Below are 57,671 nucleotides of genomic sequence, written 5' to 3'. Positions count from 1 at the left end.
GGCGGCGGCAACCGACATCACCACTTTGTCAAAGGCGATGAGGCTAACCGGGTCAATCTCTTTACTGCCCAATACATTGACGTGCGGAATATTGCGCGCTGCCAAGTATAGGTTTTCGTCCACTTCGTCAGTGACGATTAGGGCTTTTGGTGCGTTGAGGTCTTTTAGCTTGCCAATCAATTCTTTGGTTTTTGGCTCAGATACGCGGATTTCATCGACCAATACCAAACGGTCTTGACGAATCAACTCTGCCAAAATGCACTGCATTGCGCCGCGATACATTTTACGATTGACTTTTTGCGACCAGTCTTGTGGTTTGGCTGCAAATGCACGACCACCACCGACCCAAATTGGACTACGGATAGAGCCTGCACGCGCACGGCCTGTACCTTTTTGACGCCATGGCTTTTTGCCACCGCCAGAGACTTCAGCGCGAGTTTTTTGCGCGCGGCTGCCTTGACGTGCGCCTGCTAAGTAGGCGGTAACCACTTGGTGAACCAATGCTTCGTTGAATTCACGACCAAATGCTACGTCTGATAGCTCAACCGCCGAACCTGTTACTGTGTTTAGATTCACGTTTATCCCCTTGATTAAGCTTTAACCGACGGACGTACAATCACATCGCCACCGTTGGCACCAGGAATTGCGCCTTTGATGACCAAGATACCTTTTTCGGCATCCACCGAAATGACTTCCAAACCTTGCACAGTGACGCGTTTGTTACCCATTTGACCAGGCATTTTTTTGCCTTTAAATACGCGACCTGGGGTTTGGTTTTGACCCGTTGAACCCAATACGCGATGCGAAACTGAGTTACCGTGGGTGGCATCTTGGGTGCGGAAGTTGTGACGCTTCACGCCGCCTTGAAAGCCTTTACCTTTGCTTTGGCCTGTTACGTCAACGATTTGACCGACGCTAAACAAGTCTGCTAGCAATTCGCCACCAACTTGGTGGTTGTCAAGTTCGCCAGCTTCAGCACGAAATTCCCACACGCCACGGCCAGCAGCGACGCCTGCTTTGGCAAAGTGGCCTTTTTGGGCGGCGTTCACGCGGCTGTCACGGCGAGTACCTGTGGTGACTTGTAGCGCTTCATAGCCGTCTGTATCTGTGGTTTTGATTTGTGCAATGCGGTTGGCGGTGACTTCAACCACGGTCACAGGCACTGATACACCTGCTTCGGTGAAGACGCGAGTCATGCCGCATTTTTTTCCGACTAAACCAATCGCCATGTTGTTACCTCTGTTTATCTGTTGTTCAATCTGCTCAACAATCTATTCAACGATGTCCACGCTTAGGCTTAGCCTAGGGCGATTTGGACATCCACGCCTGCAGCTAGGTCAAGTTTCATCAATGCATCAACTGTTTTGTCAGTTGGCTGGACGATATCAACCATGCGTTTGAACGTGCGGATTTCATATTGGTCACGCGCGTCTTTGTTTACGTGAGGCGATGTCAAGATGTTAAAACGCTCAATACGGGTAGGTAGTGGCACAGGACCACGAACCTGCGCACCAGTACGTTTGGCGGTATCGACAATCTCTTGTGCCGATTGGTCAATCAGACGATGGTCAAATGATTTAAGTCTGATACGGATTTTCTGGTTAGCCATGCCAGTATGCTCCCTATACGTTGGGGTAAAAAGCCATAAAGAATCAAGCGGTTACTGCAAAAAACTGCCTGTCACCGTATGCCAAAATTTTGTTTGTTATATACGCCAATATTTCACGCAATTTTTAAAAACAAAAAAAATTCCAGTCTCACATTCCTTTGCAAAATTGCTTAAGCAAATTGGGTGAAACTGTTCGACATTTATGGGTGCTGCAAACGATGGAGCAGCTGTCGCTTGGGGCATTATGCGTCTAATACATGTAGACTAATGCATGTATAAGTGCGTTATAGCACTTTGCGATTAGCCGCGCCCTATATTCGTAAGTGGGCAGTATTATACGCAGGTTGTGCGCTAAATGCAAGTTAAAACGTGATTTTTATTTATCTTGCGCGATGCGTTGGCGGCTCAGTCAGTCAAGCAAAATCGCGTATTGGGCAGGGCTATAGCGGTTGTCAGGCTGTAGGTTGATGGCGCGTCCAAGTAGGTATTCAAGCTCTGCTAAGGTATCGGCTTCCGCGCTTTGCAGCAGCTCGATGACACTTGGGTGCGCTAATACACTAAATTTTTTGGGCGCGTGGTAGGCACGGGCGCAGCGCATGATTTCGCGGAAAATTTCAAGACAGACGGTTTCACGGCTTTTAATCACACCCTTGCCGTGGCAGGTTGGGCAGGGTTCACACAGTTGTTGCTGCAGGCTCTCACGGGTGCGTTTGCGCGTCATCTCGATAAGCCCGAGTGCTGAGACGTTGCTGATGTTAGTTTTGGCATGGTCACGCGCCAGTTGGGTCTGCAGGCTTGCCAGCACCTCGTCACGGTGCGCCTGCTCTGCCATGTCGATAAAATCCAAGATGATGATACCACCCAAGTTACGCAGGCGTAGCTGACGGGCAATGGCATGGGCGGCTTCTAAGTTGGTTTTATAAACCGTGTCCTCAAGGCTATGCCCGCCAACAAATGAGCCTGTATTGACGTCAATCGTTGTCATCGCCTCGGTTTGGTCGATAATCAGATAACCACCTGATGGCAGATTGACGCGGCGGTCAAGTGCATCTTTGAGGTCATCCTCAACGCGGTACATATCAAACAATGGCTGTTTGCCGTCATAGTGTTGAATGGCGGGGTAAATGGCGGGCACAAATTCCTTGGCAAACTGGCGCATCTCGGCAAAAACTTGCGCGTGATCTACCGTCAAGCGTTTGGTGTCATCGCTGATTAAGTCACGCAAGGCGCGCAGTGGCAACGATAAATCTTGGTAGATCAATACATTGCGTTTATTAACTTGCGCGGCGGTTTGTTGATAGCGTGCTTGTACGGTGCGCCACAGTTGTAACAGGTAGTAAATATCTTGTTCAAGTTTGGCAGGCGGTATGTTTTCTGCCGCTGTGCGCGCAATCAAACCGCCGCCTAAGCCGACTTGGTGCAGCAATTCGCCCAAAATGGTTTTTAGACGCGCACGTTCGTCGCCATCAATGCGTTGTGAGATACCGACGCTGGCACCAAACGGCAAATACACCAAGTAACGCGACGGCAATGAAATATCCGTCGTCAAGCGCGCGCCTTTGGTACCCAGTGGGTCTTTGATGACTTGCACCATTAGGCGTTGGCCTTCGTACAGGCGTTGCTCAATCGATAGTGGTTGCGCTGTCGTGACCAATTGGGTGGTATCGGTTTGGGCATGGCTATCAGATGGTGGTTTGGCAGCTTTGTACGGCTGCATGTCATTGATATGCAAAAATGCCGTACGCGCCTGCCCGATATCGACAAACGCCGCCTGCATACCTGGAAGCACGCGCACCACGGTGCCCAGATAAATATTGCCAACAATGCCAAGTTTGTGCTGGCGTTCGATAAAAATTTCGGTCAAAACGCCGTCTTCGAGCACGGCAACGCGGCTTTCGGCGGTATTGACATTAATCAGCAGTTCTTCAGTCATGGCAAATTATTTAGACATATCAGGCAAATCAAAGCAGTGTTTGAGTCAAGGCGCACAAATTGGCAAGGGGGTATTTTAAACCAAACGCGCGTTGCCTACCAACCGTGCGCCCTTTTGAGCACCATTAGACCAACAGCGCTGCCAAAGCTGCCACGCTGTCGACCATCGCGCTGGGTTGTTCATCTGCCAATACATCAGCAGTCGCGCAGCCATAGGTTACCGCAATACTGTCCATGCCGATGGCGTGCGCCATACGCAAATCGTGCACGCTATCGCCAACCATGACCGCATCGCTCACCGCTTTGCCAGTGACTTGCAAAATTTGGCGCAGCATCAGTGGATCGGGCTTGCCTGCTGCTTCATCAGCACAGCGCGTCACACTAAACAACGCCTCAACGCCTGTTTGCGGCAGTACACGCGCTAAGCCTTGGCGCTTTTTGCCCGTGGCAACCGCCAACGTTTTGCCTTGTGCGTGCAAGCTGTGTAGCAGCTCGGCGACCCCTACAAACAGAGTGTCATCGTGGCAATGTTGGACATAATACGCGCCATAATCTTGCACCAAGTCGGCGTGGCGTTCAGGCACATCGGCAAACAGCGTTGCGACGGCAGTTTGCATGGATAAGCCGATAATACCGCGCGTTGCCTCGTCGCTTACTGCCAAACCGTGTTGGGTGGCAGCATGGCGCATACTTTCGACGATCAAACCAATTGAATCCATCAGTGTGCCGTCCCAGTCAAAGATAATCAGCGATTTTTGTTTAAAATTTGGTGTATGGTTGGCTGGCATGGTGTGTGGCCTTGTCGGTTTTTTTGCATTTTTGATTGGCGTTTTGGTTAGCTGTTTTGGGCGTGTGCCAGCAGCGTTTGCATATCTTCGGGCAAATCGGCTTGTATGGTTGGATAGCCGTCGATGTCAAGCTGATACGCATGTAAGCACAATCGGCGCACGCCAAGCGCGGCATTGTCCGCTGCATGGCGATTATATTTGTCATCGCCCAATAGCGGCAAGCCTAAACTGGCTAAATGCACGCGAATTTGGTGCGTGCGCCCCGTCAAAGGCTGGGCTTCAATCAGGCTGATTTTGTGCCCGTGCAGCGTCATGCGTTGTCGGCAACGCACACGCGTTTGGGCAGGCTTGCTGTCATCGGATTTGGTATCCACTCTGACGCGGCGTTCGCCATTTGGCAGGGTAAATTTGAGCAACGGCTGATCAATCAACGTGCAGTCTGTGTCAAGCCAGCCTTGTGTCAGGCACAGGTAGGTTTTTTGGATGGTTTTTTCGCGCAAAGCTTGTTGTAAATGTTTGAGTGTGCTGCGTTTTTTGGCAATCATCAAAAGTCCAGATGTGTCCTTGTCGATACGATGCACCAATTCCAAATACTTTTTACCTGTCGCCACACGCATCGCCTCAATCACACCAAACGATTCGCCACTACCGCCATGCACCGCCATGCCTGCAGGTTTGTTGAGCACCAGTAGGCCATCATCTTCATAAACTACACGCGTGAGCAGACTGTCGACAAACGCCTGTCCAATCACAGGCGCGGCACGCGTTGCCAAACGCACAGGGGCGATACGCACCACATCACCGCGTTGTAGGCGGTCGTGCGGCTTACAACGTTTGCCGTTGATACGCACTTCATCGGCGCGAATCATTTGGTAAATATGCGCGCGCGGCAAGCCTTTGAGCCGTGCCAACAAAAAATTGTCAATGCGCTGGTCATGCTGCTGACGCGTGATGGTCAGATAATTGACTTGGGCAAAATTGCTGATTGCATCATCCGCCGATTGTGGCGTTTTGTGTGCTGTCTGGGGGTTGGTTTGGGCATTGGGCAGTGTTTGCGCTGTGCCACGTTCAGGACGGTTTTGCGTACCTGTGGTCATATTTTGATAGCCGTTGGTTGAAAAATTTGCTATAGTTTAGCAGTTTAGTGAGATGGCGGCTATGCGCTTGTTGTACGCTGCACTGCGTCCAATGCTGCGTGAATTTGCTCAAGTAGCTAAATCATTTAAGCGGCCTAACAAACCGCTTGGTTGGCTCAACCGTTGTAACGGTGATTTTTGTCCAACCGTGCCGCGCCCACTAAATCAACCGATTTTTTAAACCCTATGTTTGACAAAATTTACTAGGGTCAGCACACAGACCACGAGAAGATAATACACCGTTTTACGCTGATTGCCTACAACGTCCGTTGTAGCCGATGACTAAATTTAAGTTTGATTCAACCAAGGAAGCCGCTCAGCAACATTTACCGAATATACAGCCTTTAGCATGACACAGCCGCATGGCTTGATAGCAATTACCCAGTTATATCAAGTGCTACTAAAATGCGCGATATTTTATGCATCAGTTTGACCAGCACGCCAATGTGCCACGTCAGACGACTTAAAATTGCCCGATCGTGCCAAGCCAATCAGCTTAGCAAGCCTTAGCGTTATTGAACAAATTTAGCGGGTGTGCTAAGGGTTTATGTAAGTTTTTAAACGCGTTGCTAGTCGATGCGTTGCTTTAATAATTGTTTGCCAAAATTGGCTGCTGATATCGGTGTATATCACATCGATGCCAATGATGGGCAATAGGTATTGATGGGCAATAGGTATTGCTTGATAGCAGTAGGCGGCTAAAACAGTGGGTGAAACCAAGCGTTTGGTAGGCAATTTGTTGCGCGTAACGCCCCCGTTGTAGCTTTGTATCACGGTTTTATCTTTGATTGTTTGGCAAACCGCCAAATGGTCTATGCTGCCCGATCCCAAGGAGCACGCATGAAACGCATTTTAATCAACGCCACCCACGCCGAAGAAATTCGCGTCGCCTTATGCAACGGCAACCATCTGTACGATTTTGACCTAGAAAACCGTACCCGCGAGCAAAAAAAAGCCAATATCTATAAAGGCCACGTCACCCGTGTTGAGCCATCGCTTGAGGCGGTTTTTGTCGAGTATGGCGCAGAGCGTCAGGGCTTTTTGCCGATTCGTGAAATCGCTGGCGAGTACCTATCGGGTGACCCACGCGGCGCGCAAAACATCAAGCAGCTAATCAAAGAAGGTGATGAGCTGATTGTGCAAGTTGAAAAAGAGGAGCGCGGCAACAAAGGCGCGGCGTTATCGACGTTTATTTCACTGGCAGGGCGTTATTTGGTATTAATGCCCAATAACACACGCGGGGGCGGTATTTCTCGTCAGATTTCGGGCAAGTACCGCGAAGAGCTCAAGCAAATTTTAAACGAGCTTAAAATGCCCAAAGGCATGAGCGTGATTATCCGCACGGCAGGCGTGGGACGCAGCGTTGAGGAGCTGCAACACGATCTTGACCACCTTTTGACCATTTGGCAAAGCATTCAGCAGCAATACCAAAATTACCCATCACCGCGGCTGTTGCACCAAGAGGCAGGCGTAGTGACGCGTGCGGTGCGTGATTATCTGCGTGATGATATCAGCGAAATCTGGATCGATAACGAATACGCTTATAACGAAGCGGCGAATTTTATCGAAGCCGTTATGCCACAGCAGCTATCCAAACTGCGCAAATACACTGACTATGAGCCGATGTTTGCGCGCTTTGGCATTGAAAAGCAAATCGAAACCGCCTACCAACGCGAGGTGCGTTTGCCATCAGGCGGCTCAATCGTCATCGATCAAACCGAGGCACTGGTATCCATTGACATCAACTCCTCAAAAGCCACCAAAGGCGCGGATGTCAGTGAAACCGCGTTTAACACCAACCTTGAGGCGGCGGACGAAATCGCGCGTCAGTTGCGCCTGCGTGACATGGGCGGTCTGATCGTCATTGATTTTATTGACATGAGCAGCGATGAACACCAAAAACAAGTCGAAAATCGCCTAAAAGATGCCACCAAAAACGACCGCGCGCGCTTGCAATTTGCCGAGATATCACGGTTTGGCTTGCTTGAGATGAGCCGCCAGCGGTTGCGCCCATCGCTTGAAGAGGCCACAGGCTACCGCTGCCCTCGTTGTCATGGCACAGGCATGATTCGCGACTTACGCTCATTGGCGTTGTCCATCATGCGCCAAGTTGAGCAAAAAGCGTTGCAAGAACGCCAAGGTGAAATCCAAGTCGACGTACCGACCGAAATTGCGGCGTTTTTGCTTAACGAAAAACGTGAAAGCTTGGTGTATCTAGAACAAGAAAGCGGCACGCGTATCACGATTTTGCCACACGCGCACATGGATTCACCCGAGTTTCGCCTCAGCTACAACCGCGACGGACTAGCCCCATCAAGCTATGAGCGCGTCAATGAAACCGAGCAGCAAGCCTACCAAAGCCGCGGCTATGACACCAGCGACTGGCACACCGAAGAACAAGACACGCCGCGCCGTCACCCTGCTGGCAGCCAAACCACTGCTGATGACAGCGATACACCTGCCAAACCTGCACCAGAGACGCACAAAGACGAGGCGGCTAAACAAAAACCTGAGCATAAACCCGATAAAACCGATAGCAAAAAAGCCAAACCACAAGCGGCACAACAATCGACTGGCAAAACCGCCGCACCTGCTAGCCAGCCTGTCGCAGCGCAGCCTGCTGCCAATCAAGCCGTGGCATGGCTATCTAACCTATTTGCGCCACCCGTGCAAGCCAGCCTGACACCCAGTATCACCAGCCAAGATGCCGCCGCCGCAATCGAAAGCATCATCAATAGCGGTGCACGCAGCCTAGGGGCGCAAGGACAGCTCAACCCTGTGGCAATGCCAACCGCTGAACCGATCAGCACACAAGCGTCTGAGCCAACCCAAACCGACGATGACACCAGCCACACTGACAAAAACCAAGACGATAAACCTGAGCGCGGACGCAACCGCAAACATCGCAACCGCAAAAACAAACGCAGCGACCAAAGCAACGATAACGACAGCCAAAGCAGCGTAGACAAAACCAACGACCTGCAGACAAATGCCAAAACTGACAAGGCAGACAAAGCCGACAAAGGCAAAGACAACAAAGAAAAAGACAAATCTGCCAAAGCCGCCGATTTGCCCAAGCGTGAGCCCAACAGCCACCGTGAACCGCGCGGTGAAAAACAGCGTGGCGAACCACTGACACCACCTGCTGCCAACGCAGACAGCCAAGCTACTGCCTCTGTGGCAATCACCGAAGCGGACAAACAGCCTGTCAGCAAAGCTGCAACCCATGAGCGCAGCAACAACAAAGCGCACACGCCAGACGACGTAACCTTGCATGTGTATCACAAAGAGCGTGAGCGCAATAGCACAGACCACACCGTGCACTTACAGTTGGATGACTTAAAACATCAGCAACAAGCTAGTGATCACTCCGCGCAGCCAACTGCCGCACCTGCGGCTAAACCAAGCGACGCAACAACCAGTGACGCGCCAACAGCCACAGCAAAGCCAGCAAACACAAACGCACAAACTACCAGTGCAACTACCGCCGTCACACCAACGAGCACCGAGGCAGACGCCAAACCAACCGCAGACACAAACATCAGCCTTGCGCCCAATGCCCGTGCCAAGAACGATCCACGCGAAGCCTACCGTGCGTACCAAGCCCAGCTTGCCATCGCCACATCAACAGCGCAGCCACCTGTGACACAGCCAAGCCGCACGCGACAACCCATCAGCGGTACAGTCGGGCAGTTCATCGCCGCGCAACTTGCCAACGCCGCGCAAGTCATTGCCCAAGTAGGCATTGTGGATGGTTTTATTCAAGCTATGGATGTGTACCACGCCGCAGCGACTGACGCTTGCGAACCGCAAACCGCCGACACACCACGCGCGATCGAAGATGCGGCATTTGGCACCTTTTTTAACCAGCATTATGGTTACAGCGAGCTTAGCGACGAAAGCTTAGCACAGTATCACGCCATGATCGCACCCGAGGGGCAATATCAAACCGATGCAGGCAAAACCCACGCCGCCCCTGCCCCTGTGACCCAACGCGCTAGCAATGACCCACGCGGTGCAATCATCGAGGAACGTGCGGCAGCGCAAATAACCGAACCAGCAGCCAGCCAGTCTATACAGGCTGATAACACCAAGCCTACTGAAAACGTTGAGCCTACTGAACACACAGAAACGCAAAACGAGCCAGCGCAAAAAGCAGAGGACGCTGCCGAAATGGTACAAGCCGCGCAGCCTGCCCAAGCGGAACCTTCAGACCCTGCCAACGAAGCAAACCGTGTGGCAGAAAATGATGACGATGCCGACCGACCCAAAACCACGGTTGCCAGCTACAAAAACATGATTGAAAGCGTGGCTGAGCAAATGAAACCGCAAACTGTCGGGATTTTGACCCTTGCCACGCCAAAAGCACCCAAAGTGCGTACACGTAAGACAAAAGCAAGCGATAAAGCACCTGCCAAAACCAAAACACGCACCAGCAAAAAGGCAGAAAACGCTGTCGTCGTAACGCGCAAGCCCACTGTCGCTCATGACGATCACAACAGTGCAGACAACAAGGCAGCAGATATGGCCGACCCTGCACCGACAAGTGCCGATCAAGGTACTGACCAGCAAAATGACACCCAATAAGTATTGAGCAATATCAAAACAGGGCAAACCAACGTTTGCCCTGTTTTAACTTAAAGCCAATATGACACTTAGGCGCGGTGACGCATTTTTTCCACAACATGCACCACAGCAAGCACGATCAAGCCTGCCACCAAACCTGTGATACCGTTAAGCAAATTGGTTGTTACGCCACTAAACGCACCTATCAGATTGCCCAAATGCTCAATGCCATGATGCAGCACACCAATACCATGCGCCAAAATACCACCGCCAACCAAGAACATCGCCAATGTACCGATGACTGACAGCAACTTCATGAGCACTGGTGCCAGTGCAATGATGCCGCGTCCAAGCTTTTGTGCCGCGCTTGATGACTGGCGTTGCAGATACGCGCCCACATCATCAAACTTGACAATCATAGCAACCACTCCATATACACCCACCGTCATAATCACAGCAATCAGTGTCAGCGTCAAAGCTTTGTCAATCAGTGGCACACTTGGGTCAATCGTACCCAGCGAGATGACGATGATTTCTGCTGATAAAATAAAATCCGTACGTACCGCGCCTTTGACCTTTTGTTTTTCAAGTGCTGCCAAGTCCACATGATCGCTAGCATTGGCTTGCAATACTTCGGCTTGTTCATCGACTTTGGCTTGATGGCTGCCAAAGAATTTTTCAACGACTTTTTCTGCCCCTTCAAAACACAGATACAAGCCGCCAAGCATCAACAAACCTGTGACCAGTTTTGGCGATATCGCGCTAATCACCAGTGCCAATGGTACCAAAATCGCTTTATTGACCAATGAGCCTTTGGCAACCTGCCATACTACGGGCAGCTCACGGTTGGCGCGCACGCCTGAGACTTGATTGGCATTGAGCGCTAGGTCATCGCCCAGTACGCCTGCGGTTTGCTTTGCCGCGACTTTGGTCATCGCCGCCACATCGTCTAAAATCGTGCTGATATCGTCCAGCAGTGCCAAAATACCAACTGCCATGTTATGTTGTCCTTTTTTTTATAAGCGCGTCATAGCGCGGTGCGTGTCAGTTTAACGATTTTGTCAGCAAAAGTCCTGTAAGCAACGGTAGCATCGAGTAACAGTTTGCTTGACATTATTTGATACCACGTTTTCATACCACGTCGGCATCAGCCACGCATGTGACACAACAAGCTCGGTGATCAGTAGGTATTACCTTGCTTTTGTGCTAAAATCTGATGAATTGACATTTTTTATCGATTGGCTTTGATTGATAACAACTTTGCTAGCCATTGCGAGAATTCATGATGACATCCTTTGCCCATCGCCCCACCCTGCGTGCTGCCGTGACTGGCCTAAGCGTAAGTATAACCGCACTGTGGTTGTGCGCTTGCCAACCAAAATCTGCCAACCAAGCTGTGCTCAGCCCAGAACCTGCCGCCAGTGCACCCGTCACCGCCAGCGCGATCGCCCAATCAACGCCTGCTAGTACAGCAACGACTACTAGCACCAACGCCGATATCCAGCAAAAACTTGCTGCCAATTTGGCAAAATCGGGCATTGATGCCAAGGTCACCTCGGTCACGCCCACCGCGATGCCAAACTTATACTGGGTCAAAGCTGAAGGCTTGCCTGCGTTTTTCACCGACAACACGGGGCAATATATCGTGCAGGGTGATATTGTCAAGGTTGGCGGCGACGCACCTGAGCCGATTTCTGCCAATCTTGCCGCCGCTGATACCAAAGTCGCCCTTGCGGCACTTGACCCCAACGACATGGTAATTTTTAAGCCAAAAGGTGAGACACGCGCGGTGATTTATGTGTTTACCGATGCTGATTGTGGTTATTGCCGTAAATTACACAGCGAAATCGACCGTATCAACGCACTTGGCATTGAGGTACGTTATTTGCCATGGCCACGCAGCGAGCAGACCATGCCGATTATGGAGGCAATTTGGTGCAGCCCTGACCGCAATCAAGCACTGACTGCCGCCAAACAAGGCTTACCCGTCAATGCTCCAGCATGTGACAACCCCGTGCGCCGTATACAGCAGCTTGGGCTAGATTTAGGCGTGTCAGGTACGCCTGCCATTTTTGATGCCAATGGTCATCAGTTGGGTGGTTATATGCCGCCTGAGCAGTTGGCGCGCGCACTAGGTCTTTCTTAGCAGCCACCGTTTAATAACGTCTTATTGTAAGAATTTTTAGCATTTTATATCAGTCATTTTGAGGAAATTATGCAGCAAGCAGCACCATCAGCGGTACGCCTAGCGATTTTGGGTGTGGGAACGGTTGGCACAGGTGTGGTCAATCTACTGGCAAACAATGGCGATGAAATCAAACGCCGTATTGGACGTGACATTGTCATCACCCATGTTGGCACACGCCGCCCACGCCACGATCTGCCTGCGAGCATCGCGCAATCAGCGGATTTATTAGATATCGTGGCACAAGATGATGTTGATATTGTGCTTGAGCTGATGGGCGGCACCACGGTTGCCAAAGACGTGATGATTGCCGCCATCAAACACGGCAAACACGTGGTCACCGCCAACAAAGCATTGCTTGCCGAACATGGCAACGAGATTTTTGCGTTAGCTGAGCAACACGGCGTGCACGTGGCGTTTGAAGCAGCGGTAGCTGGCGGTATTCCGATTATCAAAACCTTGCGTGAGGCGTTGGCAGGCAACCGCATCAACTGGCTGGCTGGTATCATCAACGGCACAGGCAACTTTATCATGTCTGAAATGCGCGACAAAGGGCGCAATTTTGATGACGTGTTGGCAGAGGCGCAAGCCTTGGGCTACGCTGAGGCTGACCCGACATTTGACATCGAAGGCATTGATGCGGCGCACAAATTGACACTGCTTGCGTCGATTGCATTTGGGATTCGCTTACAGTTTAGCCAAGTGTATTGTGAGGGCATCACTCGTATCACCGCACAAGACGTGCAATATGCCAAAGAACTTGGCTACCGTATCAAGCATCTAGGCTTTGCCGTGCGCCGTACGTTGACAGACGGACAAGAAGGCATTGAGATGCGCGTTCACCCAACGCTGATCCCCAAAGATAGCCTACTTGCGCATGTTAATGGCGTGAAAAATGCTGTTTTGGTAGATGCCGAGCCTGTTGGGCAAACTTTGTACTACGGTGCTGGGGCTGGGGCTGGGGCAACTGCATCGGCAGTGGTTGCCGATGTCGCTGATGTGGCACGTACGTTGGCGTGTTCGGTGCCGTCATCTGCGCCCACTGCACATGGTGTGGCGCATTTAGGCTTTTTGCCCGACGCGCTGCAGCCCACCTACGTGCTAAACAGTGATGAGTTTATCAGCGGCTATTATTTACGCCTTAAAGTCAAAGACGATTTGGGCGTATTAGCCAGCATTACCCAAATTTTAAGCAACAACCACATCAGCATTGCGGCGATCTTGCAACGCCCTGCCCACACCGCAGGCGAAGTGCCCGTGATTATTTTGGTCGAACCTGTACTTGAGCGTCATATGAACACCGCCATTGCCCAAATCGAGGCCTTAGACAGCGTTACCGACAGCGTCATGCGGATTCGGATTGAGGCATTGGCAGCCAATCAATAATCGACCATTAATCTAGATTGCCCAGTCAAAGCCTTAATTTGACAAACGCGCGCGCCTCAAGCATGATAACCAAGAGTATTAAGCAGATTAGTCGCTTAATCGGTGTTGAATGTAGCAGCCATTTTTGGTTATTTGACTTCCTCCCCTCCCTAAAGTGAGGGGATTCCTTCTGCAAGACGGTGAAGCCCCACCGCAAACCTAAGACAATGGCAACCGCCCGTACGACACACCGTACATCTTAGGTTCTTATTTTAAGCTAATCCTACCGTTAGGATTGTCATAGACACGAATTAGCTTAAGTGTGTGTTTGGAAACGTCTTACCAGTTAAGTTACTGCGTACTCGCAATTTAGTCTTAACTTAACTGTGGAATGTAAGACATTGAATATAGTGAGATGAGTATAGCAAAACTCATCGCATTTAACAATTGCCTTATATCCACCGCCTGAAGTCGCAGGTTTACGGCAACGAATGATAAAAGGGAAAAAATATGGCAAACTTGGAACAAAACTCTGTTGTGATTGTCAGTGGCGCGCGCACGCCAATGGGCGGCTTTCAAGGTGATTTGGCAGGCGTGACCAGCCCAGAGCTTGGCGCAGCAGTCATCAAAGCCGCGATTGAACGCGCAGGAATCAGCGCCGATCAGGTCGATGAGGTCATCATGGGCAGCATCTTGACCGCAGGTGTGGGGCAAAGCCCTGCTCGGCAAGCCATGCGCCTAGCAGGCGTACCCGATAGCACAGGCGCAATCAACCTCAACAAACTATGTGGCTCAGGCTTACGCGCTATCATGGACGCGACCAATGCCATCAAGGCAAATGAATTTGACATCATCGTGGCAGGTGGCATGGAGTCGATGACCAACGCGCCATATGTCCTGCCCAAAGCGCGTGGCGGTATGCGTATGGGACATGGCGAAATCAAAGACACCATGCTGCGCGACGGCTTAGAAGATGCCGAAACTGGCAAGCTGATGGGCGCGTTTGCCCAAGAAATGGCAGACAAAAAAGCCATCACACGTGAGCAAATGGATGAATTCGCCATCCAATCGCTTAACCGTGCCAATACAGCAATTCGTGAGGGGCATTTTAAAGATGAAATCGTGCCCATCACCGTCAAAACGCGCAAAGGTGAAGTCATCATTGATACCGATGAGCAGCCTGCCAAAGCCAATTTGGACAAAATCCCAACATTAAGACCTGCATTTGCTAAAGACGGTACAGTAACGGCAGCCAATTCAAGCTCTATTTCTGACGGTGCAGCAGCCGTAGTCGTCATGAGCGCAGCAACAGCGCACGCACAAGGCGTGCAGCCTATCGCACAGATCGTTGCCCAAGCCACCCACTCACAACATCCTAGCGAATTCACCCAAGCCCCCGTGGTTTGTATTGAGAAGCTGCTTAAAAAAGCAGGTTGGCAAGCCGCAGACGTGGACTTGTGGGAAATCAACGAAGCCTTTGCCATGGTAACAATGTCTGCCATCGACGCACACGGACTAGATAGCAATAAAGTCAATATCGAAGGCGGTGCGTGTGCATTGGGCCATCCCGTGGGTGCCTCAGGCGCGCGAATCGTCGTCACCTTGATGAACTCACTCAAACGCACAGGCGGCAAAAAAGGCGTGGCGTGTCTGTGCATCGGTGGTGGTGAAGCGGTGGCGTTAGCCATTGAGCTGATCGGGTAAACAGCCGCTTTAGCGTATCAATCGACCTGTAAGCCAACGCTTAGAGGTCTTTTTTATACCAAATGTTTTTACACTTATCACGCATATCGGCAAGCTTTTAACGCAATCCATTGTCAATTTACTTGCCGTAACCGCCAATTACACCCTATCAACAAAACTTCATGAAATCCTACTACAGTCGGCAGTCTAATTCACCTAAACTTTGTCTTAGTTAAGCGCACGCACCATAACCATTAAGCGCAGCGCTTAGCGTAAAACGGTTTAGTAGCGGGTAGAACACCTTTGAGGAAGCCTTTAAATTATTAAACCTACGCACAACCAACAACCATAATCTTATATTAGTTTAACTAGAATATTTCTTGTTATTTATAAATCTAGTCAAGTTAATACCAAGATTGACAATACAAATGGAGAATTATCATGGCAAATTTAATGCGTCTACGCGACATTCAAGATTCACATCCAGACGTTTTGGGTAATGACTACTTTGACCCAACTGGCAGAACTGCTTATGGCGTAAACAACGACAAAATTGGTAAAATTGATGGTGCTTTGGTTGACGACACCACAGGTCGTATTCGCTACTTCATCGTTGATGTAGGCGGCTGGTTTAGCTCAAAAGAAGTATTGGTACCAGCAGGTCTAGCACGTATTGCTGGCGATGAAGTTTACTTTGACAATCTAACTAAAGATGTTGTTGAAGGCATGGATCAATACGACCCAGACTATAACTACAGCATCGAGCAACAAGTAGTACGCGATCGTCAAGTATTCGAAAAAGCACCTGAGCCTGTGCAATTGACTGAAGAACAGTACAAAGCGCCAAATACGCTTGAGCTACTTGAAGAGCGTTTGACAGTCAATAAAGACAAAATCGTAGCAGGTCTACTACGTGTTGGTAAACACGTTGTGTCTGAAGATCGTCAAGTAAATGTTGATTTGACCGAAGAACAAGCACACATTGACCGCACACCAGTAAATCGTCCTACTGATCGTCAAATCGGTGATGATAGCCAAACTGTTGAAGTACAACTAGAAGCCGAGCGTGCAAACGTTCAAAAACAAACTTACGTTACTGAAGAAGTAAACGTTGATAAAGTGGCACAAACACGCACGCAAACCTTCAACGAAACTGTACGCCGTGAAGAACTAGACGTACAACAAGACGGCGTTGAGCGTGTAGCTGGTACCACTGGTGCAAACACCACTGACGACCTAAACCGTCGTTAATTGCTGAATTAAGTATCTGAATTTGACTAGCCTTATAATTTAGTCAAGGAACAGATGACTAAGTAAGCCAAAGGCAGATGAATTTCATCTGCCTTTTTCCTTGTCTTATGATCGTTACCAACGTTAAGCTTTTATATCTTTTTATTCTTAAACATCGGTTAATACTGATGATTACCATTTTTGGAGACACGCATGGCTAACCATGATAATTTAGACGCAAACTTTATCCAAGATCAACAAAGTAAAGCCGCGGCGCAAGACGATGTCTTAACCAATAAAACTCCGTTGTTTGACCGCGACACCACCGAACAAACCGAGCACCAAACCGCGCCAAAAACCAACACACTTGAGCTATTAGCCGAGAAACCACAAGTTGAGATTGAGCGCGTCAATGTCGGGCAAGTGCGCTTGAGCAAACAGGTCAAAACCCAAACCGTACAAGTACCTGTGACATTGACGCAAGAAATCTTGGTCATTGAACACCACGGTCAGGTTGCACTATTGAGCGAAGACGGATTGGTCAATATCGCCAGTACCCAACACGCTGCCCCACAAATTATGATCAATGGCCAACCCGTTGAACTGGGTGACGCGCCTGTTGAGATCGTCTTGAGCCAACAAGTTGCCCATGTGCAAGTGCAAACCCAAGTGGTTGAAGAGGTCAGCCTACGCACCGACCAACGCAGTCATACCGAGCAAGTCGATGTCACCTTACGTCACGAAGAATTGGTGGTTGAAGAACTTAAGCACGACAACCCGACCGTAATCTCGACTAGTGTCGTCAGCGAAGACGCCCCGCGTACCACTGAGCCTAGCCACAGCTTCTATACGGGCAAGCAAGATCGTTGATTTGCTTGATTGTGTTGATACCCAAAAGGGCATGCTAAGCATGCCCTTTTTTTGCGTAGGTTTTGCTGTTTGGTTCTTGGTGCGTCGTGACACAGATTTGGGTGTCTAAGTAACTGAATATTTAAGTAACTGGGTATTTAAGCATTTAGCAACGCTTGGCGTGCAGGTTGCACCATATCTTTGAGTAGCTGTAAAAACCCTTGCATATAGACCAATTGTTGGCTATCACTGCGCGTGGCGGCATACAGTTCGCAATACACGCCCTCGCCCAATGTCCGTGAAACGACCCAACCTTTTTTTTCATATTCTGCCGCGACCCAATCAGGCAATGCTGCCACACCACGCTCGCTGGCGACCAACTGCACAAGCATGGCGGTCAAGTCCGTTGTGCGAATTTTACTGGGTTCAACGTTGGCAGGTAACAAAAACCGCGTCATGATATCCAACCGCGTGCTATCAACAGGATAAGCAATTAAGGTATAAGGCGCAATATCTTGTGGTGTAATCGGTGTGGGCTTGGCAGCAAGCGGATGATTGGGCGCAAGTATCAAGCGGCTTTCGTATTCAAATAGCGGCAAATAATCAATACCTACCAACGGCAAGGGGCTAGCGGTAATCAACACATCGATGTCATCGTCAAGCAGCATTTGATGCGGCTGGGGCTCAAAACCACTGGCAAAGTCCAGCTCTACATCTGACCAATCACGGCGATAACGGTTTAAAATCGGCATTAGCCAGTCAAAACAGCTATGGCACTCAGATGCCAAGCGCAGCCGCCCGATCTGCCCGTGCGCCAAACGTTTGAGGTTGGCATTGGCACGCTCAACCAATGGTAGCACCATATCCGCCAAACGCAGCATCTCTTTGCCTGCAGGTGTAAACGACAACGGACGCGAACGCCGATTGACCAACGTGATGCCGTAGTAGTTTTCTAGCTCTTTGAGCTGGTGAGACACTGCAGAGGCGGTCACGTGCAGCTCTTCTGCCGCGTTTGCCAATGACTGATACGCGCGCAACGCTGACATTAAGTACAGATGGCGCAGCTCTAACATACTGCTACTCATACACCTGCCCTAGCCCCTCTAGCGGCACCAAGCGCGTAACCAGCAACTGGTCAATTTTGTGATGGTCAATATCAACCACTTCAAACTTAAACCCCTCATACTCCACCGAATCGGCAGGGCGCGGAATTTTACGCAGCTTATACATCATAAATCCTGCCAACGTTTCATAATTGTCCCAATCGGGAAATTCATCAATACCCAACGTATGCATGACGTTTTCAATCGGTGTGATGCCATCAATCAGCCAAGAATGCTCATCACGTTGGATGATTTGCTGTTCACTTTCAATCGGCGCGACCCAATCGCCCATCACCGTCATCATGATATCTGACAGCGTAATCACCCCAACCACCAGTGCATACTCGTTCATCACGACAGCAAATTTTTCTTTGGTCGCGCGAAAGCGGTCTAACAGTTCTGACAGCGTCAAGGTATCGGGCACAATCAGCACAGTGCGAATTGTGGTTTCATTCAGCAAAATATTGGCGTTGTTATTGAGCAGTTTAACCAAAATATCTTTGGTATCCACATAGCCAATGACTTGATCAATTTCTTGGTTGCACACCAAAAATTTAGAATACGGAAATTCCGCGATTTTCTGCCGAATGCTCTCGGCAGTTTCGCGCAAGGTAAAATATACCACGTTTTCACGCGTAGTCATACTGGATGGCACGTTGCGCTCTTCAAGCTCAAATACGTTTTCGATGAAATGATGTTCTTGTTTGAGCAGCACACCTGCTTGCGCGCCTGCATCGACAACGGCGGAAATATCATCAAAGGTGATGTTATCATCGCGCGTGGTATCAATTTTAAAAATCCGAAAAATGAGCTCAGACATACGATTGAGCAGCCATGCTAGCGGCTTACATACCAACACCACCCAACGCACAGGCTTGATAACCGCCAACGCGATGCGCTCAGGCGCAACCATTGCCAATCGCTTAGGGATCAGATCGGCAAATAAAATAAACGCCAGCGTCACCAGTGTAAATGACAATATAAACGCCACGGTGTCAAGCAGTTTTGGGTCAAGCCAAGGTGTGAGCAGCGCGGCAAAATATGGACGAAACGCGCCCTCACCTAAAATACCGCCCAAAATTGCAATGGCATTGAGTCCGATTTGTGAGGTCGCCAAGAAGTCGGCAGAATTTTCTTGCAATGCCAATACGTCCAGCGCGCGGCTGTCACCGCCTTCGGCTATCAATTTGAGTTTAATTTTGCGCGCACCTGCCAACGCAATCTCGGACATCGCCAAAAACCCTGCCGACACAATCAGCATCAGCATGACGACGATTTGTTGAAATAACGACACAGCCCACCGTTGCTTGCTAAAGATGGCTTACTATAGCGTTTTATGACCCAAAAACTCAAGTTTAAAATAGTTATCGCCACAGATACGGTTAAGTGAAAATAAAAAATCCCCAACACAGTGGAGATTTTTAAATTTTAAATAATTTGAAATCAGGTTTAAAATTTATTAAATACGCTCAATAATAGTCGCAATGCCTTGACCCAAACCGATACACATGGTTGCCAAACCAAGTTGGGTATCTTGTTGTTCCATTGCGTTGAGCAAGGTCACAGTGATACGCGCACCCGAACAGCCCAACGGGTGTCCAAGAGCAATTGCACCGCCATTGACGTTGATGTCATCCATGCGATCACCTAGACCTAATGCCTTGATAACTGACAGACCTTGCGCGGCAAAGGCTTCGTTGAGCTCGACGGTTTGGATATCATCAAGCGTCATGCCAGCACGTTTCAAAGCTTTTTGTGTGGCAGGTACAGGACCGTAGCCCATAATCGCCGCGTCACAGCCTGCTATCGCCATACCGCGGATACGTGCGCGTGGTTTTAGTCCTAAGTCTTTGGCACGTTGCGCAGACATCAACAACATAGCAGATGCACCGTCTGACAATGCCGATGAGGTGGCCGCCGTCACGGTACCGTTTTTGGGATCAAACACAGGGCGCAATGCTTCAAACGCTGCCAAGTTGGCATCGGGGCGGATGACTTCATCAACCGTACATAACTGCAAGTTACCGTCTTGGTCATGCCCTTCAATACCGATGATTTCGTTGGCAAAGCGGCCTGCTTGCGTTGCTGCCCATGCGCGTTTGTGTGATTCTACACCAAATGCGTCTTGTTCCTCACGGCTGATACCGTTCATGCGTCCTAGCATTTCCGCCGTCAAGCCCATCATATTTGATGCTTTGGCATAGTGTTTTGAGGCTTTGGGGTTTAAGTCCACGCCGTGCATCATGCCAACGTGCCCCATGTGCTCAACACCACCGATGACAAATACGTCACCTTGGTTGGTCATGATTTGCGCAGCGGCGGTGTGAATGGCTTGCATTGATGAGCCGCACAGACGATTGACGGTTTGACCACCTGTGGTGCGTGGTAGACCTGCTAGCAAGCCAATGTTACGCCCGATGTTTAAGCCTTGCTCGAGCGTCTGATTGACGCAGCCCCAAATCACGTCCTCAACCAACTTAGTATCAAATTCGTTGCGCTTGATCAGCGCGCGTACCAGTTCGGCTGACATGGTATCGGCGCGCACATTGCGAAACATTCCATTTTTTGATTTACCCATCGCGGTGCGTACACCATCGACAATCACGACATCTTTTGCACTCAAATTGCTCATTGTAATCTCCTTTGCGTCTTGTTGTTATCCATTAAGCGTGTGGGTAAAAGGTCTTGCCTTGCGCTGCCATGTCGCGAATCAGTTGTGGCGCTTCATAGGCTTTGCCAAGGTGTGCATATTTATCACATAAGGCAAGGTAATTGTCTAAGCCCACTTGGTCGATGTAGCGGCAAGGGCCACCACGGAATGGGGGGAAACCAATGCCCATAATCATTGCCATGTCTGCCTCAGCAGGGGTAGCAACGATGTTATCTTCTAGGCAGCGTACTGTTTCGTTGCACAATGCTAGCATCATGCGATCAATGATTTCTTGGTCGCTAAACTCACGGCTTTCGGCAACAACAGGTTTGATGACATCCAAGGTAGCGGGGTCGGCTACTTTGGTGGGTTTGCCTTTTTTGTCGGCTTCATATTTGTAGAAACCCACGCCATTTTTTTGCCCCAAGCGGTTGGCTTCAAACAAGGTTTGGATGCTGCCTTTATAGTTTGGCTTCATGCGATCTGGGAAGCCCTCCGCCATGACTTCTGCACCGTGCACGCCTGTGTCTAAGCCGACCACGTCAATCAAATAGGCAGGACCCATCGGCCAGCCGAACTGCTCCATGACCTTATCAATGTGGGTGAATGACGCACCTTCTTTGAGCAGCAAGTCAAACGCGCCAAAGTACGGGAATAACACGCGATTGACCAAAAAACCAGGGCAGTCATTCACCACCACAGGTACTTTACCCATTTTTTCTGCCAGCGCGACCGTGGTGGCAATGGCTTGTTCAGACGATTTTTCGCCGCGAATCACCTCGACCAACGGCATACGGTGCACGGGGTTAAAAAAGTGCATACCGACAAAGTTTTCGGGACGCTCAAGCACACTTGCCAAGTAGCTGATTGAAATGGTTGAAGTATTAGATGCCAAAATGCAGTTTTCTTTGACCAAGCCTTCGACTTCTTTGAGCACCGCATGTTTGACTTTTGGATTTTCTACCACCGCCTCAATCACGATATCGACATCGCCAAAATCGCTGTAGTTGAGCGTTGGGTGAATGCGTGACAAGGTTTGCGCCAATTTGGTGCCGTCGATTTTGCCGCGCTCAAGGCTCTTGTTAAGCAGTTTACCTGCCTCACCCATGCCCAAATCAAGCTGCTCGGACTTGATATCTTTCATCAAAATTGGCAAGCCTTTGGATGCCGCTTGGTAGGCAATACCGCCGCCCATAATACCTGCGCCCAATACGGCAGCTTTGTTGATGTCATGCGCGTCTTTGCTGTATTTTTTCGCCATTTTCTTGACGGCTTGGTCATTTAAGAACAAGCCCACCAAGCTTTCGGCTTGTGGGGTTTTGGCGGCTTTGGCAAAGTTAGTCGCTTCGATTTCCAATGCTTTATCGCGCGGCAAATTGACGTGTTTTTCAATGGCTTCTAACGCGATTTTTGGCGCAGGGTACTGCTTGGGGTTGGCTTTGCTAAACAACACACCTTTGGCGGAGTTAAACGCCATCATTTGCTCAAGCGGTGGCAATTTGACTGGCTCAAGTTTTTCTTGATGGCGCGCTTGCCAGTTTAGATCGCCTGCGATACATTTTTTAACCAAATCAATCGCTGAGGCTTCAAGTTGATCGGCAGGTACTACCGCATCGACCATGCCAACTTTGAGCGCAGCTTCAGGTTTTTGCGCGTCACCTGTGGCGATGATCTCTAGCGCATTATCAATACCGATCAAACGTGGCAAACGCACCGAACCACCAAACCCTGGGAAGATCCCCAATTTGACTTCAGGCAAACCGATGCTTGCTGTGTCTGCCATCACGCGATAGTCGCACACCAGTGTCATCTCGGTACCACCGCCCATTGCCGCGCCATTGATGGCAGCAACTTTGGGATATGGCAAATCCTCAAAACGGTTAAAGACTTTGTTGATTTCAAGCACCCACTTGGCAATGTCTTGTTCGGGTTGTTTGAAGTTGGCGACAAACTCGGTGATATCCGCCCCTGCGATAAACACCTTTTTGCCCGATGTGACGATCAAACCTTTCACGTCTTGATTGCCTTCAAGCGCGCTCACCGCATCGGCGAATTCCTTGAGCGTGGCTTGGTCAAATTTATTGACGCTTTCGTTTTGATTATTGAATTCTAATTTGGCAATGCCATCATCAAGCAACGCCACGGTGATACTATTCCCTTGATAAATCATCGTAAACTCCTTGGGTTTTTTGGGTTTATAAATCGGGGTGATAACATCCAGATTAATCACGTTTTGGTTATTGGCAGTGCGCGGTTTGGCTGCACCACCTGCATGTTGGCACAAAAAACGCACGCAAAAATAAACCGTTGAACCAGTTTATGCAAGTTTAGTTTACTATGTTTTGCTTAAAATTAGGCAAGTTGATAACAGATGTGCATGACTGTAAAGTCACCTTAATCGATACGCATGGTATTGCTAAATCGACTATTTGATGGCTAACACGTCTCGCTTAAGCCCTAGCAAAAACCCCCACAGCAGCCCTTACGACTTTGTTAAACTGTATCTTATTAAACGGTATTTTGCTACACGGTATGGCACACCGCTGTCACAAGGTGGTGCTACCATTCAAAAGCGATACGGGTAAAAACGCTAAAACGAAAAACTGATCAAGGTAGAAATCATGCTAACCACACTTATGAAAAAATTGACCGCGTATGCGTCAGTCACACACGCCAAAACGCTCAAGCAACTATTAACCCTAACATGCTTGGCAAGTCTTGCCAGTTTGGCAACAGCTGCCAGTAAACCGATTGAATTTGGTAAAGGACAAATCGCTGCGACTTATACAGGCAAATTGGCACCGCGCCAAACCGAACAGCGTTACCATTTGTATGCTAAACGTGGGCAATACATGACCATGACGCTTGCCCCACGTCCCGACACGCCTGAATTTGCCAATGTTGGTGAGGTCATCGCACCCGATGGTAGCTATGAGGGCGGCAAAGGCACACGGATCTATCAAGGCTGTTTGCCAACGACAGGGCGTTATCAGCTACGTGTTGCGCGTAACTTGATGGCAACGCATGGTGGTGTGGCAGGCTATCGCATGACGGTCAAAATTTTACCGCCCACCGATAGCCGCGCGTATTGTGATTGACTTCCTCCCCTCCCTAAAGTGAGGGGATTCCTTCTGCAAGACGGTGAAGCCCCACCGCAAACCTAAGACAATGGCAACCGCCCGTACGACACACCGTACATCTTAGGTTCTTATTTTAAGCTAATCCTACCGTTAGGATTGTCATAGACACGAATTAGCTTAAGTGTGTGTTTGGAAACGTCTTACCAGTTAAGTTACTGCGTACTCGCAATTTAGTCTTAACTTAACTGTGGAATGTAAGACATTGAATATAGTGAGATGAGTATAGCAAAACTCATCGCATTTAACAATTGCCTTATATCCACCGCCTGAAGTCGGTGGTTTTACGGCAACGAATGATAAAATAAGAAAATAAGATCGGCGCGTTTAAGAGTTTGCTGCGCCTGATTTGGTAAGCATATAATTGACCGCAGCTTTGACCTCGTCGTCAGAGGCATTGCTACCACCGCGTGGCGGCATCGCGCCGTTTTTGCCTTGAAAGCCGTGGATAGCGTGGTCATACAAGGTATCTTTGCCTTTTTGTAGGCGTGCTTGCCATTCAGCTTTGTCGCTGACCTTTGGCGCGCCCATCAGACCTGGCTCGTGACAGGTTTTACACACGCTGTTGAACAGTTTTTCGCCTGCTTCATGATCCGCACTGGCGGTTACATTGCCTGTGGCTGTCGCGCTGCCTGCACTTGCGCTCACGGTTTTGCTATCGCTGCTTGCTGTGCTGCTGGCAGACGCGGTAGCAGTGTTGGCAGTCGCTGACGCACCAAACTGTGCGGCAGGGGTGGCAGGCTCAGACGCAGCAGGTGGTGGATTGTTGGCACGCGCCAATTCGCCTTGCTCAGCGGCGATTTCTTCAGTGGGGCGGTATTCAGCTTCTTCGTGCTTGCTACACGCGCTTAGGCTGAGCGCACCCGCCAGTCCCAATGCCACCAAGGGCAAAAATTTGCTATTCGTCATTTGGCTTCCTCAAACTTCAATCATCACACGTTTTGTCGGCTGATTTGCTCAGTTACCATTTTATCACGCTTGCGTTAAAACGGGTGGCAAAACATTACTGGCTATAAGGTATTTTAGCATGCTTGCGCAGTCGATGGGAGAAAATCTATCGGCATCGGCCATCGGTTGGATAAATTTTTGCGTGATTTATGCCAAATTTAGCTTGACTTAACTTGTTGGATTTTATAAAATTCATGCCTATTTTTTAGACGATTTTTAACCCGATTCTGGTCTGAGCTGATGCAAAATTTGAGCGCATTTTGCTAATAACCTCCGATACAGCCAGCCCAATGTTCCTTGCTCATTTAACCAGACTTAAAGGAGTCTTCATGCCAGCAGTAAAGGTCAAAGAAAACGAACCTGTGGATATCGCTATCCGTCGTTTTAAGCGTGCGTGCGAAAAAGCAGGTATCCTAGCCGACGTGCGTAAACACGAATTTTACGAAAAACCCACACAAGAGCGTAAGCGCAAAAAAGCCGCTGCGGTAAAGCGTTACAAGAAAAAACTCTCTCGTGAAGCGGTACGCACCACGCGTCTTTACTAAGCTGATGGTGATGAAGTTTGGCAATTTAGGCTGTCTAAATTCCTAAACCTGTACAAACTTGCAAAAAGCCGCTTGTCAAAGTGGCTTTTTTTGTGGCTAAATTTTCAAATCATTGCAACCAAACGAGATAATCATGCTAAAAGACCAAATCAGCGATGCCATCAAAACCGCGATGAAAGCGCGTGAACTTGAGAAAGTTAAAGTATTACGCAATGTGCAAGCGGTGATTAAGCAGATTGAAATTGACCGCCAAATCACGCTTGATGATCATGGCGTGCTTGAGGTGCTACAAAAACAAACCAAACAGCGACAAGAATCATTGGCGATTTTTCAAGACAACGGACGCGAGGACTTGGCGCAAAAAGAAAAATTTGAAATTGATGTCATCAGCGAATTTTTGCCGCAAGCCTTGAGTGAAGACGAATTAAGCGCACTGGTTGATGCCGAGATTGCTCAGCAAGGCGCAACAAGTATGCAGCAAATGGGCAGCGTGATGAATGCCCTAAAAGCCCAAACCACAGGACGCGCCGATCCTGCGGTGTTATCAAAATTGGTCAAAGCGCGGTTGGGCTAACGCGTTATCAATCCATCAGCAGCGCGTAATAAGGCAAGCGTTTCAACCAGCGGCAAACCGACCACATTGGTGTAACTGCCATTGATTGCCCTGACCCATGCCGCGCCTATGCCTTGAATGGCATAGCCGCCTGCTTTGTCTTGAGGCTCGCCTGTTGCCCAATACGCCGCCATGTCGTCATGATTCAATGTGATGAATTCAACGTCAGTTTTGACGATGGCGTGTTGTTGATAACGTATTTGCATTGCCGCGTTTGCATTAGACGCGCCCACACGGGTGACTTGTACAGCTGTCCACACTTGATGGGTATTGCCCGACATGGCTTGCCACATCGCGCACGCGTCGGCAAAGTCGGTGGGTTTTTGTAAAACCTGCCCAGTTGCTAGCACACCGATGGTATCGGCGGTGATGACTAGCTTATCTACGCCATCTAGCGTCACACCTGCAGGCATACTTTGCAACACAGCGAATGCCGCTTGCGCCTTTTGACCGACCATACGCTCGATATAGGCCACGGCAGACTCGTCGGGTGCGCGCGTTTCGTTAATTTCTGCCGCTACACTGCCGTGAACCACGCCGATTTGCTCAAGCAGTTCTCGCCGCCGCGGTGAGCGTGAAGCTAAAACCACATGATTGGTAAGATTATGTATCATCGTTATATTAGCCAAAAAATTCAATCAATACGAAAACCGTGCCAGTGCCCATACCATCAGTGGATAAATCAACGCACTGACCAGTGGCGCGATCAATAGTTGCGGATAAAACACCCCTTGGGTAAGCACCTGTAACACCACAAACGCCAACTGATAGATCAACAAACCTACCGCCGCTACCAACCACAACAGCCCTGCCGAAGGTTGGCGCAAATAAGCCTGAATAAACTTGACAAAAAATGCCATCAGCACAGCACACAGCGCCTGCTGACCCAAGTCACTGTCTAGCAGCAAATCTGCTGCCAGTCCGACGCCAAACGCTGCCTCAATCCCCACACGTGACGGCTGGCTTAATAGCCAAAATACCAGCACCACCGCCAGCCACATGGGGCGATACCACGCCAATGCCACCGATAACGGGTAAATATTGAGTACAGAGGCAACCACCAAACTACCAATGATGGCGGCATACTGTTGCCAAGGTTTGATTTTGCCAGATCTGGGCATATTGGTTACGCGTTTACTGACTGATGCCCGTTGCTGGCGCTGAAGTGGCAGCATTGGGCAGCTGCACGGTGTTGGATGGGATAGGATTGATTGGCATAGCACTGGCTTGCGCCTGCGGATGGGTTTTGGGTTGCAACAACAGCACGTATGAAGTATTGACAAAGTTTGCCGCAGGTTTGACCTGCACATCGGCATAGCCGCCTGCTTGTTGGCTTTGCACACGCGCTACCCGACCCACCGCAAACCCTGCTGGCATACGCTCGCCAAGCCCTGAGGATATTAGCTCATCGCCCACCCGCACATCGGCGGCTTTAAAGATATAATCGAGTGCCAGATACTGCGGATTACCGCGACCTGACACAATCGCGCGTTGTCCTGTGCGCTTGACAGTCACAGCAACCGACTGTTGTTCATCGCTAATTAGCAGTACGCGGCTGGTATGTGCGTACACATTGGTCACTTGCCCCAAAATACCGTCTTCATCAACCACCGTTTGCCCGATTTGCGCGCCCTCTTCGCTGCCTTTGTTGATAACCAACATTTGGCGCAAAGGATTGCTATCTGTACCGATGACTTGCGCCAACACCAGCTGGTAATTTTCGACTGTGGTCGCAGACAAAATACCCTGTAAGCGTGCATTTTCGGCAGTTAAATAATCCAACTGCTGCAGCTGCGCTTTGGCATGGATCAACTCGGTGCGCAATTGCAGATTTTCGCGGCGCAACACATCAGGGTTGGTTGGTGTCTCGTTGAGCATACGGCTGCTGACAAAGCTTGGATAGCTTGATAGCTGATAAATCGGCTGCATCGCCGCATGGGTCAGGCTACGCAACGGCGCAAACCACTCTGGATTTTTGCTATCAAGCAGCATCAGCACAATGGCAACAAAGACTGCCATCACAGTACCACGCAGTGCCAACGGTTGCTGGCTAAACAACGTCAATGCCATCGCCTACCTCGCCTGCGTGTGGGATGCTGTCATCATGATCAATCGTTTGCTAAGCTAAATTCATGTAGCACGCAGTTAACTTAAACAAAAATCATATTCAATGCTTTGTTATTGATAAAATCCAACGCGCGCCCACCACCACGGCTAACGCAAGTCAAAGGATCTTCAGCCACCGTGACAGGCAAACCTGTCTCACGCGACAACAGCACATCAAGATTACGCAGCAGTGCGCCACCGCCTGTCAAGACAATGCCACGCTCGGCAATATCAGACGACAATTCCGGTGGGGTCTGCTCCAAGGCAGCTTTGACACCTGCCACGATACCTGCCAATGGATCGCTAAGTGCCTTTTGAATCTCGGTAGAAGTGACGGTAAAGGTTTTTGGCACGCCTTCTGCCATGCTGCGTCCGCGTACCTCCACCTCCAGTGGTGCACCGCCATCATCCAATGCCGTACCAACTTCAGTTTTGATGCGCTCAGCGGTGGTTTCACCAATCACGCAGCCATGCGTACGGCGGACATGGGTGATGATGGCTTCATCAAACACATCGCCGCCAATGCGAATTGAATCAGCGTAAACACAGCCTGATAAAGCAATCACCGCAATCTCTGTCGTACCACCGCCGATATCAACAACCATTGAACCACTGGCATCATGCACGGGTAAGCCTGCGCCCAATGCTGCCGCCATCGGTTCTTCAAGCAGCAACGCCTTATTTGCGCCTGCCGACTCGACCGCTTCACGAATCGCTTTGCGCTCAACCAAAGTTGATTTGCACGGTACGCAAACAATCACATTGGGATTGGATAAAAACCGCTTTGCCTTAACCTTTTGGATAAAATGCTTGAGCATTTTTTGGGTAACTTCAAAATCGGCAATTACCCCGTCTTTGAGCGGGCGGATCGCTGTGATATTATCGGGTGTACGACCTAGCATCTGTTTGGCATCAATGCCAACCGCGGCGACCGTTGGGTTTTGTGTGCGATTACTGCGCAGCGCGACGACCGTCGGTTCGTTGAGCACCACGCCTTTGTTGGGGGCATAAATCAAGGTGTTGGCGGTGCCGAGGTCAATGGCAATATTGGTTGATAAAAATCCAAACAGGCTCATGAATTGTTTCCCAGTGAGACTTCACTGTAAGTTACAGCGGATAAAAAAATAAGGCGAAATTCGGCTATTGTTTAGCAATTTGGTGTTGGTTTTCGCTAGGCTAAGGTATGATAGCTAGGGCAAATCGATCAATCGGTAGAATACACGCAAAAAAATCAATCAGTGCAGCAGCAAACAGCGACAGACAATCCAAATTATTTAACAATACTTTATAATAAGCTAGATAATTTGGGATAAAATGCGAACAACCATTGCTGGCACCCCACCCTATACCTTGGTCATATACAACGACACGCAACACAAAACGGGTGCTAACATAGAATAGTGCTAGATTATAGCGTTAAAATAGCGCAAAATATAGTCATTTGCCGATATAATGCCGCAGGACAAACGTACGATTTTAAGTTTTTTTGTGACAAATTATTAAGTGTAACAATTGTGTCACAATTTGGTATCGATTAACTGGTTCGGCTATGTATTGGTTTAGCCTATTTTATTTATCGTAAAAAATTCTAAGGATAATTATGACTGCTTCTATTTCTGCCCAACAAATTCAAGACATGGCAAAGTTATCGCGCCTTGCCGTCGATGACACACGCGCTGCCGAGTTTGCTCAAGGTATCAGCAAAATTTTGGGCATGATGGATATTTTAGCCAGTGTGGATACCGAAGGCGTTGCACCTTTGACCAATGTGCACGATATGACCCAGCCGCTGCGTACCGACGTTGCCAACGCGGATATTGACCGCGAGCGCAACCAGTCCATCGCGCCTGCTGTAGTCGATGGATTGTATGTGGTACCGCAGGTCATTGAGTAACTTTATATTTATTGTTTAAATTTTTAAAAATTGATATTTGGTTAAGCGAACTATTATGAGTGATTTATCTTCTGATTTGCCTGCGCAGCTACACACACTGTCCGTCAGTGAACTGGTGCAAGGCTTACAAAACAAGCAATTTAGCGCGGTTGAATTGACTGAGCATTTTTTGCAGCGTATCGAGCAGCAAGACAGTGCCGTCAATAGCTTTATTACTGTTACGCCTGAGGTGGCACACACCCAAGCCAAAGCCGCTGATACGCGCCTTGCTGCAGGTGATGCGCCGCTTTTGACGGGTGTTCCGTTGGCGCATAAAGATATTTTTTGCACCCAAGGTGTGGCAACGACGTGCGGCTCAAAAATGCTAAAAAACTTTGTCGCGCCGTATGATGCCACCATCGTCGCCCAATGCCGTGAGCAGGGCTTGGTCATGCTTGGCAAGACCAGTATGGATGAGTTTGCTATGGGGTCGGACAATGAGTCGTCGTATTTTGGCGCGGTGCATAACCCTTGGGACACAGCACGCGTACCTGGCGGGTCATCGGGTGGATCGGCAGCGGCAGTGGCAGCAGGTTTTGCGCCGATCGCCACGGGCTCAGACACAGGCGGATCAATTCGCCAACCTGCGTCATTTTGTGGTTTGACGGGGCTAAAACCCACTTATGGGCGTGTGTCGCGTTATGGCATGGTTGCCTATGCGTCAAGTTTTGACCAAGCAGGCAGCTTTGGTAAATCGGCGCAAGACTGCGCGTATCTGCTGCAAGCGCTGGCAGGTTTTGATAGCAAAGACTCCACCAGTGTTCAGGTTGCTGTGCCCGATTATATTGCCGAATTGCAAGCCGCGCGTCAGTCGGCAGGTGATAAGCCATTGGCGGGGGTCAAAATCGGTGTGCCCAGCAGCTATTTTACCAATGGTTTAAACGCTGATGTTGAGCAGGTGATCCGCGCCGCGCTCAAGCAATACGAGGATTTAGGCGCGACGTTGGTCGATATCCACTTGACCGACACCGACATCACGCTAGCAACGTATTATTTGTTGGCAAGTGCAGAAGCATCATCTAACTTGTCGCGTTATGATGGCGTGCGCTATGGCTACCGCTGCGATAACCCTGCCAATTTGCAAGACTTGTACACGCGCTCACGCTCAGAAGGCTTTGGCAATGAGGTACAGCGACGGATTTTGATGGGTACTTACGCGCTATCGGCAGGTTATTTTGACGCGTATTATGTTAAAGCACAAAAGGTACGCCGTTTGGTTCGCGATGACTTTTTGCGCGCGCTGAGTCAGTGCGACGTGATTGCCACACCGACCACACCAACCACCGCCTACCGTATTGGCGAGGCATTGAGCCCTGAGCAAATTTACGTTGGCGATGTCTACACCATCGGGGTGAACTTGGCAGGTTTGCCTGCGCTGAGCCTACCTGTTGGCTTTGATGGACAAGGTTTGCCTGTAGGTCTACAGCTGATTGGCGCGCATTGGCAAGAAAGCCAGCTGCTACAAATCGCCGATAGCTTCCAACAAGCGACGGATTTTCACCGTCAGTTGTCACCGCTAGCAAAAAATTAAACCGATACTTTGACAAGAATTTTTTTAGATAAAATTACCGCAAGGAACTTGGAATGACAAGTCAAACCGCAACACCTGCTACCAACGATACCGCGCGACAAGCCCCGTTGGTCGATGGTTATGAAGTGGTGATTGGCATTGAGATTCATTGCCAACTTAACACCGACAGCAAGATTTTTTCTGACGCGCCAACAGCATTTGGGCAAGCACCCAACACTCAAGCAAACTTGGTTGATTTGGCGATGCCTGGCACATTGCCTGTACTCAACCACGCCGCCGTTGAAAAAGCGCTCAAATTTGGCATAGGTATTGACGCAGAACTTGGTACAATCAACGCCTTTGACCGTAAAAACTACTTTTACCCCGATTTGCCCAAAGGTTATCAAATTAGCCAAATGCAACAGCCCATCGTGGGACGTGGGCATATTGACATCGTGGTCAATGAGGGCGAAAAAGACGAATACGCCAAGCGCATTGGCATCACGCGCGCGCACCTTGAGGAGGACGCGGGCAAATCAGTGCATGACGCAGTGCCACAAATGACGGGGATTGACTTAAACCGTGCAGGCACACCGCTGATTGAGATTGTCTCTGAGCCTGACATGCGCTCGGCTGCCGAAGCGGTGGCGTATGTACGCGCCGTGCACCAGTTGGTGACATGGCTTGGTATTTCGGACGCAATTATGGCAGAAGGCTCGTTTCGTGCAGACTGTAACGTGTCGGTACGTAAGCCCAACGCACCGCTAGGCATACGCAATGAGCTAAAAAATCTAAACTCATTTCGCTTTATTGAGCAAGCGATTAACGCTGAGATTGAACGGCAGATTGATGTCATCGAAGATGGCGGCAAGGTTGAGCAAGCCACGCGCCTATATGACCCTGCCACCAACACCACACGCGCCATGCGCACGAAAGAAGAAGCCAACGATTACCGCTACTTCCCCGACCCTGATTTGCTACCCGTCCATATCGACGAAGCAACGCTGACCAACATTCGCGCAAGCCTCCCTGAGCTGCCGACCGCACGGCGTACGCGCTTACAAACTGACCTTGGCTTGCCTGAGTATGATAGCCGTATTTTGACCGCTAGCCGTGCATTGGCAGATTATTTTGAGCAAGTCGTTGCCCACGTGGGCGATGCCCATGCCAAAACCGCGGCAAACTGGATCATGGGTGACCTATTGGGCGCACTCAACAAGCAAGAACAAACCATCGAGCAAAGTCCGATTCGCGCCGCACAGCTGGCAAAGCTGATTGAGCGTATCAACGACAACACCCTATCGGGCAAGCTTGCCAAACAAGCATTTGCCGCCCTATTGGCAGGTGAAGGCGGCGATGGTGATGACGCGGTTGATACCATTATCGCCGATAAAGGCTTAAAACAAGAAACCGATGTGGGCGCGATTCAGGCCATGGTCGAAGACGTGCTAAAAAATAACCAAGCCATGGTGGATGAATACAAGTCAGGCAAGCAAAAAGCGTTTAATGGTTTGGTTGGGCAAGTGATGAAAGCGTCAAAAGGCAAAGCCAATCCTGCACAAGTCAATGCCTTGCTCAAGCAGCTGCTGGACAATTAAGCAAAAATCGCTTGCAGTTGCGCCAACGCTTGACTATAATAGCAAGCCTTGTTCGGGGTGTAGCGCAGCCTGGTAGCGCACTTGCATGGGGTGCAAGGGGTCGCAGGTTCAAATCCTGTCTCCCCGACCAAACAAGAATTTAAAAGGGTTCGCTCAACCACGCGAACCCTTTTTTTATGCGCTTTTCATGGTATTTAGCACCCTATTGAACAACATAAAAACCTATAGAACAGTTTTATCCTCCGTTGCCGTAAACCTGCGACTTTAGGCGGTGGATATAAGGCAACTTAAGTAGCTATGCTTACACACGATAAGATACTAAATATGTTAAAATAAACCCATGAAAACACTCAAGCTACGCATACGAGACAAACACATAACGAAGCTTAACCGCCTAAGCGGTTCGGTTAATTTCGTATGGAACTACATCAATGACTTGAGTTACAAGTACCTACAAAAAACAGGCAAATTCTTTTCAGCCTATGACCTAAACGAATATACCAAAGGTAGCGGCGAATTCCTTGGCTTACACTCGCAAACCATCCAAGCCATCAACGAAACCCATGCCAAATCGCGTCGCCAATGCAAAAAAGCTAAACTATCATGGCGAACCAACAACCCAAACTCAAAACGTCAATCACTCGGTTGGCTACCATTTAAACAATCCGCCATCAAACACATTGCCACCCACCAAACAGGCAAAAAGGGCTTAAAATCGACACTACAACTAAGCCTAGCCAAAGGACAAAAACTCATCATCGACCTATGGGACAGCTACAATCTTAGCCTATATCAAATCAACACCTGCGAGATTGTACAAGACAGCCGTAACCGATGGTATGCGTGTATCACCGTCAAAGAATACCCTAAAACCCAATGCGGAGCAGGTAGTGTCGGTATTGACTTAGGCTTAAAAGACAGTGCCACCGCCTCAAATGGCGATAAACTACAAATTAAACAAACACAGGCATGGGCTAAAAAATTGAGTATCGCCCAACGAGCAAAAAACAAACAGCGTGTTAAGGCAATCCATGCCAAAATCAAAAATACCCGTCAAGACCTCATCCACAAATTCACCACCCGATTAGTCAAAGATAACGCCCTAATCGTGGTCGGCGATGTTAAAACCACCCAATTCAACCATAAAAAAGGCAAACTAGCCAAATCGGTTTACGATGCAGGTTGGTTTGAACTCAAACGACAACTGACCTACAAATGCGAGCACGCAGGTTGCCGTTTTGAAATCGTCAATGAGAAATACACTACCCAAACTTGTTCGTGCTGTGGCGATACGTCCAGTAGTCCGAAAGGTAGAGCAGGTTTGCGAATAAGAGAATGGACTTGTGCTAAGTGTGGCACATGGCATGATAGAGATATTAATGCCAGTCGGAACATTCTTGCGGTTGGGCTTAACCGTCTTGTAGAAGGAATCCCCCTCACTTTAGGGAGGGGAGGAAGTCAAAATCTTATCACCTACTACAACAAATTTGACCAACCAATTTAGGAGCAAGCATGACCACCCCTACCCTACAACACTTTCAACAAGCCGCTAAACTGCGCCGTAGCGTGTACGCGCTGAACGATCAATTGCCGATTTCAAAGGCTGATGTTGAGAGTATCGTGCGTGAGGCATTGCTGCACACGCCGTCATCGTTTAACTCACAAAGTACACGACTGGTCGTGTTATGGGCAGAGGCGCACCAAAAATTTTGGCAATTGACCGAAGACGCTTTGCGTAACATCGTCAATGACGATGAGCAATTTCAATCCACAGCGCAAAAAATGGCAGGCTTTAAAGCTGCTGCAGGTACGATTTTATTTTATGAAGACCAAGCGGTAGTGCGTGATTTACAGGAACGATTCCCCACGTATGCTGACAGCTTTTCTGTGTGGGCAGAGCACAGTGACGCGATGCACCAATATGTGGTTTGGACAGCATTGGCGGCGGCAGGTGTCGGCGCAAACTTACAGCACTACGCGCCTGTGGTGGCTGAACAAGTCAGACAAACATGGGATATCAACCCCAATTGGCAGCTGATTGCCCAGTTGGTGTTTGGTGGGGTCGAACAGCCTGCAGGCGATAAAGAATTTGATCCAATTGAGCCGCGTTTGCAAGTGTTTGACCAATAATGCCAGATTTTGACGCGTAACCACTCACGAAAAAACCGCTAATATATTTAGCGGTTTTTTGCTTTTACGCAACAAGCTAGCAAAACACAGCTTACCAAAACACGGGTGCGTTTTTGATATCTTGCAGGCCAACCGCACAGCGTGCCGCGCTCTCGGCTTGGCGTCCGCTAAACCAACCCACGGCAAATAGCGCGTTGGGGTCAGTGGTGGCGCGGGCGGCATAATGTTCTTGTCCAACCACATTGTCGTTGTATTCGCCCAACAGGTCTTGTGCAGGTTCAAGGTACTGCAAAAACGCTGCCAATTTGGCATTTTTTTTGCCTTTAGCAGTATCTTTTGCTTTACCCTTATCCTTGCTTTGGTTGGCAAATAGCGGCGCGGCAAACTCGCTAACATAGCGCAGGGTTTTAAGGTCTTTGCGCACGTCGTGTTGTTGGTCGGTATCAAGCGTGGCGTAATGCTCGCTGGCGACGGCGATTTTTTTAAACAGCTTTTTGAGTTTTTTACGCACTGCAGGCAGCGCAGCAGGGCTATCGGCAGGTGCAGGCAAATGGGTGAACTTAATCAGCTCAAGTAGCACGATTTGAAAATCATTCGCGCGTACCGCATCAATCGGTAGCACATCGATGCCATCAAATGTCCATTCAACATGCGGCGCGCCCTGTGCCGCTAGCATGGGCTGGGTTTTGATTTGCAAAATCTCGCGGTCGCGGTATTCACCCAAAAGGCTAAAGGTGTGCTTGAGCACCAATATCCAGTTAGGGTCAATCGCGTCGGTGAAATTTTTGAAGGTTTTGAGCGCGGTGCGTAAACGGCGGATACCAACGCGCAGCTGATGAACGTGGTTGCCATCGGGGCTACCGTCGGCGATAGCAGAAGCATTGGGGAGAATTTGCGCCAAGCAATTATTGACCACGTGCTGTAAAAACGCAAACTGACTGATGTCGCTGGCAAAGTTGAGCTGGCTTAAATCGGCTTTGGTCGCGGCAGGATAACGCTTGCCTGCTAACAGCAAACCGCCGCGCTCAGCTTTGGTCACGGTTGAAAGATATAGCTTGTGGCGTTTGCACCATACTTTGGCAACCTCAATCAGATCACTGGCATCGCCACTTAGCAGCTCAAACTCTAGCTCGTGCAACGCGCGTTGATCGTCAGCGTCATCGGCATTTGGGATGCCTTTGGCAACGGTGCCGACATCGTACGCCAGTTCGATTTGGCTGGTATTTTTCTTGATGCACCGCTTGGTACGCGTGACATCGGTCAGATATTGCAATTTCAACGCGCCATCTAAATCTGCCAATGCCATGACGCGCTCCAATGCTGCTTTGGCGTTCGGATCGTCAAATACCGTCAAATCAGGGCGAATGGTAGTTGCATCGGCATCGGGCGCAAGGTCGCGTGTTTGGTTAAATTCGCCACGTTTTGCCACGCCATCGCCTGCGGTTTTGAGGGTTTGTACCCAGTTGCCGTTTTCAAAACGTACTCGCAGTGCCATGCCTGCTTTGGCTAACGCACGATCGGCAGTATCATAATAATACGCAGCAAGCCGTTGTTGGGTGGCGGTTTTGGTGCGTACCTGCTTATCCAAATTGGCTTGGGTGAATTCAGGTACACAAAATTTTAACTCGATCTCATACATTGCACTAATCCTATCGGCGACGTGGCAAATCCTTGTAACGCATTATTTATAACTCGTTAATAGCTTCATTCTTATTAGATGAAAAAAGCTATAGGCTTTTGCATTTTAGCATACCTTGATGAAAAAAAGATGAAAGTAGCCCATAAAACTTGATATTTACATGGCATTACTTGTTGGCATTGACGTCATTTTGGTGGGGTTGGGATTATTCTAGCAAAACCTTGTCGGGCTAAGTGTTGAGTAAGATTTTCATATTGTTTGGCATTGCTGCGACGTTATTTTATACATGGCATAAAGTGCGTAATTAGGCTATACTAGTCTGTTTTTTATTGCGTTATTTTATCGCTATTTTACTGTTCATTTTGCTGATTTTGCCAAAGCCCAACGCCATGTCAAACACCGATTTGCCCACTCATCTCAATCAAGGTTTCGCTAACACGCCTTTAACCAAGACACCAAACAAAAAGTCCAAACCCAGCGCGCGCGTACGCAAACGCTTGCAAGCAGCCGCACCTGTCGCTTTGACGGTGAATAATTTGGCACACGATGGGCGCGGTGTGGCGGTGTACGGTCAGGTGCAAGAGACGACAGCGTTAGCCGAGGCGCACCCGATTGATAAACACGGCAAAAAAGTGTTCGTCAGTTTTGCGCTGCCACAAGAGACGGTCAGTGTGCAAATCACCAACAGCCGTAGCAGCTTTGAAGAAGGCGATGCGCTGGCGGTGTTGGCAAACCCAAGCCCCGAGCGTCAAACGCCGCCGTGTCCGCATTTTGGTGTGTGTGGCGGCTGTAGCCTGCAGCATTGGCAGCCCGATGGACAGATTGCGTTTAAGCAGTCGGTGTTGGCAGAACTGCTTGCCCATCAAGGGGGGCTTGCGCCCGAGGTGTGGTTGCCGCCGTTGGTCGGTGAGCGTTTGGGCTATCGCACCAAAGCGCGGCTTGGGGTGCGTTATGTGGAAAAAAAACAACGCGCGTTGGTCGGTTTTCGTGAGCGCAGCAGCAATTTTTTGGCGGATTTGCAAGTCTGTCATGTGCTTGATGCGCGCATTGGCGAGCAGCTAACCGAGCTACAAAAGCTCATCGCCAGCCTAGATGCGCGCGAGGCGATTGCTCAGCTTGAGGTGGCAATGGGCGAAACCCTGCCCGATGTGCCCGATAGCAAGCAGGCGGTGGCGGTGATTGTGCGCAACCTTGCACCGTTGGACGCGGCGGATATGGCACGTTTGCAGACGTTTTTTGCCGAACGCGATTGGCAGCTGTATTTGCAGCCAAAGGGCAGTGACAGCGTGCAGCGTGTTGCCGTGCGTGACGATGAGCCGATGCGCGCAAGTACGCTAGACGTACCGCCAACAGGTGGGCTGTTTTATCGGTTGCCTGCGTTTGATGTGACGTTTGAGTTTTCACCACTTGATTTTACCCAAGTCAATTTGTCGGTCAATCGTCAGATGACGGCACTTGCCGTTGAGCTGTTGGGCTTGCAAGCAGGTGAGCGCGTGTTGGATTTATTTTGCGGTCTGGGCAATTTTAGCTTGCCATTGGCGCGTGCGGTGGGCAAAACAGGGCACGTGATTGGCGTGGAAGGCAGTGAGCAGATGACGGCACGCGCACGCATGAATGCCGCCGCCAATGGGCTGCACCACACCGAATTTTATGCACAAGATTTGACGCAAGATTTTTCTGCCGAGCCATGGGCGCAGCAAGGTTTTGACGCGCTGTTGATCGATCCACCACGTTCGGGCGCGTTAGAAGTCATGCAGTATGTGGCAAAATTTGGCGCGACGCGTTTGGTATATGTATCGTGCAACCCTGCCACCTTGGCACGTGATGCCGCCGTGTTGGCAGCACAAGGTTACCGACTCACTCACGCTGGCGTGATGGATATGTTTTGCCACACGGGGCATGTCGAGAGTATCGCGCGTTTTGAAAAAATTTAGCAGCCAATGTTTTAACAGACCTGGCAAATAGGCAAGGATAAAAAAATTATAAGTAACAAAAACCAATGGTATTTTTTCGCCGATGTCTTATACTAACCTTATGGGCAACACGAGCAAGGACGCTTGGTGAATCTAAACGGTTGATCGACAGCCATTTTGCCCATGCTTGGCGTAAAATGGAGTGACGCATGGTAAAGGTTCGTGACAGTTTACCATTATTGGACGGAACAAACACCGACGACGACAGCACCACCGCAATTGCAAGCTTGACCGCACAGCAAGACCAACCTGTGGCGGCAACGGATACGCCGATTGTGTCCGAACCTGCCCGCCAAATCATCGACGCACACACCATCGACACTGACGCATGGCTACAGTCTATGGCAAAACGTGGCAATCTTACGTCACTGCCCGAGCTGATCAAAGCGTGCGATTTTCTAAAAAAGCAAGCCATCAACAACAATTCACCACGCGCCAACGCCTACCTAACAGGCATTGGCATGGCAGATATTTTGGGTTATCTGTATCCCGATGAGCCGACCTTGGTGGCCGCCATGCTGTACCGCGCGGCACGCAAAAAAATCATTGATGACAAAACCATTCGCCAGCAGTTTGGCGCAGAAGTTGCCGATTTGGTGCAAGAAACGCTTGCCATGGGGCGATTGTCAGATTTAATCGAAAATAACAAACGCCTTGAGGATCATTTTAATAACAATCAGCGCGAGCAGCTGACTGGCATTTATAACATGCTCATTTCGATGACCAACGACGTGCGCGTGGTACTCATCAAGTTGGCTGACCGTACCTTTGCCATGCGTGAATTGTCGTTTGCCACGCCTGAGCGTCAGCAGCGCGTCGCGCGTGAGGTTATGACAATCTACGCCCCATTGGCGCACCGCTTGGGCATCGCACAGCTAAAATGGGAACTAGAAGATCTATCGTTTCGTTATCTTGCACCCGAACGTTATAAAGAGATTGCCAAGTTGTTGGCAGAAAAACGCAGCGAGCGCGAGGCATACATTGAGCGCATGATGAACGAGCTGCGCCAAGCACTTGCCGAGCAAGGCATTGAAGGCGAGATTAGCGGACGCGTCAAACACATTTATTCGATTTATCGCAAAATGAAGCTCAAATCGTTGTCATTTGACCAGTTGTATGATATCCGCGCGCTGCGCGTGTTGGTGCGCGAGCCTGCCGACTGCTACCACGTGCTTGGGTTGGTGCATGGACTGTGGCGGCATATCCCCGAGCAGTTTGACGACTACATCACCAACCCTAAGCCCAATGGCTATCGGTCACTGCACACAGCGGTGATTGCCGAGAACAAATCGCTTGAAGTGCAAATCCGCACGTTTGATATGCACTACGAGGCCGAGCTTGGCATGTGCGCGCATGTCAATTATAAAGAAGGCACCAAAAACAAAAAAGATGATTATTTAACGCGTAAAATCAGCTCATTGCGCCAGTTGCTGCTACAACCCGAACCACACAGCACGGAACATGACAAAGATACGCCAACCCATGACAAAGCGGCAAACACCGAAGCGTTGGATATTCATGAAGAAGAAATCATTGCCGATTTTGGTGAATTTGAGCGGATTTATATCTTTAGCCGCGATGGCGACATCATCGAACTACCCAAAGGCGCGACGGTACTAGATTTTGCCTATCACCTACACACCGAAGTTGGCAACCGTGCACAAGCGGCACGCGTCAATCAACGCTATGTGCCTTTGACCTATCAGCTAAAAACAGGCGAGCAGGTCGAGATCATCACTAAACAATCACGCGAGCCCAACCGTGACTGGCTGGTTGCATCCTTGGGTTATATCCAAACCCCACGCGCGCGCAACAAGCTGCGGCAATGGTTTAACAAACAAGACCGCGACAAAAACATTGAAACAGGGCGGCATATCTTAACCAAAGAGTTGGCGAGATTGTCAGTGCATCCCAATAGCATTGATTTAAATGACTATGTCAGCTTTTTTAACGTCAAAAATGGTGATGATATTTTGGTCGGTTTGGTTAATGGCAATGTTGAATTGCATGACTTGACCGCACAAATCAGCCACCAACTTGACCTTGAGCCTGATGTCAATGAAAGCGAGCTGGTGCCCAGTGTTCATCCGCGCGCTACGGGCAAACTGGACGCGTACAAAATCCAAGTCGATGGCTTAGACAACATCGAGACCCATTTGGCAGGCTGCTGCCATCCGCTACAAGGTGAACCAATTGCAGGCTATATCACCCTATCTAATGGTGTAAGTATTCACCATGCCGATTGTCCCGAATACGAACGCTTAATTGCCCGTGAACCAGAACGTGCCATCAGCGCGGCGTGGTACGGCAACAAAGGGCGCAGCCAACGCGTGCAAATTTATCTAGAAGCCTATGACCGCCGCGGCTTACTCAAAGACTTGACCCAAGTCATTGACCAAGCCAACGTCAATATCCGCCAAGTTGAAACCCTAAGCGGTGATGACGACATCGCACGACTTAACTTTACCATCGAGGTGACAGGCTTGGGGCAATTATCCAAGGTGCTTGCCCGTCTTGAGCAGCAACCAGGTATGATATTGACACGGCGGGTGGTCAATGGTGCCAACGTTTAAATATCGTTAGAGGTTTAAAACTGTTTTACGATGCCTGAATTACCTGAAGTACAAACCACGGCAACCAGCCTGTCCCCACTGCTAGGACAGCGGTTGCAACGTGTTGAAGTCTTTGCACCCAAGTTACGTTGGGCGATTCCTCAAAATTTAACCGACTTGCACGCGCATACCCTAAGCGATGTTCAACGCCGTGCCAAATATTTGATTTTAACCTTTGCGCCAAGCGATATCACCACGCCAGCGCCCACCGCCGCCAAACAGCTGTTGGTGCATTTGGGCATGTCGGGCAGTTTGCAGCAGCACCCAGCAGGCTTTGCAAAACGCAAGCATGACCATGTGATTTGGCATTTTGACCATGGCAATGGCGAGCACAGCCAGTTGCACTACCACGACCCACGCCGCTTTGGTATGGTGCTATGGCTCGATGATTACCGCGACAAGCTTTTAACGCCGCTGGGTATCGAGCCATTAGACGCAGCATTCAATGGTGCGTATCTGTGGCAGATCATTCATGGCGGTAAACGCCCAAGCACGCGTCCGATTAAATCCGTCATTATGAATCAGCGTGTTGTCGTTGGTGTGGGCAATATTTACGCTACCGAGGCATTGTTCATCACGCGCATTCATCCGCTGACCCCTGCCAATCGTCTGACACTTGCACAGCTTGATGCGTTAGCGGCACAAATTCAGACGGTTCTACGCGCCGCGATCGCCAAGGGTGGTTCGACATTGCGTGATTTTACTGTTGCAGATGGTAAAACGGGATATTTTCAGCAGACGCTCAACGTATATGGCAAGGTCGGTGAGCCATGCCCTGTGTGCCAAACGCCAATTGAGCAGGTCAAAATCGAGCAGCGCACCAGTGCGTTTTGTCCGTATTGTCAGCCGCTTGATGATCAAACGCCCCATTGAGTACTGAAGATCTGCTAATTATCTGCTAAATTTGCCGTTGCCACGATTGGTGCTTGCTAAGCCGGTTAGTTTGCGCTAATGTAACGCTATTGCGATAAAATTTGTTCGCTCAGCCAACTTATTACTGCTTGATCACATCAATATTTGACATCAAGGATAACTCTATGAAAACCGTCAAACGCAGCCTTTTGGTGGGAATGCTTAGCGCGGCGATGATATCGCCAAGTTTTGCTGCGATTGAAGTCGATGATGAAAACTTTGGCCCCACTTATGACCGCATGGTGGTCGATACCGTGGTTGGCAAACCACTTGGTTTGATGGCAGTGGTTGGCGGCGCGGCGGCTTGGGTAGCAAGCTTGCCGTTTACTTTGTTCAATGGCGATGCCGTGCGCGCGCGTCAAACCTTGATTGACGAGCCGTTCTACGCGCTCAATCGTTGTCATGGCTGCACAGTTGCCGAGGACAGCTACTATAAGTCACAACAAGATGACCAACACAACGTGCGTGTGGTGGTTGATGGCCCGTCTGAGATTTTGATTAATACCAACCAAAACGTGGTAGTCAATCAGCCATAAAACGATTTTTAAACCCATAACCAACGCCGTTTGTATCATTTGATAACGGCGTTTTTTGGGTTGTTAACGCACTATTTTTTAAGCAACGCGTTTAAAATAACATGGCTAAAACGGTACAGGACTAGCCCATGCCATCCACACGCCTGTATCGGGATGATTAAGCGCCAGCGTATGCGCGTGTAGGCACAGCCGCGGCGCAAGGCTAAGCGCCACCCCTTCGGCATAAATTGGATCACCCAGCATGACATGCCCAAGGTGCAACATATGCACACGCAATTGATGACTGCGCCCCGTGATAGGCTCAAGCGCAACACGCGTGATAGGCTGGCCTTGGCGCAATTCATGGTGCAAGGCGGTGTAATGCGTGAGCGCAGGTTTGTGCCAGTCATTGTCTACAATGTGCTTGGGCTTAAGCGTTGGCTCATAGCGCACTGGTGCGTCTACACTGCCCTGCCCCATCAGCGTACCAAAAACCAGCGCTTGGTAGCACTTTTGTGGCACTCGGGCGATAAACTGCTTAGCAAGGTGAGTTTGCGCCGCGCTACTGCGGGCAAAAATCAGCAAGCCTGAGGTATCCATATCAAGCCGATGCACAAGCTTAACGCTAGGATCAGCTTTAAGCAAACGCGCCTGCATACTGACCTTCAAATCTTTGCCATCAACCGACAACAAGCCTGCGGGTTTATCCACCACCCAAACCGCGTCATCACGATACACCGTTACCGCTTGGGCAAAGTCATCAAAAAATGCTTGCGGCTGAGCGGCTTCGGCACGATTGGCAGCCGCAACCGCATCGGGTAGCAAGGCTTTGGGGACGGTGCGGCGGTGAGGGTGCTGATCGATGACATTTGGCTGAGTATTCATAAATAGCTTGATTTAACAACACTTGTTTAAAAATAAACTTTTTCTATAAACTGGTTTAACGCCCGACAAACTGCGCAGGACGTTTTTGTAAAAATGCGCGTACGCCTTCTTGAAAATCTTGCGTTTGTGCCATTTGGGCTTGATAAATTGTTTCTTGCTCAAGCGCGGCGGCAAGTCCTGTGTAGGCTACTTGGTTGATCGACTGTTTGATCGCAGCCAGCGCAAGCGTCGGCAGCGCGCACAAACGCTCAGTTAGTTGTGTGACGGTTGCATCCAGTGCATCAGCAGGCACCAAGCGGTGCAGCAACCCCAAATCCTGTGCGGTTTTGGCATCGAGCAATTCGCCTAGCATCACCAATTGGGTGGTCTTTGCCGCGCCAATCAGTTGGGTTAATAAATAAATCCCACCTGCATCGGGCACCAAACCGATATTGACAAACGCTTGTAAAAACTTGGCATCATCGCTTGCCACACGAAAATCACACGCCAGCGCGATATTCATGCCTGCACCTGCTGCCGTACCGTTGATTCGCGCGATGATGGGTTTGTTAATTTTACGGATTTTTCGCACCACCTCACCCAAACCGTCGGCAAGGCTGTATGCCATGTGTGCGCTGTCTTGTGGGGTGTCCAATGCCGCCACCATTTCGCGGATATCACCACCGCTACAAAACGCGCGTCCTGCCCCTGTCAGCACAATCACTTTGACCTGCGCGTCATACAGGGCTTTGTCTAGCGCGGCAGATAATTCGGCAATCATATCACTGTGCAAAGCGTTGAGCGATGTGGGATCATTGAGTGTAATGATGGCGACGGCATGTTGCACGTCAAATAGAACTTTTTTGCTTTGGGCTGGGTTGGCAGTCTGTGTGATGTCAAAAGTAGTCATGGCAATCCTTTGTCGTGACGATGGATAGGCGCAAGTTAAATACTTGCGGTTGATCAACCGCCATTGTGCCATGACGCAGCGCAGGTGACAACCGTTTACCGTGCGGTTTTGTGATTACGCTTGATTGTGGTGCTTATAGCGTTTACTGTGTTGGGATGATGTGCTGATTTTGGGGCAAGCTATGCCGACATCTGTTTATTCACGTTTTGCGGTTATCGTCTGGTTTGGTGCGTATGCCAGTTTGGCAGGCGGTGTATTGATGGTATTGGGTGATTTGGCGTTTGCCGTAGCCAACCTTTGGCAAACACGCGCAATTGGCGATAATTTATCGGAACTTAGCGCGGCATTTGTGTACGGTGCAGCGGCGATGGGTGTGGTGGGTTTCGTGGTGGCGGTGGTCTTAGCGATTTTTAGGCAGCGTTATCGCAAGGGCTTGCTGATAGTTTTGGTGGTGCTGGGTGTATTGCTGAGCCTGCCAGTCAGTTTTTTGTTGGTGGTGGGCATTGGTGCGAATAAGTCACTGGCGACGGCATGGGCAATCATCGCTCTAAACGCGCTGACCGCTGGCGGCGCGTTGGGCGTGGCGGCATGGCGCGTGTTGCCGCGTTGATTTTTTCGGCTGACTTTTTTCGACTGAATTTTTTTTGGCTACATTTAGGCAGCTGAAATTAATCAGCAGGGTGTTTTGTTGGACGCAAAGAATGCACCACCCATGTCGGTCCAATCAATAAAAACTGTAAATCATCAAAGAAGGATGGTTTTTTGCCTTCGATTTTATGCCCGATAAATTGCCCAATCCACGCCACCACAAACACGGCAAAATAAAACTTAAAGCCAAATGGTAGCAGCTTGACCGCCGTCAAACACAGCAGCACAAACATACCCATGGCGATAAATAGCGTTGTTGATAAACGCAGATAAAACAACATGACCAACGCCAACACAACCAACGTAAACGCGGCTTGCCAACTTATACCCATGCCGACAATACTGGCAAAAATCGTCGGCACACACAACCAATGGATTTTCTTATTGATTGGGTGTTGGTGGCTGACGGCATAATCCGCTAGCCAACTGTCAAGGGATTTTTTGGATTTGAATGTAGAAAAAACGGCGGTTGTCATGGCGAAGCCTCCTTGCTTGCTCATGATGTAACGTTCTATTTTGGCGGTTCCAATTTGGCGATTTAATGCTGGCATTCCTTGCCGTGAGTCTAGCATAACGCAAACGTTGGTTTGGCGCAAATGCTTTTCGGTTCAGCTTGTCAAAGGGTTTGTTTGACCAAACTCATGATATATTCTAAATCTTTGCTGTCATGCACGGTGATTTCATAATCGCCATTGCCCCAATGCCCCACCTCAGCAACGTTACGCGCTAAGTGCTTGGGGTCATCAAGTTCACCTAAACGTTTATTAATCCACATTTTTAAAGATTTTTTTTAAACATGAATATCGACCAGATTGCGTTTCTTTTTAAAGGCGATGTAATGCTTTTTATAATCAACCGTGATATCGCCAGATAGGTTTAAAATCGCGTCTTTAAATGTTTCAAACAATTCTTGGATATCATCGCTGGCATCCGCCAAATGATACGCCTCATCGTACACCACAATTTCTTGGCTAATTTTTGCCAATTCACTTTGTGCCAGTTCGCCTCCACGAGCGTGTGTGGGCAAAGACGCATTTGTGGAGGAGGCATTGATTTGTTTGAGTGACGGCGCATTTTTGGTTTTGTGAATCGGGTTTAATACAATGATGTTTTGCGTAAAGCGTTTTAGCTCCCACAACTCAATCGCCAAGTCTTTAAAATTGGTGGATTGTTTTTGAAACTGGGTAAACGATGGCGCGATAAACATGACCCGACTTTGCGACCAATCGACATCACTGCGCTTTAACGGTTCAGGTTGGCTTTCGTTGTACTCGACATTGACTTCCTCCCCTCCCTAAAGTGAGGGGATTCCTTCTGCAAGACGGTGAAGCCCCACCGCAAACCTAAGACAATGGCAACCGCCCGTACGACACACCGTACATCTTAGGTTCTTATTTTAAGCTAATCCTACCATTAGGATTGTCATAGACACGAATTAGCTTAAGTGTGTGTTTGGAAACGTCTTACCAGTTAAGTTACTGCGTACTCGCAATTTAGTCTTAACTTAACTGTGGAATGTAAGACATTGAATATAGTGAGATGAGTATAGCAAAACTCATCGCATTTAACAATTGCCTTATATCCACCGCCTGAAGTCGCAGGTTTACGGCAACGAATGATAAAGTCGGATTTGTATTCCAACATTAGACTCAGATACGCCACCCCTTGGTCAATGACGCTAAAATTTCTTTCGCGTTTAAATTCGATAATGACAAACGCATTGGCCTCAGGGTCATACGCTAACGTATCGATGCGACTGTTTTTGATGGTAAATTCAGAACGAATTAACCGTAAACTCAGCATGCCCTCAAGGTTGTGTTCAACCAGTTTTTGCATGTCTTTTTCAAGGGCAAACGGCTGCTCGTCTAAGTCGGTCAGCACGCCTGCTTGGTGGTGAAATATCAACATCGTTGGTTGCTTGCTTATTTATCTGTTTTTACCTGTGAAAAAATTATAACGCCTTTAACTGCTCGACCTGTTTACCGATTTCTGCCAGTTGCGTTTGTAGCTCGTCCAATTTGGCTTGCTCAGCGGTGACCACCGCAGGCGGTGCTTTGCTGACAAAACCTTCATTGGTAAGCTTACGCGCGATACCATCGGCTTGGGCTTGTAGCTTGTCTTGGGTCTTACCAAGACGGGCAAGCTCTGCTGTTGGATCGATCAAGCCTTTCATCGGTACCATGACCTTGACCTGCCCAACCATGCTTGATGATGACAGCGGCACATCCGCGCCTGTTTGCACTGTAGTGAGGCTTTCAACCTTGGCAAGTGCTTTAAACTGGTTTTCGATACGGCTAAGGCTTGCCGCCTCGTCTGCGCTGACGTTTTCTAAAATGACAGGTAGGCGCACGGCATTGCCCAGCTTCATCTCACCGCGAATGTTACGCACCGCACCAATCAACGCCTGTAGCCATGCCATGTCCTGCTCGGTTTGCTCACTGATGGCGGCATTATCGGCTTGCGGAAACGGCGCGATGACAATGCTATCGGCAATTTTTTTGTCAATCAACGGCGCAATGGTTTGCCAAATGCGTTCGGTCAAATACGGCATGATGGGATGGCTAAAGCGCATAGCGACTTCCAGCACCGCCAGTAGCACATAGCGAATTTGCGCTTGCCGCTCGGTGCTGACGCTTGGGTCATTGAGGCTGGCTTTGGCAAGCTCAATGTACCAATCGCAATATTCATTCCAAATAAATTCATAAATCGACTGGCTGACCAAGTCAAAGCGGTATTGCTGCATGTATTGATTGATGTCGCGCACCGTGGCGTTCATGCGGCTGATAATCCAACGTTCGGGCAGCTCCCACAGCTCGGGCTTGGCGGTGTGATCAAGCGGCAGCGCGTTGCCGTCTTTGTCCACACCATTCATCAATACAAAGCGCGTGGCGTTCCAGATTTTATTGCAAAAATTGCGATAGCCTTCAATACGTTTGATGTCAAAGTTGATGTCGCGCCCTGTGCTGGCAAGTGAGGCAAACGTGAAGCGCAGCGCGTCTGTGCCATAGGCATTGATACCATCGGGGAATTCTTTGCGCGTTTGTTTGGCAATTTTGTCCGCGTCTTTGGGGTTCATCAGCCCTGTGGTGCGTTTGGCGATCAGGCTATCAAGGTCAATGCCGTCGATGAGGTCAATTGGGTCAAGCACGTTGCCTTTGGATTTGGACATTTTTTGCCCTTGTCCGTCACGCACCAAACCATGCACATACACGGTTTTAAACGGTACTTGCGGCTTGCCGTCTTTGTCTTTGATGAAGTGCAAGGTCAGCATAATCATACGCGCGACCCAAAAGAAAATGATGTCAAAGCCCGTCACCAACACGTTGGTCGGGTGAAACGCCGCCAATGCCTTGCCATCGTCACTGGCATCCGCCCAGCCTAAGGTTGAAAACGTCCACAACGCTGAGCTAAACCATGTGTCTAGCACATCTTCATCTTGCTGCAGTGGTGTCTCGCCAAGGTTGTATTTTTGGCGAACTTCATCCTCACTGCGCCCAACGTACACCTTGCCATCTGCATCATACCATGCAGGGATACGATGCCCCCACCACAACTGGCGGCTGATGCACCAGTCTTGAATATCACGCATCCATGCCATGTACATATTTTTGTACTGTGCAGGCACAAACTCGATATCGCCATTTTCTACCGCATCAATGGCAGGCTTGGCAAGCTTGGCAATGGCAACATACCATTGGTCAGTCAAATACGGCTCGACAACCTCACCGCTGCGGTCACCGCGCGGAGCTTTGAGCGCGTAAGGCTCGATTTTCTCAAGCCAGCCTTGCTGCTCAGCTTGCGCCACCAACTGTTTACGCGCGGCAAAACGTCCCAGTCCGCTATAATCGGCAGGGGTGTCCACAAGCTCAGCATCCGCCTGCTGCAAGCTGTGGAAAATTTGCAACTGCGGCAAGATATTGGCGTTTTTGTCAAAAATATTGATAAACGGCAAATCATGACGTTTGCCCAGCTCATAATCATTAAAATCATGCGCAGGGGTGATTTTGACCACACCTGTGCCAAATTCTTGCTCGACATAATCATCAGCAACAATCGGCACGATACGCCCCGTAATCGGCAGCGTCACGGTTTTACCAATCAGCTGCTGATAGCGGCTGTCATTGGGATTGACAGCAACAGCGGTATCGCCAAGCAAGGTTTCTGGGCGTGTGGTTGCCACCACCACATAGTTTTTGCCATCGGCAGTCGTCACGTCCGCATCGGTGAAATAATAGCGAAAATGCCACAACGAGCCTTGCTCATCGATGTTCTCAACCTCTAGATCCGACAGCGCGGTTTCAAGCTTGACATCCCAGTTTACCAAGCGTTTACCGCGATAAATTAAGCCGTCTTCATACAGCCCAACAAACGCCTCTTTGACCGCATTTGACAACCCTTCATCCATGGTAAAGCGTTCGCGCGTCCAGTCCAACGACGAACCCAAACGGCGGATTTGACGGGTGATGTTGCCGCCTGATTCGGCCTTCCACGCCCATATTTTGTCCAAAAACGCCTCACGTCCCAAATCGCGCCGCGTGACACCTTGCGCGTTGAGCTGGCGCTCGACCACCATTTGGGTGGCAATACCAGCATGGTCTGTACCTGCTTGCCACAGCGTGTTGTCGCCCAACATACGGTGATAGCGCACCAGTGTGTCCATGATGGTGTTGTTAAAACCATGCCCCATGTGCAAGCTACCCGTGACGTTCGGCGGTGGCAACACAATTGAAAACGCATTGGGCTTACTGTAATCGGGCTTAAAATAACCTGCCTGCTCCCAACGTTGGTACATGCCGTGCTCAATATCGCTTGGGCTATAGGTAGCTTGTAGATTATCAAGGGCGGTTTGAATAGCATTGGCTGGATGGTTTGCTTGGTTCATATCGTCACACATTGGCTAAAATTGATGAAAAATATTGAAATATTGGCTAAGCCTTTTTTAAAGACTGCCCGTTGGCAAATAAAAGACTGCCCATTGGCAAATATCTGCCTAAAGAAGCAAAAATATGGCTTAAAGCAAGGATTGTACCGCAATTTGGCAAACACGGGCAAAATTTTTCAATACCTATTAGGCTTTAGACGATTTTGAAAAACAAAAAAGCCAAAGGGTGGGCTTTGGCTTTTTGCTGCGGTAGGTAACACCTGCTTAGGCATTGATCACACCAGGTATTGGGCTATTGAGCACCGTATCGGTTTGGTTTTGACGAAACGCGTCGATTTTTGCCGCTAAATCCGCATCACCCAGCGCCAAAATCTGTGCTGCCAACAGCCCTGCGTTATACGCCCCTGCCGTACCAATCGCAAGCGTACCCACCGCCACACCTTTGGGCATTTGCACGATAGAAAGCAAGCTATCCCAACCGCTTAGCGTCGATGATTTGACAGGCACGCCCAGCACAGGCAACGCGGTTTGACTGGCACACATGCCAGGTAAATGCGCCGCACCACCTGCGCCTGCGATGATGACGCACAGCCCACGGTCTTTTGCGGTTTTGGCATAGTCAAACAGCTTGTCGGGTGTGCGATGCGCCGATACGACCTCACACTCAAACGCCACACCAAAATCCGCCAACAGCTTGGCAGCATGTTGCATGGTGTCCCAATCCGATTGTGACCCCATAATGATACCGACTTTGGGCGCACCATCGGGCGATTGAATTGGTGCAGGCAAATGAGCAGAAGCAGACATAGTTTGACAGCCTTAGCAAACGGTGAGATTATTTAAAATGAAAACCGTAAATTCTAGCAAAACTTTGGGCGTTTGGCGATGTTTTTTGGCAAAACTTTAAACAAAATTTAAGTTTAAATCACATGATTTGGTGGTAAAGTCGGGCGAATATCAGCCGCAAAGGTTTGCTCGCTTAGACCTGCCAATTGCGTTTCGATGATATCGCACATCATCGCAAGCGGTAGATCGTTTTCCTCTACGCCAAACGGTTCGCTGATTTCATCAACGATTTCGTTGAGCGCCATAAAGGTATAGCCGACAAACGTCACCAAAATTGGCGTCACCCAACCGATGGTATTACCAAGACCAAACGGCAACATAAAGCAATACAGATACACGGTGCGGTGCAGCAAGACAAAATACGCAAACGGGATTGGCGTGTTGTTGATACGCTCGCAGCCTGCTTGGATTTGGGCGATTTTGCCGATGGTTTCATCCATACTTTGCCATTGCCAATCATTGATCAAGCCTGCCGCGCGCCAATCTGCCAGTCGCCGCCCCATGGCTTGGGTAAGCTGCAAACAGGTAAACGGCTTGCCGACAATTACCGCCTGTTGGTCGGGCGATAAAATCCGCGTCAAGGTGTGGCTGTTGTCCTCGCCACGCAGCTGTTGGCGCAGACAATGAACAAACGCAACGTGCAGCCGAATCATCGCTTGCTGCTCATCGCGCGGTATGGGCAGTGACAACACCTGTCGGGCAAGGTTACGGCTTAGCCACACCAACGTGCCCCACAGCTTGCGCCCTTCCCAAAAACGGTCATACGCCGCACCATTGCAAAACCCATGAAAAATCGCCAGCGAAATCCCAAGCAGGGCAAACACCGACGGATTGAGTGGCACGGGTGTTTTGGTGATGTGGGTTTGGTAATAATACACCGCAAACGAAAACACAAATAAACATAGCTGCGGTATTAGCAAGCGGCGAAAATACGACCCTTGCATAATAAACAACAGCTTAAACGGCTCAATTGAACGGCGTATCATGCCTAACCCTTACCCCAAGTTTTTAACATAATTCATCTTAACACGACGTGCCTACTTGGGAATAAACTGAACAAAGTTATCCGCCGTGAGCGTCGGTTTGTCGCTGTCAAACTGGTATGCCGTCAAATAACCGCCCCCACCTGCCGAATAATCCACACACACCACCTGCTCAGACAGTGGCGCAGGCACACCCGTTAGCCAATAATGTCCAACAAATACAGGCTTATCTGTGGTCAGCTCAAACTCAATCAAATCCGCCAAGGTATCGGCAGGAATATGCAGCAAATCTGACTTACCTGCCCGTGCAATTTCATGAATCGGCTGACCTGATAACGGCTGTTGCCACCATTTGACGCGCACATTATGGCGTTTGTGCCCCTCTTTATCCAGCATAAACAAATCATTGGGCAGGCGCGTTTCTACACCTTTGAGCACACGCTCTAGCGCGTCGTATTCTGCCGTGTGTTTTTGTGCCGTCAATTGCAAACCGCGTGGCGTAAGGCGGTTATCAGCGGTCAAAAGCGGCTTGAGCACCGCCATCGCCGCCGTGTCCCAACACGCATGGACAAAACACGCGCCGCCAAGCTCCAACCACAGCGGCAACTCATACAACCGCTTGAGCCAAAACTGGTGCAGCTCACTGCCAAAACCCACCTCAGCGATAAACGCCGCGTGCTGGCGCGTGTGCACATCATTGTGACTGCGCAAATATGCGCGCGCGTCGCGTGCATCGCGTGTAGCATACGCCAAGGCATTGTATTCATGGTTACCCATCAAAATACTTGCCACACCATGATCCAACATCGCAAACGCAGTCTCAAGCGTCTCCAACTGCCCTGCACCGCGGTCAATCAAATCACCAATAAACACCGCATGATGCCCAACAGGCGGCACATAGTGGCTACCGTTGTGCGTATAGCCCATCGTATCTAGCAGCCCAACCAGCTTATCAAACTGCCCATGCACATCGCCAATTATATCGTAAATCACCCCAACTCCTTTTGTTAGCTCACTGTATCAAATCTAAAAACGCGGATGCATGATTTGATAAACAAATTGCCCAATGACATTTGGCTCAATCAATATCGTTGCCACCACACCAAACATGCCACCGACCAAGTGCGCCGAATGGTTGACCGAACTACCACCACGGTCATGCGCCCAAATACTATAACCGACATACAACAGCGCGAACACAATCGCAGGCATAGGGATAATAAAAAAGTAAATCCGCGTCCATGGATCAAACAAAATATAACTAAACACCACCGCCATCACCGCACCTGACGCACCAAGGCTTGAATAGCGCCGATCATCTTTATGCTGCAAATACGACGGCACACTTGCCACCACCAACGCCACCAAATAAAACAAAATAAACCCAAGCCCACCCAAATGCGCATTAAAAATCCGCTGCACGGCTTGCCCAAAGGAAAACAGCGTAATCATATTAAACAACAAATGCATGGTATCAGCGTGGATAAAACCATGAGTCACAAACCTGTCCACCTGCCCACGCGCAATAGCAGGCGGATAAAAAATCAGCCGTGCCATCAATGCCTGCGACTGCCACGCGGCAAGGCTGACCAACACAGTGATAATGACGATAAACAACGTCGGATTAAACAACAATGACATACCTTGCCTTTTATATTGTGTCCAAGATGGGTGGGACAAAACCCCAACGATCTATTGCCCAAGTTTTAACACACCAAACCGCTAGCTTAGCACAATTGCGGCTTTTTTATGCGCCTATTTGTTCAATCATAATTAGTTGTTCAATCATAATTAGCAGCCCGTCCTTAATTAACCTATCTCACCACACAACCAGCACGCAGTATCTTTTTTTCGATCTGCTATTTGATCCAAAACAAGCATTTTAACCAAAACAGGCATTTTTTCACCGCAATGCTATCAATTCATGTCAAATATACCCTGTTTTTGCATCGTCTTAATACAAAGTTTACGCAGAAGTTACTTTAATATAACTGAAGTGCACACGTGTTTAGGATACCTTACGCTTATCAACTTGCCGCACCTGCCGTTAGCCTTTTTTTATTAAAGGATATAACCCACCGGCGGCGATCGTGACGTAAACATTTGGGCAACCACCAGACCAAATGAATAAAGCATATTTTTTAAGTAACAATGAGGTTGCCTATATAAATAGGATTATTTGCAATCTTTAGGAGGATTAGATGAATATTATCGAGCACTTGAATAAGACTGTCACCCCTGCGGTGCTTGGCGCGAACGCTGATGCCAACCGTAGCTCATTGCTTGAAAAACTCTATGCGATTATCGTTGCGCGTCTTGCCGACGATAACACCTACAACAGCTTTGGCGGCAGTACCGTTGCCAATGATGATGCGGGCTTTTTTGACCGCTTTTTGCCTGACAGCACACACCGCGGTAACTTGGTACAAGAGCTAAGCCGTCAATCCAATGTACCCGCACAAGAAGCGCAAAGCCTTATCAGCCGCGCGACCCCCATGGTTTACAACGAACTGCGTAACTTGGCAGGCACTTCAACTGTATCAGGCTTCTTAGGTAACAACCTAAGCAGCGTTGGTTCAGCCTTGCCAACTTGGTCATACGCACTAATTCCAGCAGGAGCACTAGGACTTATGAATATCAAACACGACCCAGCAAATCAAGACCCTAATAATAAGGAAAAAGTGGTTAAAGAGACCACCCGTACCGAAGAGCATTTGGTTGCCACACCAAAACCTGAAGAAGGTGGCATGGGCAAAATCTTGTTGCCTTTGATTGGTCTAATCATTCTTGGTCTATTGGCGTGGTGGTTGCTACGTTCATGCAACAAGCAGCCTGAGCCTGTTACCACTCCTGTTGTGGCCTCAGCTCCTGCTTCAGCAGCACCGATGACTACTGATACCACGACCTTGACAGCGTCTGATGTTACCATCAATGGTCAAGACCTAAATGCAATCGCCAGCGTACCTGCCAGTGATGTAATGGCAAGCACTGCCATGCCTGTAGCTGATGCTACTATGCCACCAGATGATGAAATCCCAACCGTTATTTCTGAAACTGAACCATCAGTTTACCTACATCATGGTCAGTTGAAATTCTACTTTGCGGTAGATAAAGACGACATTTCACCACAAGCTCAATCAAAAGTTGGTGCATTGGTCGCCGCGGCTCAACAAGGCAAAAAATTGGGTATCAGTGGCTACACTGACAGCACTGGTAGCGCAGCACACAACGAAGACCTAGCCAAACGCCGTGCCGAATCGGTTAAAAAATTCTTGATGGACAATGGTATTCCAGAATCACAATTGGTCATGGAAAAACCAGCTGATACCGTTGGCGCGACTGGCAACACCCAAGAAGGTCGCCGTGTTGAAGTATACGTGGTTGATGGTCCAGACGTAGTAGCACCACAATAATTGCTGATTCATGATTGATTATTAACCAATCGTTAGTTAGTTAAACACAAGCTAAAAACCCCCACTAGAGCAGGTGGGGGTTTTTATTTACTGGTGCTTAAGAAATGATTGTATCCAAAACCTCGAAGCTAGCGGTTTAAGCTTTTATACCATTCCACTGGCTTGTTGGCTAAAAAAGCGCATGGCAGGAGCAAGCTTGCTAACCAAGGACACGCCTTCGCTGCGTAATTGCTGAATCGGTGGCAACTGACTACCAAACAGCCAGTTTAAGCCCGAAAAACTGTGCATCATCATGGCATTGTGGGCATAACGCAAACGTTCATAACGGCGCAAAGTTGCCTCACCTGCCCACGCCTGCTTGCCTGAGCGCAAAAAATCCTGCTGCAAACAATCCGCCAATGCCGCCACGTCCAATAAGCCTAAATTCAAACCTTGCCCCGCCAGCGGATGCACACCATGCGCTGCATCACCAAGCAAAACAAGATTGGGTTTGATATAAGTTTTGGCATGTTGTGCTGATAGCGGAAAACTGGCGATCGACTCTAGCGCGCGGATATCGCCAAGTACATAACCGCTGGCAAATGCCAATTCCTGCGCCAACTCATCGGTAGGCAATGTCAGCAAGTCCAACGCGCGGTTGGTCGGCAATGTCCATACCACCGATTGCCAATGCTGTGGGTCGGCTTGGTCGGCTGTGGTCACGTCTGCCAGTGGCAATAACGCCAACGGTCCTGTGGGCAAAAACACCTGCCGTGCGGTGGCGTGGTGTGGCTGCTCGGTCTGAATGGCACAGCAAATCGCGGTTTGGTGATAGTCAAGCGTATCCAGCCCAATGCCTGCCGCTTGGCGCACGGGCGATCCACGCCCATCTGCCCCGACCAATAAAGCACCCTCAAGTGTGCGCCCATCCGCTAAACCAACCCGATAGCCATCACCCAGCCAGTCAAGCGATGTCACGCGCTGCCCTGTGATCGTCGTTAAATACGCATTGGGCTGTGCCATCATTTGCGCCAGCGCGTATTCAATAACGGATGGCTCAACCATACTGCCCAATCGGCTGTTTGACGATTGATGATTCGCGTTTGGTGCATCGGTCTGCACTATATCCGCTTGCGAAAAATTGAGCTCGCCCACACCATCGGCTTGCCACACCTGCATATGCTGGTAGTCGGCTTTGCGTCCGCTTTGCTGTATGTGCTGCCATGCGCCGATTTGGGTCAGTAAGTCAATACTGGCAAGGCTAAGCGCGTACACCCGTGGATCGCGCTGGCTTAAGCGCGCTTGCCAATCGCTGTCAGATAATTGTGGGCGTGCGTCAATCAAGGTCACGCGGTGTTGGTGTTGGCTGAGCCATAACGCTAAGGTGGTGCCAACGATACCGCCGCCGATGATCAGGGTGTTATTTTTCATTGGATGATCGATATTTGATAGGTCGTGTTTGCGATAGCGTAACATGACTTTTGCTAAAAGGTAAGCTATTATTCGCCAAAGTTGCGCGTAGCAAAACCCTTGATTAGATTGCCCTAGTCTACAAACTGCGCCTAGTCTGGCAACTTGCCTTCAAAAAACCCTACCAACACAACACGGTATTTCATCATGGCGTGCTGCGGTAGCCTGCGAGAAGGCAAGCGGCGTTTAGCTCACTCTCTCCTACAGTGTCAGGATAAACCGTTTGCCAATTATTATAGTTCCGTTGAGCGCTATCTACCACACTACCACCTTTGGTATAGTAAATATAGCCTTGGGATGACATTTTGTTGTTTGCACAGTCGCCTTTCCATTGTCTTACAGTAGAATTATAAAATTTACCATCGGCGGTTTTTTGTGCTTTGGCATAATATGTTTTGGTAAAAAAGCT

General features: G+C 49.4%; 51 protein-coding genes and 1 tRNA gene (1 of these 52 running past the window's edge). 22 read left to right on the top strand and 30 right to left on the bottom strand.

What is annotated here, in order from left to right; all coding sequences use genetic code 11:
* The 6 genes from rplD to MA2_RS06805 all read right to left on the bottom strand — a co-directional run.
* A protein-coding gene (rplD, locus tag MA2_RS06830; protein ID WP_067058231.1) for a 50S ribosomal protein L4 crosses the window boundary here: on the bottom strand, positions 1–576 show its 5' portion. 27 nt of this gene lie to the left of the window's left edge; 576 of the gene's 603 nt are visible here — the first part of the coding sequence; its start codon is at positions 574–576; the stop codon falls past the left edge of the window.
* Between the two features lie 14 nt (positions 577–590).
* Positions 591–1,229: a 50S ribosomal protein L3 gene (gene rplC, locus MA2_RS06825; protein ID WP_067058229.1), complete on the bottom strand. Its 639-nt coding sequence runs from the start codon at positions 1,227–1,229 to the stop codon at positions 591–593.
* A 68-nt stretch (positions 1,230–1,297) separates the two neighbouring features.
* Positions 1,298–1,609 carry a 30S ribosomal protein S10 gene (gene rpsJ / locus MA2_RS06820; protein ID WP_007115544.1) on the bottom strand — a complete coding sequence of 104 codons (312 nt, stop codon included), beginning with the start codon at positions 1,607–1,609 and terminating at the stop codon, positions 1,298–1,300.
* Positions 1,610–2,018: 409 nt separating this feature from the next.
* The gene (gene rng, locus MA2_RS06815) at positions 2,019–3,542 is read right to left on the bottom strand and encodes a ribonuclease G (protein ID WP_067058227.1); all 1,524 of its coding nucleotides are present in this window, start codon (positions 3,540–3,542) and stop codon (positions 2,019–2,021) included.
* 124 nt (positions 3,543–3,666) lie between these two features.
* Complete coding sequence (locus tag MA2_RS06810; protein WP_067058225.1) at positions 3,667–4,329, bottom strand: HAD family hydrolase; 663 nt, start codon at positions 4,327–4,329, stop codon at positions 3,667–3,669.
* A 47-nt stretch (positions 4,330–4,376) separates the two neighbouring features.
* Entirely contained in the window at positions 4,377–5,426 is a 1,050-nt protein-coding gene (locus MA2_RS06805) for an RluA family pseudouridine synthase (protein ID WP_115254011.1), read from the bottom strand.
* Between the two features lie 879 nt (positions 5,427–6,305).
* On the opposite strand from MA2_RS06805, the gene MA2_RS06795 reads away from it, so the two are divergent.
* Positions 6,306–10,052: an Rne/Rng family ribonuclease gene (locus tag MA2_RS06795; RefSeq protein ID WP_079352227.1), complete on the top strand. Its 3,747-nt coding sequence runs from the start codon at positions 6,306–6,308 to the stop codon at positions 10,050–10,052.
* 68 nt (positions 10,053–10,120) lie between these two features.
* On the opposite strand, the gene MA2_RS06790 is transcribed toward MA2_RS06795, so the two are convergent.
* Entirely contained in the window at positions 10,121–11,029 is a 909-nt protein-coding gene (locus MA2_RS06790) for a DUF808 domain-containing protein (RefSeq protein WP_067058222.1), read from the bottom strand.
* Positions 11,030–11,313: 284 nt separating this feature from the next.
* Here MA2_RS06790 and MA2_RS06785 point away from each other — a divergent pair, with 284 nt between their 5' ends.
* The 5 genes from MA2_RS06785 to MA2_RS06765 all read left to right on the top strand — a co-directional run bounded on the left by MA2_RS06785 (position 11,314) and on the right by MA2_RS06765 (position 17,364).
* On the top strand, positions 11,314–12,177 hold the full coding sequence (locus tag MA2_RS06785; protein ID WP_245945292.1) for a DsbC family protein: 864 nt from the start codon (positions 11,314–11,316) through the stop codon (positions 12,175–12,177).
* A 69-nt stretch (positions 12,178–12,246) separates the two neighbouring features.
* Positions 12,247–13,602 (top strand): homoserine dehydrogenase, encoded by a 1,356-nt coding sequence (locus tag MA2_RS06780; RefSeq protein WP_067058220.1) that lies wholly within the window; start codon positions 12,247–12,249, stop codon positions 13,600–13,602.
* 489 nt (positions 13,603–14,091) lie between these two features.
* Entirely contained in the window at positions 14,092–15,285 is a 1,194-nt protein-coding gene (locus MA2_RS06775; RefSeq protein ID WP_067058218.1) for an acetyl-CoA C-acyltransferase, read from the top strand.
* Between the two features lie 420 nt (positions 15,286–15,705).
* Positions 15,706–16,515 carry a DUF2382 domain-containing protein gene (locus MA2_RS06770; protein WP_067058216.1) on the top strand — a complete coding sequence of 270 codons (810 nt, stop codon included), beginning with the start codon at positions 15,706–15,708 and terminating at the stop codon, positions 16,513–16,515.
* Between the two features lie 192 nt (positions 16,516–16,707).
* Positions 16,708–17,364, top strand: coding sequence for a YsnF/AvaK domain-containing protein (locus MA2_RS06765; RefSeq protein ID WP_067058214.1), 657 nt, complete (start codon positions 16,708–16,710; stop codon positions 17,362–17,364).
* Positions 17,365–17,501: 137 nt separating this feature from the next.
* On the opposite strand, the gene MA2_RS06760 is transcribed toward MA2_RS06765, so the two are convergent.
* The 4 genes from MA2_RS06760 to fadB all read right to left on the bottom strand — a co-directional run bounded on the left by MA2_RS06760 (position 17,502) and on the right by fadB (position 23,266).
* Complete coding sequence (locus MA2_RS06760; protein ID WP_067058308.1) at positions 17,502–18,416, bottom strand: LysR family transcriptional regulator; 915 nt, start codon at positions 18,414–18,416, stop codon at positions 17,502–17,504.
* A 4-nt stretch (positions 18,417–18,420) separates the two neighbouring features.
* Positions 18,421–19,740: a polyamine export protein PaeA gene (paeA, locus tag MA2_RS06755; RefSeq protein WP_067058213.1), complete on the bottom strand. Its 1,320-nt coding sequence runs from the start codon at positions 19,738–19,740 to the stop codon at positions 18,421–18,423.
* A 165-nt stretch (positions 19,741–19,905) separates the two neighbouring features.
* The gene (fadA, locus tag MA2_RS06750) at positions 19,906–21,078 is read right to left on the bottom strand and encodes an acetyl-CoA C-acyltransferase FadA (protein ID WP_067058211.1); all 1,173 of its coding nucleotides are present in this window, start codon (positions 21,076–21,078) and stop codon (positions 19,906–19,908) included.
* Between the two features lie 31 nt (positions 21,079–21,109).
* Complete coding sequence (fadB, locus tag MA2_RS06745) at positions 21,110–23,266, bottom strand: fatty acid oxidation complex subunit alpha FadB (RefSeq protein ID WP_067058306.1); 2,157 nt, start codon at positions 23,264–23,266, stop codon at positions 21,110–21,112.
* Between the two features lie 451 nt (positions 23,267–23,717).
* Between fadB and MA2_RS06740 the strand changes: the two genes are divergently transcribed.
* Complete coding sequence (locus MA2_RS06740) at positions 23,718–24,194, top strand: hypothetical protein (protein WP_143821831.1); 477 nt, start codon at positions 23,718–23,720, stop codon at positions 24,192–24,194.
* A gap of 366 nt (positions 24,195–24,560) precedes the next feature.
* Here MA2_RS06740 and MA2_RS06735 read toward each other — a convergent pair whose 3' ends face one another.
* Positions 24,561–25,142, bottom strand: coding sequence for a c-type cytochrome (locus tag MA2_RS06735; RefSeq protein ID WP_067058206.1), 582 nt, complete (start codon positions 25,140–25,142; stop codon positions 24,561–24,563).
* Positions 25,143–25,510: 368 nt separating this feature from the next.
* Here MA2_RS06735 and rpsU point away from each other — a divergent pair, with 368 nt between their 5' ends.
* Positions 25,511–25,726, top strand: coding sequence for a 30S ribosomal protein S21 (rpsU, locus tag MA2_RS06730; RefSeq protein ID WP_067058204.1), 216 nt, complete (start codon positions 25,511–25,513; stop codon positions 25,724–25,726).
* 133 nt (positions 25,727–25,859) lie between these two features.
* The gene (locus MA2_RS06725; protein ID WP_067058202.1) at positions 25,860–26,300 is read left to right on the top strand and encodes a GatB/YqeY domain-containing protein; all 441 of its coding nucleotides are present in this window, start codon (positions 25,860–25,862) and stop codon (positions 26,298–26,300) included.
* Here the strand turns inward: MA2_RS06725 and MA2_RS06720 are convergent.
* The 4 genes from MA2_RS06720 to MA2_RS06705 form a co-directional block, all read right to left on the bottom strand.
* On the bottom strand, positions 26,297–26,953 hold the full coding sequence (locus MA2_RS06720) for a Maf family protein (protein WP_067058201.1): 657 nt from the start codon (positions 26,951–26,953) through the stop codon (positions 26,297–26,299). The two genes, MA2_RS06725 and MA2_RS06720, sit on opposite strands and share 4 nt — an antisense overlap.
* Before the next feature lie 24 nt (positions 26,954–26,977).
* The gene (mreD, locus tag MA2_RS06715) at positions 26,978–27,460 is read right to left on the bottom strand and encodes a rod shape-determining protein MreD (RefSeq protein ID WP_067058304.1); all 483 of its coding nucleotides are present in this window, start codon (positions 27,458–27,460) and stop codon (positions 26,978–26,980) included.
* A gap of 13 nt (positions 27,461–27,473) precedes the next feature.
* Positions 27,474–28,409, bottom strand: a complete 936-nt coding sequence (mreC, locus tag MA2_RS06710; RefSeq protein WP_079352224.1) for a rod shape-determining protein MreC — start codon at positions 28,407–28,409, stop codon at positions 27,474–27,476.
* An 80-nt stretch (positions 28,410–28,489) separates the two neighbouring features.
* On the bottom strand, positions 28,490–29,521 hold the full coding sequence (locus tag MA2_RS06705) for a rod shape-determining protein (RefSeq protein ID WP_067058199.1): 1,032 nt from the start codon (positions 29,519–29,521) through the stop codon (positions 28,490–28,492).
* 524 nt (positions 29,522–30,045) lie between these two features.
* On the opposite strand from MA2_RS06705, the gene gatC reads away from it, so the two are divergent.
* The 6 genes from gatC (at position 30,046) to MA2_RS06670 (ending at position 35,616) form a co-directional block, all read left to right on the top strand.
* The gene (gatC, locus tag MA2_RS06695; protein WP_067058195.1) at positions 30,046–30,339 is read left to right on the top strand and encodes an Asp-tRNA(Asn)/Glu-tRNA(Gln) amidotransferase subunit GatC; all 294 of its coding nucleotides are present in this window, start codon (positions 30,046–30,048) and stop codon (positions 30,337–30,339) included.
* Between the two features lie 55 nt (positions 30,340–30,394).
* The gene (gene gatA / locus MA2_RS06690; RefSeq protein WP_067058193.1) at positions 30,395–31,909 is read left to right on the top strand and encodes an Asp-tRNA(Asn)/Glu-tRNA(Gln) amidotransferase subunit GatA; all 1,515 of its coding nucleotides are present in this window, start codon (positions 30,395–30,397) and stop codon (positions 31,907–31,909) included.
* A gap of 53 nt (positions 31,910–31,962) precedes the next feature.
* Positions 31,963–33,486 (top strand): Asp-tRNA(Asn)/Glu-tRNA(Gln) amidotransferase subunit GatB, encoded by a 1,524-nt coding sequence (gatB, locus tag MA2_RS06685; RefSeq protein ID WP_067058191.1) that lies wholly within the window; start codon positions 31,963–31,965, stop codon positions 33,484–33,486.
* 53 nt (positions 33,487–33,539) lie between these two features.
* Positions 33,540–33,616 (top strand) — tRNA-Pro (locus MA2_RS06680).
* Positions 33,617–33,826: 210 nt separating this feature from the next.
* The gene (locus tag MA2_RS06675; RefSeq protein ID WP_067058189.1) at positions 33,827–34,990 is read left to right on the top strand and encodes an RNA-guided endonuclease InsQ/TnpB family protein; all 1,164 of its coding nucleotides are present in this window, start codon (positions 33,827–33,829) and stop codon (positions 34,988–34,990) included.
* Positions 34,991–34,998: 8 nt separating this feature from the next.
* Positions 34,999–35,616, top strand: coding sequence for a nitroreductase family protein (locus tag MA2_RS06670; RefSeq protein WP_067058187.1), 618 nt, complete (start codon positions 34,999–35,001; stop codon positions 35,614–35,616).
* A gap of 91 nt (positions 35,617–35,707) precedes the next feature.
* On the opposite strand, the gene MA2_RS06665 is transcribed toward MA2_RS06670, so the two are convergent.
* Positions 35,708–37,255, bottom strand: coding sequence for a CYTH and CHAD domain-containing protein (locus MA2_RS06665; protein WP_067058185.1), 1,548 nt, complete (start codon positions 37,253–37,255; stop codon positions 35,708–35,710).
* Between the two features lie 389 nt (positions 37,256–37,644).
* Here MA2_RS06665 and rlmD point away from each other — a divergent pair, with 389 nt between their 5' ends.
* The 4 genes from rlmD (at position 37,645) to MA2_RS06645 (ending at position 43,288) form a co-directional block, all read left to right on the top strand.
* Positions 37,645–39,189 (top strand): 23S rRNA (uracil(1939)-C(5))-methyltransferase RlmD, encoded by a 1,545-nt coding sequence (gene rlmD, locus MA2_RS06660; RefSeq protein ID WP_067058302.1) that lies wholly within the window; start codon positions 37,645–37,647, stop codon positions 39,187–39,189.
* 188 nt (positions 39,190–39,377) lie between these two features.
* The gene (locus MA2_RS06655; RefSeq protein ID WP_067058183.1) at positions 39,378–41,801 is read left to right on the top strand and encodes a RelA/SpoT family protein; all 2,424 of its coding nucleotides are present in this window, start codon (positions 39,378–39,380) and stop codon (positions 41,799–41,801) included.
* A 30-nt stretch (positions 41,802–41,831) separates the two neighbouring features.
* Positions 41,832–42,713, top strand: a complete 882-nt coding sequence (gene mutM, locus MA2_RS06650) for a bifunctional DNA-formamidopyrimidine glycosylase/DNA-(apurinic or apyrimidinic site) lyase (RefSeq protein WP_067058181.1) — start codon at positions 41,832–41,834, stop codon at positions 42,711–42,713.
* Positions 42,714–42,877: 164 nt separating this feature from the next.
* Entirely contained in the window at positions 42,878–43,288 is a 411-nt protein-coding gene (locus MA2_RS06645) for a hypothetical protein (protein ID WP_067058179.1), read from the top strand.
* Between the two features lie 105 nt (positions 43,289–43,393).
* Here MA2_RS06645 and MA2_RS06640 read toward each other — a convergent pair whose 3' ends face one another.
* Together MA2_RS06640 and MA2_RS06635 are read right to left on the bottom strand one after the other, a co-directional pair.
* Complete coding sequence (locus MA2_RS06640) at positions 43,394–44,152, bottom strand: RluA family pseudouridine synthase (RefSeq protein WP_079352037.1); 759 nt, start codon at positions 44,150–44,152, stop codon at positions 43,394–43,396.
* Between the two features lie 55 nt (positions 44,153–44,207).
* On the bottom strand, positions 44,208–45,041 hold the full coding sequence (locus MA2_RS06635) for an enoyl-CoA hydratase/isomerase family protein (protein ID WP_067058298.1): 834 nt from the start codon (positions 45,039–45,041) through the stop codon (positions 44,208–44,210).
* Positions 45,042–45,222: 181 nt separating this feature from the next.
* On the opposite strand from MA2_RS06635, the gene MA2_RS06630 reads away from it, so the two are divergent.
* The gene (locus MA2_RS06630) at positions 45,223–45,651 is read left to right on the top strand and encodes a hypothetical protein (protein WP_067058177.1); all 429 of its coding nucleotides are present in this window, start codon (positions 45,223–45,225) and stop codon (positions 45,649–45,651) included.
* A gap of 58 nt (positions 45,652–45,709) precedes the next feature.
* Here MA2_RS06630 and MA2_RS06625 read toward each other — a convergent pair whose 3' ends face one another.
* The 5 genes from MA2_RS06625 to MA2_RS06610 all read right to left on the bottom strand — a co-directional run bounded on the left by MA2_RS06625 (position 45,710) and on the right by MA2_RS06610 (position 50,571).
* Positions 45,710–46,165 (bottom strand): Mpo1 family 2-hydroxy fatty acid dioxygenase, encoded by a 456-nt coding sequence (locus MA2_RS06625; protein WP_067058296.1) that lies wholly within the window; start codon positions 46,163–46,165, stop codon positions 45,710–45,712.
* A 140-nt stretch (positions 46,166–46,305) separates the two neighbouring features.
* Positions 46,306–46,464 carry a hypothetical protein gene (locus MA2_RS11135; RefSeq protein WP_156470939.1) on the bottom strand — a complete coding sequence of 53 codons (159 nt, stop codon included), beginning with the start codon at positions 46,462–46,464 and terminating at the stop codon, positions 46,306–46,308.
* A gap of 15 nt (positions 46,465–46,479) precedes the next feature.
* Entirely contained in the window at positions 46,480–46,896 is a 417-nt protein-coding gene (locus MA2_RS06620; protein WP_067058175.1) for a DUF5655 domain-containing protein, read from the bottom strand.
* Positions 46,897–47,159: 263 nt separating this feature from the next.
* The gene (locus MA2_RS06615; protein ID WP_067058173.1) at positions 47,160–47,597 is read right to left on the bottom strand and encodes a PDDEXK family nuclease; all 438 of its coding nucleotides are present in this window, start codon (positions 47,595–47,597) and stop codon (positions 47,160–47,162) included.
* A gap of 43 nt (positions 47,598–47,640) precedes the next feature.
* Positions 47,641–50,571 (bottom strand): valine--tRNA ligase, encoded by a 2,931-nt coding sequence (locus MA2_RS06610; RefSeq protein WP_067058171.1) that lies wholly within the window; start codon positions 50,569–50,571, stop codon positions 47,641–47,643.
* 24 nt (positions 50,572–50,595) lie between these two features.
* On the opposite strand from MA2_RS06610, the gene MA2_RS06605 reads away from it, so the two are divergent.
* Positions 50,596–50,778 (top strand): hypothetical protein, encoded by a 183-nt coding sequence (locus tag MA2_RS06605; protein WP_067058169.1) that lies wholly within the window; start codon positions 50,596–50,598, stop codon positions 50,776–50,778.
* 57 nt (positions 50,779–50,835) lie between these two features.
* On the opposite strand, the gene purE is transcribed toward MA2_RS06605, so the two are convergent.
* The 4 genes from purE to MA2_RS06585 all read right to left on the bottom strand — a co-directional run bounded on the left by purE (position 50,836) and on the right by MA2_RS06585 (position 54,041).
* Positions 50,836–51,378 (bottom strand): 5-(carboxyamino)imidazole ribonucleotide mutase, encoded by a 543-nt coding sequence (gene purE, locus MA2_RS06600; protein WP_067058167.1) that lies wholly within the window; start codon positions 51,376–51,378, stop codon positions 50,836–50,838.
* A gap of 113 nt (positions 51,379–51,491) precedes the next feature.
* Positions 51,492–52,403 carry a bestrophin family protein gene (locus tag MA2_RS06595; protein ID WP_067058165.1) on the bottom strand — a complete coding sequence of 304 codons (912 nt, stop codon included), beginning with the start codon at positions 52,401–52,403 and terminating at the stop codon, positions 51,492–51,494.
* A gap of 51 nt (positions 52,404–52,454) precedes the next feature.
* Entirely contained in the window at positions 52,455–53,393 is a 939-nt protein-coding gene (locus tag MA2_RS06590) for a metallophosphoesterase (protein WP_067058163.1), read from the bottom strand.
* A 33-nt stretch (positions 53,394–53,426) separates the two neighbouring features.
* Entirely contained in the window at positions 53,427–54,041 is a 615-nt protein-coding gene (locus tag MA2_RS06585; RefSeq protein WP_067058162.1) for a rhomboid family intramembrane serine protease, read from the bottom strand.
* A gap of 560 nt (positions 54,042–54,601) precedes the next feature.
* Here MA2_RS06585 and MA2_RS06580 point away from each other — a divergent pair.
* Positions 54,602–55,813, top strand: coding sequence for an OmpA family protein (locus MA2_RS06580; RefSeq protein ID WP_067058159.1), 1,212 nt, complete (start codon positions 54,602–54,604; stop codon positions 55,811–55,813).
* 144 nt (positions 55,814–55,957) lie between these two features.
* On the opposite strand, the gene MA2_RS06575 is transcribed toward MA2_RS06580, so the two are convergent.
* Both MA2_RS06575 and MA2_RS11215 read right to left on the bottom strand, forming a co-directional pair.
* Positions 55,958–57,223 carry a UbiH/UbiF/VisC/COQ6 family ubiquinone biosynthesis hydroxylase gene (locus MA2_RS06575; RefSeq protein WP_067058294.1) on the bottom strand — a complete coding sequence of 422 codons (1,266 nt, stop codon included), beginning with the start codon at positions 57,221–57,223 and terminating at the stop codon, positions 55,958–55,960.
* Positions 57,224–57,407: 184 nt separating this feature from the next.
* Positions 57,408–57,671 (bottom strand): surface-adhesin E family protein (locus MA2_RS11215; protein ID WP_373279760.1); only part of this gene is annotated, 264 nt, incomplete at its 5' end.

This window comes from Moraxella atlantae NBRC 14588 (genome assembly GCF_001591265.1).
Taxonomy (GTDB): domain Bacteria; phylum Pseudomonadota; class Gammaproteobacteria; order Pseudomonadales; family Moraxellaceae; genus Faucicola; species Faucicola atlantae.
The sequence above is the reverse complement of the archived record's forward strand: the minus strand, read 5'-3'. Positions and strand labels throughout refer to the sequence as shown.

Bases quoted from the DNA above. Each gene is read 5' to 3' on its own strand.
- rplC (WP_067058229.1), bottom strand. From the start codon at position 1,229: ATGGCGATTGGTTTAGTCGGAAAAAAATGCGGCATGACTCGCGTCTTC.
- rpsJ (WP_007115544.1), bottom strand. From the start codon at position 1,609: ATGGCTAACCAGAAAATCCGTATCAGACTTAAATCATTTGACCATCGT.
- rng (WP_067058227.1), bottom strand. From the start codon at position 3,542: ATGACTGAAGAACTGCTGATTAATGTCAATACCGCCGAAAGCCGCGTT.
- MA2_RS06810 (WP_067058225.1), bottom strand. From the start codon at position 4,329: ATGCCAGCCAACCATACACCAAATTTTAAACAAAAATCGCTGATTATC.
- MA2_RS06805 (WP_115254011.1), bottom strand. From the start codon at position 5,426: ATGACCACAGGTACGCAAAACCGTCCTGAACGTGGCACAGCGCAAACA.
- MA2_RS06795 (WP_079352227.1), top strand. From the start codon at position 6,306: ATGAAACGCATTTTAATCAACGCCACCCACGCCGAAGAAATTCGCGTC.
- MA2_RS06790 (WP_067058222.1), bottom strand. From the start codon at position 11,029: ATGGCAGTTGGTATTTTGGCACTGCTGGACGATATCAGCACGATTTTA.
- MA2_RS06785 (WP_245945292.1), top strand. From the start codon at position 11,314: ATGATGACATCCTTTGCCCATCGCCCCACCCTGCGTGCTGCCGTGACT.
- MA2_RS06780 (WP_067058220.1), top strand. From the start codon at position 12,247: ATGCAGCAAGCAGCACCATCAGCGGTACGCCTAGCGATTTTGGGTGTG.
- MA2_RS06775 (WP_067058218.1), top strand. From the start codon at position 14,092: ATGGCAAACTTGGAACAAAACTCTGTTGTGATTGTCAGTGGCGCGCGC.
- MA2_RS06770 (WP_067058216.1), top strand. From the start codon at position 15,706: ATGGCAAATTTAATGCGTCTACGCGACATTCAAGATTCACATCCAGAC.
- MA2_RS06765 (WP_067058214.1), top strand. From the start codon at position 16,708: ATGGCTAACCATGATAATTTAGACGCAAACTTTATCCAAGATCAACAA.
- MA2_RS06760 (WP_067058308.1), bottom strand. From the start codon at position 18,416: ATGTTAGAGCTGCGCCATCTGTACTTAATGTCAGCGTTGCGCGCGTAT.
- fadA (WP_067058211.1), bottom strand. From the start codon at position 21,078: ATGAGCAATTTGAGTGCAAAAGATGTCGTGATTGTCGATGGTGTACGC.
- fadB (WP_067058306.1), bottom strand. From the start codon at position 23,266: ATGATTTATCAAGGGAATAGTATCACCGTGGCGTTGCTTGATGATGGC.
- MA2_RS06740 (WP_143821831.1), top strand. From the start codon at position 23,718: ATGCTAACCACACTTATGAAAAAATTGACCGCGTATGCGTCAGTCACA.
- MA2_RS06735 (WP_067058206.1), bottom strand. From the start codon at position 25,142: ATGACGAATAGCAAATTTTTGCCCTTGGTGGCATTGGGACTGGCGGGT.
- rpsU (WP_067058204.1), top strand. From the start codon at position 25,511: ATGCCAGCAGTAAAGGTCAAAGAAAACGAACCTGTGGATATCGCTATC.
- MA2_RS06725 (WP_067058202.1), top strand. From the start codon at position 25,860: ATGCTAAAAGACCAAATCAGCGATGCCATCAAAACCGCGATGAAAGCG.
- MA2_RS06720 (WP_067058201.1), bottom strand. From the start codon at position 26,953: ATGATACATAATCTTACCAATCATGTGGTTTTAGCTTCACGCTCACCG.
- mreD (WP_067058304.1), bottom strand. From the start codon at position 27,460: ATGCCCAGATCTGGCAAAATCAAACCTTGGCAACAGTATGCCGCCATC.
- mreC (WP_079352224.1), bottom strand. From the start codon at position 28,409: ATGGCATTGACGTTGTTTAGCCAGCAACCGTTGGCACTGCGTGGTACT.
- MA2_RS06705 (WP_067058199.1), bottom strand. From the start codon at position 29,521: ATGAGCCTGTTTGGATTTTTATCAACCAATATTGCCATTGACCTCGGC.
- gatC (WP_067058195.1), top strand. From the start codon at position 30,046: ATGACTGCTTCTATTTCTGCCCAACAAATTCAAGACATGGCAAAGTTA.
- gatA (WP_067058193.1), top strand. From the start codon at position 30,395: ATGAGTGATTTATCTTCTGATTTGCCTGCGCAGCTACACACACTGTCC.
- gatB (WP_067058191.1), top strand. From the start codon at position 31,963: ATGACAAGTCAAACCGCAACACCTGCTACCAACGATACCGCGCGACAA.
- MA2_RS06675 (WP_067058189.1), top strand. From the start codon at position 33,827: ATGAAAACACTCAAGCTACGCATACGAGACAAACACATAACGAAGCTT.
- MA2_RS06670 (WP_067058187.1), top strand. From the start codon at position 34,999: ATGACCACCCCTACCCTACAACACTTTCAACAAGCCGCTAAACTGCGC.
- MA2_RS06665 (WP_067058185.1), bottom strand. From the start codon at position 37,255: ATGTATGAGATCGAGTTAAAATTTTGTGTACCTGAATTCACCCAAGCC.
- rlmD (WP_067058302.1), top strand. From the start codon at position 37,645: ATGTCAAACACCGATTTGCCCACTCATCTCAATCAAGGTTTCGCTAAC.
- MA2_RS06655 (WP_067058183.1), top strand. From the start codon at position 39,378: ATGGTAAAGGTTCGTGACAGTTTACCATTATTGGACGGAACAAACACC.
- mutM (WP_067058181.1), top strand. From the start codon at position 41,832: ATGCCTGAATTACCTGAAGTACAAACCACGGCAACCAGCCTGTCCCCA.
- MA2_RS06645 (WP_067058179.1), top strand. From the start codon at position 42,878: ATGAAAACCGTCAAACGCAGCCTTTTGGTGGGAATGCTTAGCGCGGCG.
- MA2_RS06640 (WP_079352037.1), bottom strand. From the start codon at position 44,152: ATGAATACTCAGCCAAATGTCATCGATCAGCACCCTCACCGCCGCACC.
- MA2_RS06635 (WP_067058298.1), bottom strand. From the start codon at position 45,041: ATGACTACTTTTGACATCACACAGACTGCCAACCCAGCCCAAAGCAAA.
- MA2_RS06630 (WP_067058177.1), top strand. From the start codon at position 45,223: ATGCCGACATCTGTTTATTCACGTTTTGCGGTTATCGTCTGGTTTGGT.
- MA2_RS06625 (WP_067058296.1), bottom strand. From the start codon at position 46,165: ATGACAACCGCCGTTTTTTCTACATTCAAATCCAAAAAATCCCTTGAC.
- MA2_RS11135 (WP_156470939.1), bottom strand. From the start codon at position 46,464: ATGTGGATTAATAAACGTTTAGGTGAACTTGATGACCCCAAGCACTTA.
- MA2_RS06620 (WP_067058175.1), bottom strand. From the start codon at position 46,896: ATGTTTATCGCGCCATCGTTTACCCAGTTTCAAAAACAATCCACCAAT.
- MA2_RS06615 (WP_067058173.1), bottom strand. From the start codon at position 47,597: ATGTTGATATTTCACCACCAAGCAGGCGTGCTGACCGACTTAGACGAG.
- MA2_RS06610 (WP_067058171.1), bottom strand. From the start codon at position 50,571: ATGAACCAAGCAAACCATCCAGCCAATGCTATTCAAACCGCCCTTGAT.
- MA2_RS06605 (WP_067058169.1), top strand. From the start codon at position 50,596: ATGAAAAATATTGAAATATTGGCTAAGCCTTTTTTAAAGACTGCCCGT.
- purE (WP_067058167.1), bottom strand. From the start codon at position 51,378: ATGTCTGCTTCTGCTCATTTGCCTGCACCAATTCAATCGCCCGATGGT.
- MA2_RS06595 (WP_067058165.1), bottom strand. From the start codon at position 52,403: ATGATACGCCGTTCAATTGAGCCGTTTAAGCTGTTGTTTATTATGCAA.
- MA2_RS06585 (WP_067058162.1), bottom strand. From the start codon at position 54,041: ATGTCATTGTTGTTTAATCCGACGTTGTTTATCGTCATTATCACTGTG.
- MA2_RS06580 (WP_067058159.1), top strand. From the start codon at position 54,602: ATGAATATTATCGAGCACTTGAATAAGACTGTCACCCCTGCGGTGCTT.
- MA2_RS06575 (WP_067058294.1), bottom strand. From the start codon at position 57,223: ATGAAAAATAACACCCTGATCATCGGCGGCGGTATCGTTGGCACCACC.